Raw genomic sequence first — 57,096 nt, forward strand, 5'->3', positions numbered from 1 at the left:
CGGCGATGACGCCCGGCTCTCGGGCCGGATACCACACCTTCGCCTCGGGAGAGGTGGCGAGATTGCCGGTGCAGGCGACCACCACCACGTCCTTGGCGAACGCGTAGTCGATGGCGGCGGCCAGGGCAGGACTGTCGCCGTTGCCGCCGAGCGACAGGTTGATCACCTTGGCGCCGTTGTCGACCGCCCACCGCACGCCCTTGGCGACGATCAGCGCGTCGTCGTACCGGTTCTCCTCATCGAGTACGCGGACCGGCAGGATGCGGGAGTCGGGGGCCAGTCCCACCACGCCCCGGCGGTCGTCGTTGCGTCCGGCGATCAGGCCCGCGACCGTGGTGCCGTGGCCGACCGGATCGGGTTCGGCGGCACCACCCGGGGAGACCAGGTCGAGACCGGGGAGCACCTGACCGGCCAGGTCCGGGTGCGAGCCGTCCACCCCGGAGTCGATCACCGCGACGATCACGCCGCGTCCGGTCGAGGTGCGCCAGGCGACCCGCGCGCCCAGCTTGTCGAGCTGCCACTGCTCGTCACGGACCTGGTCGGCGCGTTCGGCGGTGTCCGGGGCGTACGCCACCGGCACGCCGAAGGAAGTCGGGGCGACCTGCACGGCGGCGGCCGGCACGACCGCGACCGTGACGGACAACGCCGTGACCGCCGCCGCCAGCAGCGCCCGATGCGCGAACCGTCGAGGCCCCGGCGGGCCGCTCTGCCGCACCCTGGTCACATCCTCAGCCATTCGTCGCAGGGACACATGACGATCGGAGATTACCGGTTCGCCTCCCCTTTACGGGACGTTCCGTGGACTCGACGTCACTGTGGCGGCAGGTATGCCAGTTGAACCAGGCGGACACCCTCGCGCCGGGTGGACAGTCGACCGCGTCCGGGGGGCAGTGGCCCGGGCCGGACGGCACCGACCAATGCGCCCTCCTCGGGGCTGCCGGACATCACCAGGCCCGAGGTGGACAGTTCGCGTAACCGCTGCACGACCGGTTCGTACTGGGCGCGGGCGGCACCGCCGCAACGGCGGACCAGCACCAGGTGCAACCCGACGTCGCGGGCGTGCGGCAGGTGCTCCTCCAGCGCCCGCAGCGGGTTCGCCGGCCCGCTCGCCACCAGGTCGTAGTCGTCGACCAGCACGAACAGTTCCGGTCCGGTCCACCACGACCGGTCACGCAACTGCGCCGGGCCGACCTCGGGACCGGGGGTGCGGTCCTGGAGGTAACTGGCGGCGGAATCCACCAGGTCGGCGGTGTGCGCGGCGGCGGTGCCGTACCCGATCAGGTGCTCGGTCTCGATCGCGCCGAGCAGGCTACGTCGGTAGTCCACCAGGATCACCCGCGCCTGCTCCGGAGTGAACCGGGTGACGATCGACTGGGCCAGCGCGCGGAGGAACGACGACTTGCCGCACTCGGCGTCGCCGTAGACCACGAAGTGCGGCTCGGTGGCGAAGTCGAGCACCACCGGACGCAGGTCCGCCTCGGCGATCCCGACCGGGATCCGCAGCCCGGCGGTGGCGGCCAGGTCGACCTCGGCGTAGGGCAGCACCGCCGGGAGCAGCCGGACCCGGGGTGCCGGTGGACCGGCCCAGCTCTGCGCCGCCCGTCGCACCAGAGCGGCGGTGTCCGCATCGGCGACCTGCGGCAGCGCGGTGAGGAAGTGCAGGCTCCCGGCGGTGATGCCGCGACCCGGCGTCCGCTCCGGCACGTCCGCCGCCGCCCGGCGGGCGACCGCCGAGTCCGACGGGTCACCGAGGCGCAGTTCCAGCCGCGCACCGAACAGGTCCCGGATGGCCGGTCGGAAGTCCAACCAGCGCACCGCCGTGGCCACCACGTGCACGCCGTAGGAGAGTCCCCGGGTGGCCAGGTCGGTGATCAGCGGCTCCAGGTCGTCGTACTCGCCGCGCAGCGTGGTCCAGCCGTCGACGACGAGGAAGACGTCACCGAACCGGTCGGTGAGCGGCGCACCGGCGGCGGCCTGCTCGGCTCGCCGCCGCCAGGCCGCCATCGACTCGACACCGAGTTCGGCGAAGGCGCGTTCCCGCTCGGTCAGGACCGTGGCCATCTCGCCCACGGTGCGTCGCACGCCGGTCGGGTCGGCGCGCCCGGTGATCCCACCGACGTGCGGCAGGTCGCGCAGCGCGGCCAACCCGCCGCCGCCGAAGTCCAGACCGTAGACCTGCACCTCACTGGGGGTGTGGGTGAGCGCCAACGCGCAGATCAGCGTCCGCAGCGCGGTCGACTTGCCGCTCTGCGTACCACCGACCACGGCCACGTGCCCGGCGGCTCCGTCCAACGCCAACCAGAGCAGGTCGCGCCGCTGCTCGTACGGCTTGTCGACCACCGCCACCGGCACCTGCAACGCGCCGTGCAGCTCCGGATTGCCGGACGTCAGCCCCCGGGACGGGTGCACGGTCAACGGCCCGACCAACTCGTCCAGCCCCGGTGCGCCGTCCAGCGGCGGCAACCACACCCGGTGGGCCGGTGGCCCCTGGCCGACGAGGCGTCCGATCAGCAGGTCGAGCAGGGTCTCCCGATCCGGTTCCTCGTCCTGCTCGACGGTGGGGGGCGCGGTGGGCGGCTCCGGTTCGGGTGTGAAGTGGGTGGTGAAGGTGAGCAGGCGTGGGCGCTCGCCCCCGGGCGCGTCGGCCGTCGCAGCGTGCCGCCGGACCGCCCCGGAGACGTACGCGGTCTTGAAGCGCACCAGGGGCTCGGTGCCGGAACGCAGGTAGCCGTGACCCGGTGAGCGGGGCAACTCGTACGCGTCCGGCACCCCGAGCACCGTGCGCGACTCCAGCGACGAGAAGGTCCGCAGACCGATCCGGTACGACAGGTGGGTGTCCAACCCGCGCAGCCGACCCTCCTCCAACCGCTGGCTGGCCAGCAGCAGGTGCACCCCGAGCGACCGGCCCAACCGCCCGATCTGCACGAACAGGTCGACGAAGTCGGGCTTCGCCGACAGCAGCTCGGAGAACTCGTCGCAGACCAGCAGCAACGACGGCAGCGGGGCCAGCGCGCTGCTGGCCGCCCGGGCCCGCTCGTAGTCGCGCACGCTGGCGAAGTTGCCGGCGCGACGCAGCAGCTCCTGCCGGCGTACCAGTTCGCCGTTGATCGCGTCGACCATGCGGTCCACCAGCGGCAACGCGTCGGCCAGGTTGGTGATCACGGCGGCGGTGTGCGGCAGCCGGTCGAACGGGGCGAAGGTGGCCCCGCCCTTGAAGTCGACGAGGACGACGTTGAGCTGCTCCGAGGAGTGCGTGGCGGCCAGCCCCAGCACCAGCGTCCGCAGCAGCTCGGACTTGCCCGAGCCGGTGGCGCCGATCAACAGCCCGTGTGGGCCCATGCCGTCCTGCGCCGACTCCTTCAGGTCCAGCTCGACGGCGGTGCCGTCCGCGCCGACGCCGATCGGCACCCGCAGCCGGTCGCGGGCCGACCGGGGTGCCCAGCCCTGCTCGGTGGTGAAGCCCTCCGGGTCGCCGATGCCGAGCAACTCCGGCAGGCCCGGATCGGCGCCGGTGGCGGCGTCCGGACCACGGGCGGCGGCCGGGCGCAACGGGGCCAACCGGCGGGCCACCGCCTCGGCCTCGGCGACCTCCAGCGCGTCGGCCGTGCCCACCTCGGCCGGCCCGTCCGCCGAGTGCGAGTGCAGCCGGTCACCGCGCAGCTCCAGCAGCAGGGCGAACCGGTCCAGCAGGCGCGGCGGCGGGGAACTCAGGTCGATCAGCGTCACCCCGTCGATGCCGCCGTCACCGGCCAGTTCGGTGGCGCCGGTCAGGTCGCCGCCGTCGAGCACCACCACCAGGTGCGGCCCGTCGGTGGCCGGACCGGTCGGGCTGAACCGGGACCGGCTGGCCAGCACCCCGTCGAGCAGCTTCTCCAGGTCCGCCGCCGCGCTGGCGACCAGCCGTACCGGGCCGAGGGCGTCGTGCCGGGACGGGTGACCGGCGTGCGGTAGCCACTTGACCCACTCCCAGGCACCACGCCGTTCCGGTCCGGCGCAGACCGCGATCAGCAACTCGTCCGGGGAGTGGAAGACCGCGAGCTGGGTGAGCATCGCCCGGACCAGCGACTGCGCGGCCGGTGACGCGGGCCCGACCGGCGCGCCCCGGACGAACACCCGGGCGAAGCTGCGCAGCGACACCGCCACCGGCAGGTTCGGCACCACCGAGTACGCGTCCAGGAACCGACGCAGCGCCCCGGCGGTCATCGGCTCCAACTCCTCCAGCGGCCGGGTGACCGGTGGGACCAACGGGGTGGCCAGCGTCTGCGGCCCGACGGCGACCCGCACCACGGCGAAGTCCGGGTCGGCGGGACGACGTTCCCAGACCCGGTGGCTCTCGACCGTCGACCAGAGACCCCGTGGATCCGGGTGCCGGTAGCAGAGGCCACTGCGCTGCCGTGTCGCGGTCTGCCGGACCTGCCGCCGCAACGTCGCCAGGTGCCGCAGGTACTCGCGTCGGGCGGCCATCATCTCGGACTTGCGGGGGCTGCCGGAGGCGCTGCCCCAGGAGGTCACCAGCATCGCCAGCGTGGAGAGGCCGAACATCGCCCCGACCACGTACGCGTACGCGCCGCCGCCCCGCCCGAACATCATCGCCATCGCGACCGTCCCGCCGAGCATCGGCAGCACCATCAGCATCTGCTGCCAGCGGCCACCGGTGACGTCCGGGATCTCCGGCGGGGCCTGCACCGGCACCTCGCCGACGGGGATCTCCGGTGCCGGACGTCGGGCCGGCCGCCGCACGACGACAGTGGACACTCGACCTCCCGACGACGCACGGTGACCCGAGCCTGGCTCATGGTAGGTAAAGTCCTTCCGTCCGCGCAGGCCCGCACCTCGCTCGATATGGAGATGAGTCGATGACGATCGGGCTGGCCCGGGTCACCGTCAACTCGCCCCTGCGCCGGGTCGACGTGGCCCTGCCCGAGCAGGTTCCGCTCGTCGAGCTGCTGCCCGAGGTGCTCCGGCACGCCGGTGTCGGGCTCGCCGACGACGGCGAACGGCACGGCGGCTGGCTGCTGCGCCGCGCCGACGGCAGCACGCTCGCGACCGGGCAGGCGTTGCTCGCCCAGGGGGTCCGCGACGGTGAGGTGCTGCACCTGGTGCCGGGCCGCGCCGAGTGGCCGGAGCCCGAGTACGACGACGTGGTGGAGGCCATCGCCGACGGTGCACGACGGCGCGGTGCCCCCTGGTCACCCGAGGCCACCCGGCTCGCCGCGCTGACCGGTGCCGGAGTGCCGCTCGGCGTCGGCCTGGTCGCCCTGCTCGCCACCGGCCCCGGTGATCAGGCCACCCGGGCGGTGGCGACGTTGGTCGTGATCCTGCTGGTGCTGGCCGGGACGGTGTTCTCCCGAGCCCGGGGCGACGGCGCGGCCGGTGCCGTCCTCGGCGGGTACGCGCTGCCGTACGCCGCCGTGGCCGGTGCGCTCGCGGTCAGCTCGGGCGACCCGGTCGGTCCCCTCGCTCCGCTGCGCTGGGTCGGCGCGGAGGAGGCGTTGGCCGCGGCGGTGGCCCTGCTGCTGGCGTCGGTGCTCGGGCTGCTCGGCGTGGCCACCCGGCAACGGGTCTTCGTGGCCGGCGCGGTGGTCGGTGTGGTCGGCGTACCCGCCGCTCTCGGTGGCGTGCTGCTCGGCCCGGCCGGCGCGACGGCCGTCCTGCTCTGCGTGCTGGCCTTCGCGATCGGCGCGGTCCCGCTGCTGGCGATCCGGCTGGGCCGGGTGCCGCTGCCGCCGACCACCCTGCCCAGCGGTGCCGCCCACGACCTGGACCAGGCCCGTGACCTGCCTGATCGTGGCCGGGTCCACGCGGCGGTGGCCCGCACCGAGGAGATGCTGACCGGGATGCTGATCGGGCACGCGGTGCTGGCCGGCGCGGCCGGTCTGGTCCTCACCGCTACCGGCGGCGTCGCCGGCCGACTACTGGTCGTGGTGACCTCGACGGTGTTCCTGCTGCGCGCCCGGCTCTTCGCGGCGGTTCGGCACCGGGTGCCGCCGTTGTGTGCCGGCCTGGCCGGGTACGCGGCCCTCGGCACGGTGCTCGCCGTCGACGCCGACCTCGGCGCGCTGCTGCTCCCGGTCGGCGGCCTGCTGGCCGGTCTCACGGTCGTGGCGGCCGGCACCGGCTACGCCCACCGGCCGGTCTCGCCGTACGTCGGGCGGATCGCCGACCTCACCGACACCGCGCTGGTGATCTCCGTGGTGCCGGTCGCCTGCGCGGTGCTCGGACTCTACGACCGGGCCCGGGGACTGCTCGGCTGAGCGGTCCGACGGGCCCGTCGCGAGGTCAGTGCGTGGTCTCGCCGCGCTCCTCGGCGTCCTTGGCCCGCCGGTAGGAGGCCAGGATCTCGGTCTCGGCCTCGGTACGCCCCACCCAGGTCGCGCCCTCGACCGACTTGCCCGGCTCCAGGTCCTTGTAGACCTCGAAGAAGTGCTGGATCTCCAGCCGGTCGAACTCGCCGAGGTGGTGGATGTCGCGCAGGTGCTCCTGCCGGGGGTCCTCGTACGGCACGCAGAGGACCTTGTCGTCGCCGCCCTTCTCGTCCGTCATCCGGAACATGCCGATGGTGCGGCACCGGATCAGGCAGCCGGGGAAGGTGGGCTCGGGCACCAGCACGAGGGCGTCCAGGGGATCGCCGTCCGCGCCGAGGGTGCCCTCGATGAAGCCGTAGTCGGCCGGGTACTGGGTGGAGGTGAAGAGCGTGCGGTCCAGCCGGATCCGGCCGGTCACGTGGTCCACCTCGTACTTGTTGCGGTGACCCTTGGGGATCTCAACCGTGACGTCGAAATCCATTCGCACGCTCCCTCGTTCGCCCACGCTGGCCTGACGGAACCGGCGACCAGCCCGGACAGGCGATTGCTCGCCCACCGAGTCCGGCCGCCGCATAGTCTTCGGACCGAAGTAGTGTCACCCAGGCCGGTTTCCGGTGGGGGAGGAGGGGGTCGTGGGGAGGGAAGATTCACACTACCGTCCGGAGGGTGCCACCGAGGGTGGTACCGCGACACCGCCGGTCACACCGGCGACCGGGCGGGTGGTGGTGCCCGGCGCGCACCTGCTCCGGACACCGTCGCCGACACCTGCGGACCCCGCTGCGACGAGCCCGGCACCCGGTGCCACCCCATCCGCCTCCGTGCCCCAGGGCAGCGTGTCCGGCACGCCCGGCACCGAGGCCGGTCCGGTCGGTCGGGTGAGCGTTCCCGCCGCGTCCGTCGCGGTCCCGGCCGCCGACACGCCGTCCGGCCCGCAGGCTGACTCCGGTGCGGTGCCGCCGGCCCCACCCGGGAACACCGCCGCCCTGGCCGACCAGGGGACACCGTCTGCGCCGTCGTCCGCCCTGCGCCGACGATTGCCGCTGGTGCTCGCCGCCGTGCTGGCACTCGTGCTGGTCGGGGTGGGTGTGGTCGTGGTACGCCCCGGCCCGGTCGGTCAGTGGCTGGGCGACGACCCCGATTCGTCGGCGGTCGCCGAGTCGTCCGAGCCCGCGCCGGCCGCGGTGCTGGCCGCAGCCGACGTCGGCGCTCCCGTGCCCAGCGCCGACGGGATGCGTGCCGTGCTCGACCCGCTGCTCGGTGACCCCGCGCTCGGTGATCGGGTCCACCTCGCCGTGGCCGACGCCCTCACCGGGCAGTCGCTCTTCGACCGGGACGGCGCCGAGGCCACCGTGCCGGCGTCGGTGACGAAGTTGTTGACCGCGGTCACCGCGTTGACCGCCCGTGGCCCCGGCTACCGGATCCCGACTCGCGCGGTAGCCGGCGCCCAGCCCGGTGAGGTGGTCGTCGTCGGTGGCGGGGACCCGACGCTGACCGCCGGTGCCAAGGGCTTCTACCCCGGTGCGGCCAGCCTGGAAAACCTCGCCGAGCAGGTGCGTACCGCCCTGGGCGGCACCCCGCCGACCCGCGTGGTGGTCGACTCCTCGCTGTTCTCCGGGCCGGTCTTCGAGCCGGGTTGGGACGACGACATCCCCACCGGCGGCTACGGCAGCGCGATCACCGCGCTGATGCTCGACGGTGCCCGGAAGGACCCCAAGGCGGGGCGGGGGTGGGCCGAGCGGGTACCCGAGCCGGACCTCAGCGCCGGACGGGCCTTCGCCAAGCTGCTCGGCGTACCGGCCGCAGCGGTCGGCAAGGGCACCGCACCGGTGGCCCCGGTCGACGCGACCGGCACCACCGAACCCGGCACCGAGTTGGGCGTGGTGCACTCGCCACCGCTGCTCCGCCTGGTCGACGTCATGATCAGTGAGAGCGACAACATCGTCGCCGAGGCGCTGGCCCGCCAGGTCGCGCTGGCCCGCGGCCAGCCCGCGTCGTTCGCCGGTGCCGCCACGGCGATGGCCGAGATGGTGCCCGAACTGGGTCTGCCGGTGGACGGGCTGACGCTCGCCGACGGCAGCGGCCTGTCCCGGAGCAACCTGATCAGTCCGGCGCTGCTGACCGAGCTGCTGGCGCTCGCGGCCGGGCCGGACCGGCCCGAACTCGGCGGCATCTTCGCTGGACTGCCGGTCGGCGGCTGGTCCGGCACGCTGCGCGACCGCTACGGTTCGGCACCCGGCACGGACGCCGGGATGGGCGTGGTCCGCGCCAAGACCGGCACGCTGACCCGGGTACACGCCATCGCCGGAGTGGTGACCACCGCCGAGGGCCGGTTGCTCACCTTCGCGGTGCTCACCGACCAGGTGCCGCCGGACGGCATGGAACCCGCCCGGGTGGCGCTGGACCGGATCGCCGCGGCGCTCGCCACCTGCGGCTGCCCCTGACCCGGTGGGCCGGGTGCACCGGGCACGATCCGGGGACGGGTGTCGCGGCGCGGGTACGGTGGGTGGCATGGCGCAGTTCGTGGACTGGGATCTGGCCGCCGCTACCGCGGGGGCGCTGGGCAAGTCGGGCCCCCGGGTGTCGTACGCCGAGGCCACCGAGGTGGTCGCCGAGCTGCGCCGGCTGACCGACGAGGCGGCCGCGCACGTCGCCGACTACACCGGGCTGACGTCGCAGGTGGCCCATCCGCCGGTACGGGTGGTCGACCGGCGCGACTGGGCGGCGACCAACATCGCCGGTCTGCGCGAGGTGATCACTCCGCTGGTCGGTCGGCTCGCCGAGGACAAGCAGCCCGGCGCGTTCACCGAGGCGATCGGGTCACGGGTCACCGGGGTCCAGGCGGGAACCGTGCTGGCGTACCTGTCCGGGCGGGTGCTCGGTCAGTACGAGGTCTTCTCCGCCGACCCGGGGCAGCTCCTGCTCGTCGCGCCGAACATCGTCGAGGTGGAGCGGAAGCTGGGCGCCGAGCCACGTGACTTCCGGCTCTGGGTCTGCCTGCACGAGGTGACCCACCGGACGCAGTTCACCGCGGTGCCGTGGATGCGGGCGTACTTCCTGGGCGAGGTCCAGGCGTTCGTGGACGCCTCGCAGGGGGGCGAGCACCTGGTCGAGCGGCTGCGCCGGGGCGTGGGCACCCTCGCCGACGTGGTACGCAACCCGGAGAGCCGGGCCAGCGTGCTGGACATCGTGCAGACCCCGGGGCAGCGCGCCGTGCTGGACCGGCTGACCGCGCTGATGACGTTGCTGGAAGGGCACGCCGAGTTCGTGATGGACGGCGTCGGGCCGCAGGTCATCCCGAGTGTCGAGCGGATCCGGGCCGGGTTCGACCGACGCCGGGACGCCGGCAACCCGGTGGAGAAGGCGGTCCGCCGCCTGATCGGCCTCGACGTCAAGCTGCGGCAGTACGCCGAGGGCCGCAAGTTCGTCCATGCGGTGGTGGACCGGGTCGGGATGGCCGGCTTCAACCGGATCTTCGAGTCCCCGCTGACCCTGCCCCGCCTCTCCGAGCTGAGCGAACCGGACGCCTGGGTGGCCCGGGTGCACGGTCCGGTCGGGCCGAAGCCCCCCGCCGACTGAGCATGGCCCCACTCGCCCCGCCGGTCGCCGCGATCCGCGTCGCGGTCCGTCGCGCGCTGGCCGAGCTGACGGCGTCCGGGCCGGTGCTGGTGGCCTGCTCCGGCGGTGCCGACTCGCTCGCCCTGGCCGCCACCGCCGCGTTCGTGGTACCCCGGTCGGGACGGGCCGCCGGGCTGGTCACCGTCGACCACGGGTTGCAGCCCGGATCCGCCGAGCGCGCCGAGGCGGTCGCGGACTGGGCGCGGCAGAGCGGGCTGGCACCGGTGGAGGTGGTCCGGGTGCAGGTCACCGGCCGACCCGGTGGCCCGGAGGCCGCCGCCCGCGAGGCGCGCTACCAGGCGTTGGCCGAGGTCGCCGGCCGGTATGCGGCGGCGGCGGTGCTCACCGGGCACACCCGGGACGACCAGGCGGAGACGGTGCTGCTCGCGCTGGCCCGAGGTGCCGGCCCCCGTGGGCTGGCCGGGATGCCGGCGATCCGGCAACTGGCCGGGATGCCGCTGCTCCGGCCGCTGCTGGAGACCGGGCGGGAGCAGACCCGGGCGGTGTGCGCCGCGTTGGGCCTGACCCCGTGGGAGGACCCGCACAACACCGACCCGGCGTACGCCCGGTCCCGGGTACGGGCCGACGTGCTGCCCGCGCTGGTCGAGGCGCTCGGCCCGGCGGTGGTGGACAACCTGGCCCGGACCGCCCGGCTGGTCGCGGCGGACAACGCGGTGCTGGACGGGTTGGCCGTCGAGGCGCTGACCGCCGCCCGGCACCCCGACGGCGGGCTGGCCGCCAAGGCGCTGGCCGACCTCGCTCCCGCGCTGCGCAGCCGGGTGCTGCACACCTGGGCGCACGAGCTGGGCGCCGTACCCGCCGCCCTGTCGCACCGGCACGTCGCCGCGCTGGACAGGCTGGTCACCGACTGGCGGGGACAGGGCGCGGCGTACCTGCCCGGCGGGTTGCGGGTCCGCCGACACCGCGACCGCCTGCTGCCGGCGGACCCGACACCCGCGACGGACGACGGCGAGGTCGACACGTGACGTACCCCCGCAGGCCGCTGTTCGCCCCGCACGGCGCGGTGGCCACCAGCCACCCGCTGGCCACGGCGGCCGGGCTGGCCGTGCTGCGCCGGGGCGGCAACGCGGTCGACGCCGCCCTGGCCACCGCGACCACCCTGACCGTGGTGCAGCCGCCGTCCAACGACATCGGCGGTGACCTGTTCGCCATCGTCTGGGACGGCCACCGGCTGCACGGGCTGAACGCCTCCGGCCGGTCACCGTCCGCGCTGACCCGGGACGTGGTGCTGGCCGCCACCGACGGCCGGGGAGCCGAGCCCGTCGACGCGCTGGGCGGGGCGCAGGCCCGGGGCCCGGCGATGCCGGCCCGGGGCTGGCTGCCGGTGACCGTGCCCGGCGTGCCGGCGGGCTGGCGTGACCTGCACGACCGGTTCGGCTCGCTGCCCTTCGCCGACCTGTTCACCGACGCCATCGGGTACGCCGAGCACGGGCACCCGGTCTCCACCGGCACCGCCGAGACGTGGGCCCGAGCGGTCGCCGGACACGCCGGCCGCACCGGCGGGGAGTACGCCGAGTTCGCCCGGGTCTTCGCTCCGGACGGGCGGGCGCCCCGCCCCGGCGAGCGGTGGCGCAACCCGGACGCCGCGCGGACCCTGCGACTGATCGCGCGCAGCGGAGCCGAGGAGTTCTACCGGGGAGGGATCGCGGCGGCTCTGGCCGACCACGCGGCCCGGACCGGCGGGCTGCTCACCGGCGACGACCTGGCGGCGCACACCTCCACCTGGGTCGATCCGGTGGCGGTGGGCTACCGGGACCACGAGGTGTGGGAGCTGCCGCCGAACGGGCAGGGCGTGGCCGCCCTGATCGCCCTGGGTGTGCTGGACGGGCTCGACCCGGCCGACACGTCGTGGCGGCACCGGCAGATCGAGGCGGTCAAGCTCGGCTTCGCCGACGCGCACGCCCACGTCACCGACCCGGACCGGATGCGGCTGCCGATCCAGGCGCTGCTCTCCCCCGAGTACCTGGCCTCGCGCCGGTCCGCGATGACCGGGCAGGCCGCCGATCCGGTCGCCGGGATCCCGGAACGCGGCGGCACGGTGTACCTCTGCGCCGCCGACGCCGACGGGATGATGGTGAGCCTGATCCAATCCACCTATCTGGCCTTCGGCTCGCACGTGGTGCTGCCCGGACACGGCTTCGCCCTGCAGAACCGGGGTCTCGGCTTCCGCCTGGACGCCGGCCACCCCAACGTGGTGGGCCCGGCGAAGCGGCCGTTCCACACCATCATCCCCGGGTTCCTGACCCGCGCCGGTGCGCCGGTCGGGCCGTTCGGGGTGATGGGCGGACACATGCAGCCCCAGGGACACGTGCAGTTGATCTCGTCGACCGTGGACGCCGGTCTCGACCCGCAGGCGGCGCTGGACGCCCCGCGCTGGTACTGGCACGCAGGCCGGTCGCTGCTGGTGGAGGAGCCCCTGGCGGACGGGCCGGGCGGCGTCGAGCTCGTCGCCGACCTGCGCGCCCGGGGCCACCGGGTGACCGTCGCGGACGAGCCGGCCGTCTTCGGGTACGGGCAGGCGATCTGGCGTCGTCCCGACGGCGGCTACGTCGCCGGCTCGGAGTCCCGCGTCGACGGCACCGCCGGAGGCTTCTAGGCGGCGCGCCGAGTCAGCCCGTCGGGGCGCGGTCGCGGAACGTGGTGCGGTACTGGTGCGGGGTGGCGCCGACCCGGCGGGTGAAGTGGTGCCGCAGCGCTGCGGCGTCCCCGAAGCCGGCCCGTTCGGCGACCGCCTCCACCGACAGCCCGGTGTCCTCCAGCAGCCGTCGGGCCAGCAGCACCCGCTGGCCGGTCAGCCAGTCGTGCGGGGTGGTGCCGGTCTCCGCCCGGAACCGGCGGGCGAACGTCCGGGGCGCCATCCCCGCGCGGGCGGCCAGGTCGTCGACGGTGAGCTGCTGGTCGAGCCGTTCCATCAGCCACTCCAGCACCGGCTCCAGGGTGGGTGCCTCGGGTGCCTTCGGGATCGGCGCCTCGACGTACTGCGACTGGCCGCCGTCGCGGTGCGGCGGCACCACCATCCGCCGGGCCAGCCGGGTGGCGATGGCCGAGCCGTGCTCCTGGCGTACCAGGTGCAGGCAGGCGTCGATACCGGCGGCGGTGCCGGCGCTGGTGAGCAGCCGGTCGTCCTGCACGTAGAGCGAGTTGCAGCGGACCCGGGCGGTGGGGTTGCGTCGCTGCAACTCGTCGACGTGCCGCCAGTGCGTGGTGCACTCCCGGCCGTCGAGCAGCCCGGCCTCACCCAGCAGGTACGCCCCGGTGCAGACGCTGAACAGGTACGCCCCCCGGTCGGCGGCCCGCCGCAGCGCCTCGCGCACCTCGGCGGGCGCCTCGGTGCCGTGGTGCGCCGGCACGGCCACCAGGTCGGCCCGGTCGATCGGGCCGAGATCGGCGGTGGGCACCAGGCCGAAACCCGCGATGGTACGCACCGGGGCGCCCTGCGGGCTGCACAGGTCGAAGCGGTAGCCGGGCAGGTCGTCGGCGGTGCGGTCGGTGCCGAAGACCTCGGCGAGCACGCCGACTTCGAACGGGGCGACGCCGTCCAGGGTGAGTACCGCGACCGAGCGGAGCATGTGACGAGGGTAACCCGAGGGGTGGCGGAAAATCGAGGGTGAATGGCATTCCTGCCACTGTCGGGTGGGTGGGGCGTCCCGGAGACTGATGTCAAGCCCGGTGCACCGGCGGCGAGAACACCAGAAACCAGATGAAAGCGAGCGCCGCCATGGGATTCCTGTTCTTCCTCGTGTTCTTTCTGCTCCTCGCCCTGCTCTCGGCCGTCGGGCTGACCGCGGACAGCCGCGACTCGGCCGACTGGAAGCCGTCCGACGGCGGCCACCGCTGGCGATCCCACCCGTACTGAGGTGGTTCATACCCTTCGTCGGAAAGATCCGGGCCGGGGCCGTCCCGAAAGAGGCGGCCCCGCCGACGGCGAAGCCGGGGCGTACGGCAGGCTAGGGCCATGGCTGACGGCTCCTGGTACGACGCCGACATCGACCACGTGATCATCTCGGAGGCGCAGATCCGCGAGAAGACCGCGGAACTGGCAAAGCAGGTCTCCGCGGACTACGCCCACGTCACCGACGGGCTGCTGCTCGTCTGCGTGCTCAAGGGCGCGGTCATGTTCATGGCCGACTTCGCCCGGGCGCTGGGCCGCCAGGGACCTCCCGCCGAGCTCGACTTCATGGCCATCTCCTCCTACGGCCAGGGCACCACCTCCTCCGGCGTGGTCCGCATCCTCAAGGACCTCGACCGGGACATCGCCGGTCGGCACGTCGTCGTCGTGGAGGACATCGTCGACTCCGGGCTGACCCTGTCCTGGCTGCTGCGCTACCTGGAGTCACGGTCCGCGGCGAGCGTCGAGGTGGTCGCGCTGTTCCGCAAGCCGGACGCGGTCAAGGTGACGGTGCCGGTGAAGTACGTCGGCTTCGACATCCCGACGGAGTTCGTCGTCGGGTACGGCCTCGACTTCGGCGAGCGCTACCGCGAGCTGCCGTACGTCGGGGTGCTCAAGCCGGAGGTGTACGCGCGCTCCTGACCTCAGCCCCCGATCGGGGTGAGCGTCGGGTCCGGCGTCGCCGGTCCGGCCGACGTTCAGCCGACTTTCAGCTGGTCGGGCTACCGTGGACTCCGGTGACGGTGGGATCCGCTCTCCGTCACGCCGGTCGACATCCGGTTCGCCGTACGCGTAAGTGCTGGGCTCGCCAGCTCAGATCCGTCTCGTACGGTGTACCGTCGAATGACCGTGGCGCGACAGTTCGTGCCCCGGGGTCGAGGCCGGCCCGCACGGCGGCTCCGGCAGCCGCCCAAGCGGCGACACCCACAGTCGGTCAGGACGTCGATCAGGAGGATGCGGGCGTCTCGGCGCTCGACAACAGCATGGAACGTACGCGTTTCTTCCGCCGACCGGTGTTCTGGGTCATCCTGGTCATCCTCGGCGCCGTCGTGCTCAGTCAGTTGTTCACCGGTGGGCCCAGCTACCACCGCGTGGACACCTCAGTCGCGCTCGACCAGCTCAACAAGGGCGGCATCGAGAAGGTCGTCTTCCAGGACAAGGAACAGACGATCCAGTTGGACCTGGCCGAAGAGGCCGAGTTCGGCGAGACGAAGACCAAGCTGATCGAGGCCCAGTTCCCGTACGAGGTCGGTAACGAGGTCTGGAACCAGGTCCTCGACGCCAAGGCGAACAACCGGGTCACCGGGCCTGCCGACACGGAGGTGTCCTCCGACAGCATCTGGGTCAGCCTGCTGGTCAACCTGCTCCCCATCGTGCTGCTGGTGCTTCTGCTGCTGTTCTTCATGTCGCAGATGCAGGGCGGCGGCTCCCGGGTGCTCAACTTCGGCAAGTCCAAGGCGAAGATGATCACCAAGGACACCCCGAAGACGACCTTCGCGGACGTCGCGGGCTCCGAGGAGGCCGTCGAGGAGCTGCACGAGATCAAGGACTTCCTGCAGAACCCGGCAAAGTACCAGGCGCTCGGCGCGAAGATCCCGAAGGGCGTGCTCCTCTTCGGGCCGCCCGGAACCGGTAAGACGCTGCTCGCCCGGGCGGTCGCCGGTGAGGCGGGCGTGCCGTTCTACTCGATCTCCGGCTCCGACTTCGTGGAGATGTTCGTCGGTGTCGGCGCCAGCCGGGTCCGCGACCTGTTCGAGCAGGCCAAGGCCAACGCCCCGGCGATCGTCTTCGTCGACGAGATCGACGCCGTCGGTCGACACCGTGGCGCTGGCATGGGCGGCGGGCACGACGAGCGCGAGCAGACGCTGAACCAGCTCCTCGTCGAGATGGACGGCTTCGACGTCAAGGGCGGCGTCATCCTGATCGCCGCCACCAACCGGCCGGACATTCTCGACCCCGCGCTGCTGCGCCCGGGCCGCTTCGACCGGCAGATCCCGGTCGACGCCCCCGACATGGAGGGTCGCAAGGCCATCCTGCGGGTGCACGCCAAGGGCAAGCCGTTCACGCCCGACGTCGACCTCGACTCGGTGGCCAAGCGGACGCCGGGCTTCAGCGGCGCCGACCTGGCCAACGTGATCAACGAGGCGGCCCTGCTGACCGCCCGCAAGGACCAGCGGGCGATCAGCAACGAGTCGCTGGAGGAGTCGATCGACCGGGTGATCGCCGGCCCGCAGCGCCGGACCCGGGTGATGGGCGACCAGGAGAAGAAGATCACCGCGTACCACGAGGGTGGGCACGCGCTGGTCGCCTGGGCACTGCCGCACGCCGCGCCGGTGCACAAGGTGACGATCCTGTCGCGCGGTCGCTCGCTGGGGCACACGCTGGTGCTGCCCACCGAGGACAAGTACACCCAGACCCGGGCCGAGATGATCGACACCCTGGCGTACGCGCTGGGTGGCCGGGCCGCCGAGGAACTCGTCTTTCACGAGCCCACCACCGGTGCCGGCAACGACATCGAGAAGGCCACCGCGCTGGCCCGGGCGATGATCACGCAGTACGGCATGAGCTCCAAGCTCGGTGCGATCAAGTACGGCACCAGCGGTGACGAGCCGTTCCTCGGCCGCAACATGGGCCACGAGCGGGACTACTCCGACGCCGTCGCCGCCGAGATCGACGGCGAGATGCGGGCGCTGATCGAACTGGCCCACGACGAGGCCTGGGAGATCCTGGTCGAATACCGGGACGTCCTGGACAACATCGTGCTCGAGCTGATGGAGAAGGAGACCCTCTCCACCGCCGACATGGCCCGGATCTGCGCCCGGGTGGTGAAGCGTCCGCCGATGGCGCCGTACAACGGCTTCGGCAAGCGGCAGCCCTCCACCGAGCCGCCCGTGCTCACCCCGGCCGAGAAGGACGCGCTCAAGGTGCAGGCCGAGGCCGACGGCGCCCAGGCCACCACGGTCGGTGGCGTCAGCTCGAACAACTCGGACGGCCCGCACTGAGCACCGACGACACGGCGGCCGGTCCCCAGCCACGGGGATCGGCCGCCTCCGCAACCGAGCCCGACATCGACGATCTCGACGACCTCGACTACATCGCCGCCCGGCTGGTCAACGGCCGGCTCACCGGCCGCCCGGTCGAGGACACCATGGACCTCGGCCGGATCGAGAAGGCGGTCCGCGAGATCCTGATCGCGGTCGGCGAGAACCCGGACCGCGACGGCCTCCAGCAGACCCCGGCCCGGGTGGCCCGGGCGTACGCCGAGCTCTTCGCCGGCCTGCGGGTCGACCCGGCCACCGTGCTCACCACCACCTTCGAGGCCAACCACGAGGAACTCGTGCTGGTCCGGGACATCGACGTGATGAGCCTCTGCGAGCATCACCTGCTGCCGTTCCGGGGCAGCGCGCACATCGGCTACATCCCCGGGCCCGACGGTCGGATCACCGGCCTGTCCAAACTGGCCCGACTGGTCGAGGTCTTCGCGCGGCGTCCGCAGGTGCAGGAGCGGCTCACCTCCCAGATCGCCGACCTGCTGATGGAGCGGCTGGCGCCCCGGGGCGTGGTCGTCGTGCTGGAGTGCGAGCACATGTGCATGGCCATGCGCGGCATCCAGAAGTCCGGTGCCAAGACGATCACCTCGGCGGTACGCGGCACACTGCAACGGGACGCCAAGTCCCGCGCCGAGGCGATGGCGCTGATCATCCCGCGCTGAGCGGCTCGGGACGTCCCCGTCACGGGGATCGGCCGGGCACCGGTGTCCCCGGAGCCCGGCCCGCTCAGGCGGCCAGCATCGCCAGGACGATCCCGGCGGTGGCCACCACCGCCGGGACCAGGCAAACCAACGCGCCGAACCGAGGTGTCCGGTCCACCCGCTCACCCGGTCGAGGCGGAAAGAGCCGCCCCACCGCGAGCCAGCCCGCGCCGAACGCCACCGCCGGTGCCGGCAGCCCGACCACCAGAGCCAGCACCGCCACCGCGCCGCTGCCGGCCACCAGATACGCCACGACCTGGAACAGCGGCACCAGCAGCCCCAACGGCCCGTACAGCAGCAGGTTGCGCGGCCGGGCCGGCCAGTGAGCCGCCCCGGGCAGACCCCGGGCCGCCAGCACGTCGTCCGCACCATGCGCCCAGCGGTTCGCCTCCCGCAACGCGGCCAGCACCGCCCCCGATCCACCGGTCATCGAGCGGGTCGCCTCGGTCAGCTCCGGCGGCGACGGGACCAGCGACATCGGCGGTAGCCCCAACTCCCGGAGCTGGGCCTCCTGCGGTGCCAACCGGGTCCGTACCGCCGTCAACTCCTCGCGGGCCGCCTGGACCGTCCGCGCCTGCTCGCTGGCGGCGGTCGCCGCGTCCCGACGTACCCCGTCGAGCTGACGGGTCGCGGCCAGATAGTCGGCCCACGCCGCCGCCACCGGATCGGTGGCACCGGACGGCGACGTCCCGCCGGTCCGCTGCCGCACCGGCCCGGCGGCCGTGGTCGACGATCCGCTGCCCGTCACGCCGCCTCCCCGTCCACGTCATCCGGCACGTCGTACGGCACCAGCACCAGCCCACGCTCGGCCGGACCGTCCCAGAGCACCACCCGCCCGGGCCGGGGCCGCCACTCCACCGGCCGACCGAACACCGGCGTGAGCTGCGCCCCCGGCACACCCGCCACCGCCACCGCAGTCAGCTTGTCGACCGTCTCCTCCGGCCCGAGCAGCGCCGCGAACGACGGCACCGTGCGCCACCAACCGAGCAGGTGCTGCCCCGCCGGAGGGCCCTCCCGCAGCAGCGCCCGCAGCCGATCCGGTGGCAACTGCTCGGGCGGCGCCACGTCCAACCCGAACACCACCAGATAGGCCGGCTTCCCGGCGTCCACGACCGCGAGCAACCCGGCCAGGTCCACCGTCTCCACCGGATGTCGGTCCGCCAGTTCCCGCGCCAGGTCGTCGGCGGACGACCGCGACTCGGCATCCGGCACGGCGATCACGAAGCGGGCCGTCCCCTGCGGGTGGTGCGTGGCCGTGGTCCGGGCGGCCGTGACCAACAGCCGGGTCGCCTCCGGGCGCGGCCCGAGGACGGCGAGGTTGCGCCCGGCGGCCGGACCGAGCGGCACGGCCACCGTGCTCCGGGCCACCTCCACCGCCCGCCCGAGCAGCGCCGCCGGTGCCAACGCCTGCCCGGACTCGGCCGACCGGTGCCGTGGATCGTTACGCAACGAGGGGTACGCGAACCCGGCGAAGACCACCGGCGGCACGCTGCCCTCCGGACGCGCCTGCCAGAGACGATGCCGCAGACCCTCCACGACGTCCGGTTCGTCCTGCGGATCGGGGAACCGGACCATCCGCTCGTGGCCCCGGATCGCGCCACGCGGACCACCCAGCCCCCCGGCCGTGTTCACCACCGCGCTGCCCACCGGCAGCCCCGCTGCCGAGTCGTTGGTCGGCTCCAGCACCGGCCCGCCGCCCGGCAGCGCCACCCGCACCGGGAACTGGCCGAGCAGCGAGTCCCGCTGCCCACCGTCGCGTACGCCCAGCCCCAGATCGCCCTCGCCGGCCAACACCAGATGCACCCCGTACGCGCGGCCCGCCCGGGTCAGCGCGTCCAACCGGGCCACCACGTCGGCGGCCAACCGGTCCCGTTCGGCGAAGAGCAGCGGCAGGTTCTCCACCACGCAGACCACCCGGGGCAACCGGCGGTGCCGCCGCAGCTCGGCGAAACGTTGCCCACCCGCGCGGGTCGCCGCCTCGGACCGCCGGTGCACCTCCGCCGTCAACTGCTCCAGCAGGTCCAGCACGTACTCCCGGTCGGCGGCCATCGCCGCGGCCCGCACCTGCGGCACCCAGGACCGGTCCCGCTCGGTCTGCAGGAACTCCGCGAAGGACTCGCCCGCACCGAGGTCGACCAGGTACAGCTCCAGTTCCTCCGGGCCGTACCGGGCGGCGAGACCCAGCAGCGCCGTGGTCAGGAACGTGGCGCGACAGATCCGGGACCGGCCGCTGACCAGCCAGTGTGGCGTCAACTCGGTGAAGCCCAGAGGCACCGGACGCCCACCGGCGTCCCCGACCGTGGTGCTCAGCCCGTCGGAAGCGTCCACCTGCCACAACTCGTCGTCGTGCGGCGGCAGCAGGCCCGACAGGGACAACCGGGTACCGGCCTCGATCTGCGCGGCGAGCCGGCGGCAGACGGTGTCGACCAACTCGGCCGGCGGATCCGGCTCGACGAACACCGGCGAGTTCAACCCGCCCGGCGAGCCGGTGCCCGCGCTCGTGAACGGTGCCCCGGGCGGGTCGCCCAGCAGCGCGTACGCGGTGCGGACGGAGAGCGCCGTGGCCCGGGGCAGCGGAGCACGTCCGGCCGCCGGCCAGCCGGCGACCACCAGGTGCAGCCCGGCGGCCGGCCCCTGCTCGGCAAGCGCCTCGATCCGCGCCAGTTCGGTCGCCCCGGCGCCGTCCGGCAGGGCCGCGACCACCAACAACATCGACCGGTCGTGCCGACGGGTACCCGAGGCCCCCGGCGTCACCCACCGTTCCGCATCGGCCAACACCGCCCGCAGACCGTCGACGGTCGTGGCCGACGGCGAGAGCACCCCGGCGTCACCGAGCGCCCCGAACGGCCCGAGCACCCCATCCGTCGCGTCCACCGCCCGCACCAGCAGCGCCCCCGCCGGGGTCGCCGCCACCAAGCGGAGCAGCACGGCCCGCAGCAACCCGGCCACCCGAGGATCGTGCGCGTCGACGTCGACGGCCAGATGCCCCGTGCCGACCAGCGGGATCAGCGCGGGGAAGCGGGCATCGTCCAGTGGCGCGGCGGTGCCCACCCGGACGAAGGACGGCGGACCCTCCCCGGCGGGACAGTTCGACGCGATCTCGTCGAGCGCGGCACCGGCCCAGCCGGGCGCGAGAATCTGTGCGGCGCCGCGCAGCCGCTCGGCGAGCGCGTACTGGCGGCGCTGGTCGGCGGGAGCGGGCCGGGTCTCGTCGAGGACCACTGCCGCCGCTGTGACCGTCGCGGCAGCTCGGCGGTGCAGCGTGGCGGCGCGGAGCGTCCGTGCCTTCGGACCGCCCACCGAGTCCACCTCCTCCGCCCGAGTTCGGCACCAGATCCCGGGCAGAGTCGACGGTATCCCAGCCGCAGCGCCTCCTCGGGGATGCGCGGCGACGCAGCGCCGGTGTTGTCGTGGATCTCACCGGACGGGAGTGGTCCGTCACGATCTGCTGAATCTGGGGCATTGGGTCCACAGCGTCCAGCCGTTAGCCTCAGGGGGTGGAATCAGTGCCGCCCCCCGCCGGTTCCCAGGTCTCCCGCGTACCGGCGCAACGGACCCCGCCGGAGGATCTGGCGCCGCCCTCGACCGCGCCGGCGCCACCCCAGCCTCGGCGGCGGCTGCGGAAGGTACTGATGGTGATCACCGGAGCGGTGGCGGCACTCTGCCTGACAGGCGGAATAACCGGCTTCGTCCTATACGACCGCGCCACCACTCCCGACCGCAGTACACCTGCGGCGGTGGTGGACAACTATCTCCGCGCGTTTCTGGTCGACAAGAACGATGTCCGTGCGGATCTATTCACTTGCGACGGCGGCACAAACCTGGAGCAGTTGGGCGATCTTAGAAGCGACCTCGGCGCTCGCGAGGAGCGCTTCGGAACCGCGCTGTGGGTCAGCTGGGAGGAGCTTCAGGTCACCAAGAATGGCAACAACGCCGAGGTTCGTGTTGATGTCACCTTCTCCGCACAGGTCGATGGCCTTAGACAAACCGACCGCCAGTCATGGATGTTTGCTACTCAGCTGCGTGATGATTGGCGCGTCTGTTCAGCAGTGCCAGAAGGCTGAGCTCCTATTCGACCCACAACAGATGTACGGGCACTTCCAGTGTGGTTGGAGACTGGCCGCGCCAGGCCCAGCGGTACCACTCCAGCTCGGGCGCGACGCGTACGCAGATGTCGCCTTCGGCACCGGAGTAGGTCTCGGTGACGGCCCGCAGGTCGCGGTGCTCGACGGTGTCGACCATGTGTACGACGCGTCGGCCGGTGACCGCGTCCGCTTCGAACACCGGGGTGGGGGCCCGGTGAGCCGGTGCGTCCAGCGAAACGAGCCGTAGACTGCCGTCCTCGGTGGAGGGGGCGCGTGTGCCCACCGTCTCGACCCAGACCCGCTCGACCGGTACCAGTGGTGCGAAGACCTCCACCTGATCGGACTCGGCGCGGTACCACTCGTGCTCGGGGATCACCGGCACGTAGGTGCGGCTGTTCTGCACCACCCGCTCGTCGGCCCGCAGGTCGGCGCGCCACCCGAGGCCGGGCAACCCGACCAGGACGCGTTGCCCGCGAAGCTCGACGCGGCCGGTGGCAGGCACGATCTCGATCGGGCGGGGTGGTCGTGGTGCCCAGTCCGGCTGATCGGCGAAGGGGTCGGGCAGTGGTCCGGTCATGACGGCGGGCGTCTCACCCCGCGCCCTTGAGCGGCGCGCCCTTGGACCGCATGAAGGGCACCGGGTCGATGGCCCCCCGACTGCTCCGGTCACTGTCGACGTGCACCTCGAAGTGCAGGTGCGGTCCGGAGGAGTTGCCGCTGCTGCCCACCTCGCCGATCACCTCGCCGGCCTGCACGGTGTCCCCGACCTGGACCCGGGGACGACTGACCAGGTGACAGTACCGGGTGATGAAACCCTGGGCGTGCAGCACGTCCACGAACCAGCCGCAGCCGCCCTTGCCCGGCCAGCCGTCCACATTGCAGCTCAGTCGGCCGCGCCGGTCCGGGTCGCAGCGGGAGACGATGACGCGACCGGTGGCCGCGACCCTGATCAGGGTGCCCTTCGGTGCGGCGATGTCCACCCCGTTGTGCCCGGGCCGACTGGCCGTCCGGAAACCGGAGCCCACGCCGCCGGGGATCGGTGCGGTCCAGCCGGAGGCGGCGATGTCGCCGGAGGCGGCCGCGTCGCAGACCTGTTGGCCGGCGATCAGCGCCGACCGCGCGGCGCCACCGGCGAGCGCGTCGACGATGCGCGAGGCCAGTTCCTCGTGCTTGGCGTACGCGTCGGGGAAGGCGCTGATCTGGACCCGCTGGGCGGCCACGGTCAGCGGCAGCTTCTCCCAGTCGGGCACGTCCACGAGCTTCTCGTAGAACTTGCGGGATGCGTACGCCGGGTTCATCCGCTGCCGGACCGATCCCCACGAGGCGCGCTGCTGGAACAGACCGACCGAGTCGTGGTCGGCGCCGACGCCTTCGTTGGGGATGTCCTGCGATTCGGCGACCGTTCGGTTGGCCAGGTTGAGCAGCCGCGACTCCTGCATTGCGGTCGCCACGGCGACCACCCAGCCCCGGGCCGGCACCTTCATCTCCTGACCGACCTTGATGATCGCCGCAGCGTTGCGCATCTGTCGTTCCCCGTAGTCGGAGAAGCGGGGCATCTTGCCGGTGACGTCGACCTCGAACTCTCCGGTGCACTCCATGCTGACCGGGTCGATCTGCTCGGCGGACTCGCCGCCCAGCTCGCTGAGGAAGAAGGCACCGGCACCACCCGTGCAGCAGAGCAAGGCGAGCGCGGCGGTGAGCGCCGCGGCGAGCGCGCCCACCCGGACCGGCCGACGACGCGGACTGTTCTCGCTGCTCATGACGGCGCTCCGCTGCTGCGCTCCGCGCCACCGTCATACACGACCGCACGGCACCGCTGACTCACTCGCCGACGCTCGCTCATGCCCGCTCCCAGTCCACGGCGTCCACCAACCATCGCCCGTCCGGCGCCACCAGTTCGAGCCTCAGCCGCCCCGTGTCGAGCGTGACCAGTGCCTCCACGAAGGTCTCACTCCGAGGGCGCACGGTCACCTCCTCGGTCACCTCTCCGGCGGGCACACCCGCGGGATCCGCGCCGGCGAGCTTGTCGAGGAGCGCCGGGGTGGCGAACGGGCGTAGCTCCTGTTGCCACTGCTCCGCAGACTGGCCGGGCTGCCCGAGCCAGGCGGTCGTGAAGCGTTCCGCGATCCGTTCCGGCGTGGGCTCGCCGGAACGGGTGACCGGCGACGGTGTCGTGGTCGTCGAGATCGCGCCGTCGTCACCGGTGGTCGGGTGCACCGTCGTGATCGGAGCCGGCGGGCGGTTGCGCAGTCCGGCCGAGTCGTCCGGACCGGACACCACCCTGGCGACCCCGACCACGCCGATCACCAGGACCGCGATGCCGAGCGCGACGCCAAGCCGGGACCGCAACAACCGGGTGAAGACGAACTCGACCGCGCGCCGCACGACGCTCACCGGGCCTCGGACCGAACCCGCGGCGTCACCTTCTCGGGTGCACGCTCAGCCGAGCCCGGACGGTAGATGGCGAACGACGGGTTCTCCTCGGGTACGTCCGGCTGAGTCCAGGAGGCGGGCTGGCGACGGCGTGGCCGGGGCGCCGCGGGCCGCCCCTCGGGACGCGGCTCATCCACCGGGCCGGGCGTGCCCTTGGGCTCCCGTCCGTCCGGGCGCTGCGGTGCGTCCGGACGTTGCGGAGCATTCGGGCCGCCGGTGGGTACCGGGTCCGGCCGGGCCTCCGGGCGCACCTTCGGCTGCTCTGGCGCGAGGGCTCGGCGCCGTCCCATGCCCGGTTCGGTGGTCCCGCCCGGCTCGGCCACGTCGAGCCGGGCGGCGGTCCGCATGTCGCGGAAGAACCGTCGGTGCCAGGATCCGGCGGAACTGACCGCCTCGCTGCTGTCCTTACCGCCCAACTGGGTGATCCGCCGGTACGGGCGCAGCAGCAGCCAACCGACCACTCCGCACAGCCAGACCAGGACCACCTGCAGCCAGCCCGGCAGCGTGGCGGTACTCATGATGAGGTCGACCGCGAAGAGGTAGATGGCGGCGCCCGTGCCGAAGATCGCGATGTTGAAGAGGGCCGCCACCACCGCGTTGCCGAGGCGACGCAGGCCGGCGCTGGCCGGACGGAGCAGGCCGATCGTACCCAGGATGGGTGCGGCGATCACCGCCCACCGGAAGATCAGGAAGCCGAGCAGGACGAGTAGTGAAGCGGTCAGGTCGAACATCGCGAAGAGCAGGGCGGCCAGTACGGCGATGAAGCCCGCGCCGACCCGGTCCATGTCCCGGACGCCCTGCAGGTACTCGAACGCCTCCGGATCCTCCCGCTCGATCTGCGCCGCGACGGTCATCCACTGCTGCTTCTTGGCGGCGATGGTGGCATCACGGGTCTCAGGACTAGTGCGGATCTTCTCCGCCTCTCCCCAGGACAGCGACTTGGCGTCGTACAGCGCCGCACCGTACTTGCGGGCGGTCTCACTGTCGGCCGAGCCGAGGGCACCACGCAACCAGTTGCGGTAGAGCATCGCCTCGGCAGCCGTGTCACTCGCACGGACGGCAGGAGGACGTTTGTCCGTGCAGGCGTCCGGGTTGGGCATGACGCACCGGTCGGGCGGCACGTCCTTGGACGCCGGGCCGACGGCGTCGTGTACGACGCCGAGTGTGGAGACGAGGGCGCCGTCGGCGAGGTTGGCGGACTTGACCGGCCAGGCGGCCAGCGCGGTCACCGCGATCATCACCACCAATGCCCACCCCGCAGTGGTCATGGCGCTGCTCATGTCCGACTGGCGGGACCGCCAGAGCAGGTAGAGCCCCACGACGCAGAGCGTGACGATGCCGAAGACGCTGAACACCTTCTGGTAGATCGCCTTGGTCGCCTGATCTACCAGGGGATCGGCCCAACCCCACATCGTTCCCGGCTCCCAGGCGCGCTCCCGCAGCGCGTTCGAGGCGCCGATGATCGCCGTGGCCATCATGAACTCGCCGTTGGCGACGGTGTTGGTGAACTTGTAGTCCGGGTGCAGCAGTGTGGTGGCACATCCCGACTCGACCTTGTACGTGCTGTAGCTGTAGCCGGCGTAGCCGTAGTCGGTGTAGTACCCCTTGGGGCCGGGCAGCTTGGATGCCTCGGGGCGGGAGGCGAACCAGCCGGCCATGCCGGAGTCCGGTGCGGTCGGGGTCGGGGGGTTCAGGCAGGTGGCCTCTGTCTCCGCGACCTGCTGGAGCTTCGCGACACAGGCCCGGAAGTCGACCTGCCACTCCTGCACCGTGCAGAGGTCGGTGGGCGCCTGGTACGCGACCGGGGCGGCGTACGCGGGTGTGGCGGTGAGCCCGGGCCAACTGATCGTGGCTCCGGCGAGGACGCCGAGTGCCAGCAGGAACGCCGTGATCCTTGCCCGGGCCCTCGCCATGTCACGCCTCCATGTCCGGCAGGACGGTCGGCAGCACCCCGGCGGCGGCGGCGATGGCGGCGGGGGTGGTGTCGAGGTGGCTCAACAGTCCGTCCACATAGGAGACGTCGACCCGGACCTTCTGCACCCGGCCGTCCACGTCACGCATGACGAACTCACGGAAACCGAGCCGGTGGGCGGAGGTCGCGTCGGCGGTGGAGAGCGAGGCGAGGGTGGCCTCGTATCCGTCGTCCACCGGCACACGCAGCAACCGCAGCGCCTCGGAGGCGATCTCGGCGTCCTCGGCGATCCGGCCGACGAAGACGGTGGAGACGAGGTTCTGTACGTCGAGTCCGAGGATGTCCCGTGGGTTCTGCGAGGCGACCAGCGCGGCGAGGTTCCACTTGCGGGAGTCGCGGGCGAGCCGGACCAGGAAGGATCGACCGGAGCGCCATCCCTCCATGAAGTGCGCCTCGTCCAGGCCCACGAGCTTGCGCGAGGACATCGAGCCGCCGTAGCAGCGCCGTACCGCCAGTCGGTGCGCGGTGTGCAGCATCGGCAGGGCCAACGCCTCCTCGGCCGACCAGTACTCGCGTTCGATCTTGAGGTCGGGCAGCCGGAGGCCGGCCATGGTGATCACGGTGAGGGCCGCGTCCGGACCGAGCAGCCCCTCCGGCGGCCGGCCGAAGAAGAGCATGGCCAGCGGCATCTCGGCGGTGTCCAACAGCAGGTTGGCCAGTTCCCGACCGGCGTCGTCGTCGAGCTGCCCGAGGCAGGTGACCACGTCGTCCAGCGTGGAGGTCTCCTCGGCAGGCACCTGGCGTACGGCGTGCCGGAACAGGGTGGCGGTGGACGCCTCGCGGGCCACTTGCGGCGGCACCAGCATCATGCAGATGTCCTGCACCAGCATGCGTCGTTCGGCGCGGGCGTTGGAGACCGCGATCTCGAACTCGCGGTCACCGGCCGCGCCGCTGCTGAACTCGCTGCGCAACGGCGTGGGGATCAGCGAGTACGGCGCGAGGGTGCCGTGCTCGGAACCGGTCAGGTTGAGCACCCGCGAGTACGGGCGCAGCTCCGGCATCGCGCAGAGCCGGGCCAACGGGCCGGACGGGTCGAGCAGGGTCACCTGCACACCACGCCGCGCGGCGAGGTAGCCCAGGGCGCCGAGCAGGGTCGACTTGCCGCCGCCCGGCTCGGCCACGAAGACCGCGAGCCCGGAGCGTTCGCGGACCTCCATCGGGAAGTGCAGGTCGAGGAAGACCGGCCGACGGCAGGTGCCCGCGGTACGTCCGATCAGGTCGCCCCGGCGGTCGCCGACCGTCGAGGCGGCCTGGGGCAGCGCCGCCGCCAACAGCGGGACCGGCATCCGTCGGACGTATCCGGTGTTGGCGATCGGCTCCCCGGGGATGAACTCGCGGGCCAGCCAGTCCTGGCTCTTCGGGTGCTGGAGGGAGACCCGCAGCTCGCGCGAGTAGAGCTGGATCAGCCGCCGGGCCCGCTCCAGGCACTCCTCCCGGGTACGCCCGCCCACCGCGATGCGGTGCCAGCCGTGCGCCCGGGCCGAGTCGACCGGCAACCCGGTGGTCATCTCGTCGCCGATCACCAGTGCGCGCTTGGCCAGGCGTTCCAGCTCGGGCGGGGCGTCGATACCGTGCTCGGCGTAGTCGAGCTGCTGTGACCGGATCATCCGGAGCCGGTGCTCCAGGTTCCGGAAGGAGTCGCCGGATCCGAGGATGTCGACCCGGGTGGAGAGCTCCATCGGCCACGGCAGCCGCTCGTGGAAGTGCAGCCAGGGCTCGTGTCGTTCGGGGATCTCCAGCGGCTCCATCCGGCCGACGGCGAGCACCGCCACGTGCCGTTCCTCGCCGGTCATCCGGTTGACCAGCTTCACGGTCGAACCGTAGGGGGTGCGGTAGCGCTCGACCTGCTCGGTGAGGGCCAGCAGGTCGCCGCGTTCCCAGCGCCCGTCGGTGATGGGCGAGAGCGCGCCGGGCGGGGCCATGCAGAGCGCCACCGAGCGGTACAGCAGCCATTCCAGCTCCTGCGCGGTGACCCGGCGGCCCCGCATGCCGAACGCGCCCAGGACCTCGTCGAACTGTTCGACGGTGCGGCCGAGCTTGCGGCGTTCGCCTTCGGCCACGCCTCGGCCGAAGGTGCGCAGCACCCGTTCGGTGAGCGAGTCGCCGAGCGAACGACGTGCGAAGGTGACGCCGAGGTAGGTCTGTCCCTCGGCGTGGTTGACCGAGAGCAGGTGCCGTTGGGCCGCGACCAGGTGGTCGGCCCAGCTGGGGGTGTCGGGGACGTCCGGCAGCGGCGCGGCGGTGTGGGCGTCGATGGTGCGGGCCCATTCGTCGGCCGGGAAGGGCCGGGTGGTGCGCCGCAGGTGCAGCCGGAACCCGGCGAGGCCGGCGTACTGCTCGGAGATGGCCGAGAGCAGCGCCTCCCGCTCCGCGTCCGGCCGGAACGCCCAGCGCACCTCCGGCAGCCAGTACCAGGCGGTGACGGTGTTGGGGGTGAAGGTCAGGTGACCGGCGATCTCGGTGATGGCGAGTTCGACCGACGGGTCCCGGTCGCCGAATTTGATCTTCGGCGGTCGGACGCGGGCCGGCTTCACCGGGCGGTCGCGCCGCTCCACGGAGCGCTGCCGGGGCGCGGCGGTCGTCCGGGCGGTGGGGGCCGGCGTCCGGCGCGACGGCGGGGCGGTCTCGGCCGTGTGGTCCTCCTCGGCCGGCCGCCGCTCGTCGCGGGGCGGCCGAGGCTCGCGCTGCGGACGGCCGTCGCGGGCCGGACGCTCGTCGACACCGGACCGTTCGGCCCGGGTGGGCTGGTCGTCGACGGGCGGACGGGCGTTCGGGAGCCGGTCGGGGGCCGGTGCCGGCGTCCGCGTGGGTGGCGGCGCGACGGCGGGTGCGGTGGGAGGTTCGACAGCCGGTCGGGCGACGGCCGGGGCCGGGCCGGTGGCCTGCGCGGGCAGTTGCGGTGCGGCCGGACGCTGCGTCATCGGTGCCGGGGGTACGACCGGTGGCGGCGGGGGCGGTGCCTGCTGCGGCACGCTCCGCCCGGGCAGGGCACGCTGGGCGGAACCCGGTCGGGCGTAGGCGCCGCCGAACAGGTCCAGGAAGGGCGAGTCGATGTCGGCCCCGTCGCGGGGGGCCGGTGGCGGCGGCGCGGGTTCGGCCGACACCGAGCGGCGCTGCGGCGGGCGAGGCGCCTGGAAGACGCCGACGCCGCCGTGGCCGGGGGTGGTGGCGAGCGCCGGGTCCAGCTCGGCCTCGTCGAGCTCCCCGGCCTGCGGGTAGTCGAATGATCGCGCACGGTTACCGTGTGGTGCGGCCGGACGCCCGGCCGGGGATCCCGGCGTGGAGGAGGGGCTCATGCGGCCGCCCTGCCCGCGTCCGTGGTGGCCGTCGGGAAGCCGTGTGCCGTCGCGACGACACCGGGGCGGCCCGGCGACCTGTGGGACGGCCGGTACGGCGTGCAGCCGGTCATGCGAGTTCCTCCCGGATCCTGATCCTGCTGCCGACCAGGCGCGGATCGCGCTGTTCGGCGGCCGGCTCCCGGGTGCGTCGCCAGTCGGTCAGCGCGGTACGGATCACCATGCGCGCCGGCCGGTCCGGATCGACGTACCGGAAGACGAACGAGGTGGTCACGATGGCGAGGGCGATCTCCCAGGCGGGGAAGAGCTCGACCTGCAACGTGAACAACCAGTGGATGAACATGTAGAGGGGGACGAGCAGCATGAACAGCCCGTACTGGGCGTACGGCAGGTGGACCGGAAGGGTGTAGCCGGGCGGCCCGAGATAGACCAGGCGGGCCCGGTAGATGTCGTCGTCGGTGCGCAGCCGCATGTCGAGCCCGCGCCTATTCGAAGATCAGGTTGATCAGGAAGTCGCCGATGAAGAAGAGGGTGGCGGCTCCGGCGATGAAGGCCAACCCGACGATCGCGATGGCGGAGCTTGTCAGCACCTTGGAGATCTCGCCCCGGCTGGCGCGGCCGATGAAGATGACGCCGAGGACGGCGAGCAGGATCGGCGCGATCTTGCTGGCGAAGAAGGTGACGACGCCTTCGGTGTTGATCCCGCTCGGCTCGTCGGCGGCGAGCGGGATCGACGACGCCACAGTGGAGAGCAGGTGGGCGGCGTTGCTCGACGCCGTTTCCATCAGCTCGATGGCGATCACTGGAACCTCCCCAAGTCGCGGCCGGCGGTGCCGCGGTGGTGCAGTAGGTAAGCCTTGCGGGATGGGTGCTCGGTCGGTGCAGCGCCCGGGACCCTGCGTGCGTCACTCGCCACGGAAAGTGGCGATTTTTGGGCGAATTACCCCGCTTCGGCCCTCCCCTCCATGCCTCGCCATCTTGATGCTGGGCAATTCCACAGCGTACGGGCCGCCCCCCTTTGCGACAAGCCGCGAAGAGTCTGCCCGAAGTCGCCCGGACGACCGATCGTACACGCGTTCTAATCGCCTTGTCAGTGCCCGGATCCCGGGCCTGCTCAGGGCGGTGGGACGGACCGGTACCGTCTAGTCGTGACCGATCTGGTACGGGCCCCGGCCCCGGTGGTGATGGGCGTTCTGAACGTCACGCCCGACTCGTTCTCCGACGGCGGACGCTACGCCGACGTCGCCGCGGCCGTCGCACACGGCGTCCGGCTGCGTGCCGACGGAGCGGCGTTGGTGGATGTCGGTGGAGAGTCGACGCGGCCCGGCGCCGACCGGGTGGACCCCGAGACCGAGAGCGCCCGGGTACTGCCGGTGGTCCGGGAGCTGACCGCAGCCGGCGTACCGGTCAGCATCGACACCACCCGGGCACGGGTCGCCGAGGCCGCGCTCGCGGCCGGAGCGGTGGTGGTCAACGACGTCTCCGGCGGCCTGGCCGACCCGGACATGGCCCGCGTCGTCCGGGACGCCGACTGTCCCTGGGTGCTGATGCACTGGCGCGGTCACTCCCGGCGGATGAGCGAGCTGGCCAGCTACCGGGACGTGGTCGCCGACGTCCGCGCCGAACTGGGCGAGCGGGTGGACGAGGCGCTCGCCGCCGGGGTGTCCGAGAACCGACTGATCATCGACCCGGGCCTGGGCTTCGCCAAGACGGCGACACACAACTGGCAGCTCAGCGCCCGGCTGCCGGAACTGCTCGACCTCGGCTACCCGCTGCTGTTCGCAGCGAGCCGCAAGTCCTATCTCGGCCTGCTGCTGGCCGGACCGGACGGCACCCCGCGACCCGCCGGCGGCCGGGAGGCGGCCACCGTGGCGACCAGCCTGCTCGCGGTCGCCGCAGGCGCCTGGGGGGTACGCGTGCACGACGTCCGCGCCACCGTGGACGCGCTCGCGGTCTGGCAGGCCAGCGGCGCTCCCCGACTCGGCGACACGCCGCACCCCGGATCGCCCGTCGGCGCGGGCGCGGCCGGAGTCGACCGGGAGGTACGGCGATGACCGACCGGATCGAGCTGACCGGCCTGCGCGCCCACGGCCGACACGGTGTGTACGACTTCGAGCGCGCCCGGGGGCAGGAGTTCGTCGTCGACGTCGTCCTGGAGCTGGACCTGGGCCCCGCCGCGCGCTCCGACGACGTGGCCGACACGGTGCACTACGGCGAACTGGCCGACGGGCTGGTCGCGGTGGTCACCGGCGAGCCGGTCAACCTGATCGAGACGCTGGCCGACCGTCTGATCGAGGTCTGCCTGACCGATCCACGCGTGAGCGCCGCGACGGTGACCGTGCACAAGCCCGAGGCGCCGGTCCCGCACGCGTTCGGCGACGTGGCGGTGACGATGCGCCGGACGCGTACCCGATGACGCGGGCGGTGCTCTCCCTGGGCAGCAACCTGGGTGACCGTCTCGACCACCTGCGTAGCGCGGTGGCCTCGTTCGGCGAGCACGTGCTGATGGTCTCCGGGGTGTACGAGACGCCGCCCTGGGGCGACACCGCCCAGCCGGCGTACCTGAACGCGGTGGTGCTGGTCGGCGATCCGACCGCCGGAGCGTACGACTGGTTGGCGCGGGCCCGGTCCGCCGAGCGGGCCGCCGGGCGGGTCCGCGACCCGCAGCGGCGGTTCGGCCCGCGCACGCTCGACGTCGACGTGATCGCGGTCTGGGACGACGAGGGCGCACCGGTGCTCAGCGACGACCCCGAGCTCACCCTGCCGCATCCCCGGGCGCATCTGCGCGCCTTCGTGCTGCGGCCGTGGATCGACATCCAGCCCTACGGCCGGTTGCCCGGTCACGGCTGGCTGACCGATCTGCTCACCTCGGGGCCACTCGCCGCCGAGGTCGCGGAACTGAGCCCACGGCCGGATCTGACGTTAGAGTCGACGCCATGACGCGGTCCACGCCTCCCGACGACGCACGGATGGGCCCTACCCGCATCTCCACCCTGGTGGTCGCCGCCCTGGCCGCCGCCGCGGCCACCTGGCTGCTGATCAGCAGCTTCTACTACAGCGGGTTGCCGCCGTTGCCCTGGCTGCCGGTGGTGACCCTGGCCGGGCTCGCCGTGCTGGAGGCGTACGCGGCGGTCAACACCCGGGGGCGCATCGACCGTCGACCCGGCCGTGATCCGGTCAACCCGTTGATGGTCGCCCGCTTCGTCGTCCTGGCCAAGGCGTCCGCCCTGGTCGGGGCGATCTTCGCCGGGGCGTACGCCGGGTTGGTCGGTTGGTTGCTGGTGCAGAGCACCCGGGCGGCCGGCGCGGATCGGCCGGCGGCGATCGCCGGACTGGTGGCCTCGGTCGCGCTGGTGGCCGCCGCGCTCTGGCTGGAGCGCTCCTGCCGGGTCCCGGAGCAGCCGGAGGACGAGCAGGAACCGGACGACTGGGAGAGCCGTCCGCCTCGACGCTGAACGCGGGGTTACGTCCGGCTCCGCCGCGCGGGTACGGTGCCTGCGACCAGAAGGTGACGGTCACCGCCGGTGCGTCGATGGGTTCCCGGCGGCTGCTGGGAGGCAACGATCATGGCGTACGACGACCCGGGCCGGAGTCAACTCCCGGAACCGACCTCCGCCGCTCCCGTCGCGGTGACGGACCCCGGTCCCGACGAGCCGCAGTGTGAGACCGGCCCGGACCGCTTCGGTGTGCACATCGTCTGGGAGACGCTCCTGCTGTTGGGCTTCGCCGCGTTGGTCTACCTGGTCTGGCGGGAGGATCCGGCGGTCCTGCGGGGCAGTGGGCTGCGCGTACTCATCGTCGAGGTGGTGGCTCTCGGCCTGCTGGCGCTGGCCGCCGGGTTGAGCCTGCGCACGGCGGCGGTGAATCTGGCGATCGGCCCGGTGGCGGTCGCGGCCGGACTGCACTTCGCCGAGCAGTCGGACCGGGGCCTGGTCGAGGCGGTCGGGCTGGCCGGTGGCGTGGCCGCCCTCGGTGGGCTGCTGCTGGGGCTGCTCGTCGTGGTGCTGCACGTGCCCGGCTGGGCGGCCAGCCTGGCCGGCGCGGCCGGTGTGATCGTCTACATCGAGCGGCGCTCCGCTCCGGTGCTGGTGCAGGGGGACTTCGATCCGCGCGGCGTCGCCGGTCAGCTCTTCGTCGGCTTCGCCGCGATCGCGGTGTTCGGCGCGTTGTTCGGGGCGCTGGGACCGATCCGGCGGCTGGTCGGCCGGTTCCGGCCGGTCGGCGACCCGGCCCGACGGCGGGGCACGGCCGCGGCGGTCGTCACCACCCTCGGGTACGTCGTCTCCACCGTCCTGGCGATGCTCGCCGGTGCGCTGGTCGCCTCTGCGGAGGGCACGGTGACCCCGGCCAGCGGGCTGGACTGGACGGTGTTGGCGGTGGGTGCGGCCGTGCTCGCCGGTACCAGCGCCTTCGGGCTGCGCGGCGGGGTGTTCGGCACGCTGCTGACGGCCGGTGCGATTGGCCTGTTCCTCGCGTACGCGCAGACCCGGGGCTGGACGGTCAGCCGTTGGGCGGTCGGCGGGGTGGTGCTGGCCGCCGGTCTGGTGGTCACCCGGCTGGTCGAGGCGTACGGGCGGCCCGCTCCGATGTTCCGGGCTCCGCCGCCGCCTCCGCCCCCGGACGCCACCAACGGCGGCGGGTGGACGTTGCCGCAGCCGGAGCCGGTCGGTGACTGGCCGCCGATGCCTCCGGCACAGCCGCCGATGAGCAACACCGATCCGTGGGGGCCCCGCCGGTGGGAGACCGGCCCGCGTCCGTGGGACGCCGAGGACCGGTGACGGGCCGTCGTCCCCGTGTGCCGTCGACGCGCCGAATGTGATCTCGGCGGTTAGGCTCGCTTCATGACCGACACATCATCGATCTCCGGCGGCCGGTCGTTCGAGGAGTTGGACGCCCTCTCCACCGAGGAACTGCGCGAGCAGGCGTTCGCGCTCGCCCGGGAGAACCGGGACGTGAAGTTCTTCTGGTCGGTGCTGCGGCGCCTGCCGAACGCGGACGAGGCCGCCGCCCTGGACGGTGCGCCGAACTCGGTGGGCCCGACGGTCGACGAGGCCGTCGCGTTGTGGCGGGAGATGACCGGTCACGGCTACGAGGAGTCCGCTCCGCTGCTGCGTGCCGCCTTCATCGACTACCTGATGAAGCACTGACCGACCAGGTCGGTGCCGGCCGCCGAAGAGGGCGTACCACCATAAAACGCGCCTCGCGTTTGCCCATGTCGATGTGCTGGGAACTAGCGGGGCCATGGCTCTCACCAATCGGTACAAGTCCGCACCGGGCGCCGGCACGCTCGCCGCGCTCATCCTGGTCCTGGTCTTCGGCAGCCCCTGGTACGCCGACTGGGCTCGGGACAACACCGACCCGGACAGCGCCGGCGGCTGGTTCCTGAGACTTCTCGCCTGGCCGGCCTGGCGGTTCGACTCCTCCGACTCGATCCAGGAGATCTTCGCCGCTGATCTCAAGGCGATTCTCGTGGTCGTGATGACCTTCGTCTTCCTGTACCTCCTGCCGGGTTCGCAGCTCGCCCGGGCCCGGGGCACGCTCAGCCAGTTCTTCGCCGGCTGGGCGGCGTACGTCTTCGCGGCAGCCTTCGCGGCCCTGCTCACCGCGCTGATCCGCGCCAACCCGTCGCTGCTCGGCGCGCTCCAGGCCGCCGGTGACGGTGCCGAGTACGGCCTGTTCACCGGCTGGATCATCGGCATCGCCACCCTCGGTGGTTACCGGGGCCGCCGCTGACCTGTCCGTCGACCGGGACCGGGCCTGCCGCACCGGCGGGCCCGGTCCCGGTGCGGACCGAGGTGCGGCGTGGCTCAGCCGGTCGGCGCGCCTCAGACGGTCGGTTCGGCGAGGGTCAGGACGCGTTCCCGGCTGAGCAGGCCGACCGGGCGCCCCTCCTCGGTGACCAGGGCCCGGCCCTGCGCCGAGGTGAGCAGCACCGCCAACGCGTCGTACGCCGAACCGCCCAGCGGTAGCGAGGGCAGGTCCGCCGTACCGTCGGCGGGCAGCGGTTCGAGCACCTCCCGGGTCAGCGGGGTGACCGCCAGCCGGCGGATGCCCCGGTCGGCGCCGACGAACTCGCGCACGAACGGGGTGGCGGGGCTGCCGAGCAGGGCCGCCGGGGTGTCGTACTGCTCCAGCTGGCCGCCCTCGGAGAGCACCGCGATGCGGTCGCCGAGTCGTACCGCCTCGTCCAGGTCGTGGGTGACCAGGACGATGGTCTTGCGGACCTCGGCCTGCAGCCGCAGGAACTCCTCCTGCAACCGGGTCCGCACGATCGGGTCCACGGCGGAGAAGGGCTCGTCCATCAGCAGCACCACCGGGTCGGCCGCGAGCGCCCGGGCCACGCCGACCCGCTGCCGCTGACCGCCGGAGAGTTCGTGCGGGTAGCGCCGGCCGAACTGCGCCGGATCGAGGCCGACCAGTTCCAGCAGTTCGTCGACGCGCCGCCGGGCCCGGTCCCGGGGCCAGCCGAGCAGGCGCGGCACGGTGGCCACGTTGGCGGCCACCGTCTGGTGCGGGAAGAGGCCGACGTTCTGGATGACGTACCCGATCTGCCGCCGCAGCGTGACCGGGTCCACCCGGGTGACGTCGGAGTCGCCGAGCACGATCCGTCCGGCGGTCGGCTCGATCAGGCGGTTGACCATCCGCAGCACGGTCGACTTGCCGCATCCGGAGGGTCCGATCAGTACGACCAGCTCACCCGCGTCGATGCGCAGGCTGAGATCGCGGACGGCCTCCGTACCGTCCGGATACCGCTTGCCGATGCCGTCGAGAGTGATCGACGCCGCGCGCTGACCGTCGTCGGCGACCGGGGTAACGTCCACGTATGTCCTTCCGCCTGAGCTACCGGGCCGACCCGGGTAACCCGTGGTTCTCCTGGCAGTACGTGCGGGACAACTCTGACACGGTGCTGGCCGCCCTGCGCGACCACACCACGCTGACCCTACGGGCGGTGCTGATCGCGGCGCTGATCGCCATCCCGTTGGCCGTCGTGGCGTACTGGTTCCGGCCGTTGACCGGTCCGATTCTCGCACTCACCGGGGTGCTCTACACCGTCCCGTCCCTGGCGCTGTTCGCGTTCATCGCGCCGTACCTGGGCATCGGGGTGGCGACGGTGCTCACCGTGGTGGTGCTCTACGCGCTGCTGGTGATCGTCCGAAACGCCGTGGCCGGGCTCAACCAGGTGCCGACCGAGGTACGCGAGGCGGCCGAGGGCATGGGCTACGGCCGCTGGGGCCGGCTGCTACGGGTGGAGTTGCCGCTCGCCCTGCCCGGCATCCTCACCGGCCTGCGGCTGGCTACGGTCTCCACCGTCGCGCTGGTCACCGTCGGCGTGGTGATCGGGCGTGGCGGCCTCGGGCAGATCATCTTCGCGGGTTTCCAGAACAACTTCTACAAGGCCCAGATCATGACCGGGACGCTGCTCTGCGTACTGCTGGCGCTGGTGCTCGACCTGTTCCTGGTCGGCGTCGGCCGGCTGCTCACCCCGTGGCTGCGCGGGCGGGTCGGATGAGCGCGGACGCGGCGGGCGACCGGCGGGTCGGCGGGAGGACGCGATGAACCCCGTGGAGCAGGCGGTGCTCTGGCTCAACGACCCGTTGAACTGGACCAACCCGGGCGGGGTGCTGGACCGACTCGGCGAGCACGTGAGCATGTCGGCCGCGGCCGTGCTGCTGGGCTGCCTGGTGGCCTGGCCGCTCGGGCTGTGGTTGGGCCACACCGGCCGGGGCGGCGGGCTGGTCGTACTGGTCTCCAACCTCACCCTGGCGGTGCCCACGCTGGCATTGTTGACCATCCTGCCGTTGACCTTCCTCGGTTTCGGCCGTCCGGCCGTGGTGGTCGCCCTGGCGGTGTTCGCGGTGCCGCCGCTGTTGGCGAACGCGTACACCGGGGTGCGGCAGGTGGATCCGCAGATCCGGGAGGCGGCCCGGGGGATGGGGATGACCGGCGGTCAGGTGCTGCGTCGGGTCGAGTTGCCTCTCGCGGTGCCCTACCTGGCCGCCGGATTCCGGACCGCCGCCGTACAGGTGGTCGCCACGGCGGCCCTGGCGACCTTCGTCAACGGTGGTGGCCTGGGAGAGATCATCCGATTCGGCTTCGGGCTGAGCATCGCGGTCGGCGGCGGCCAGATCCTCGCCGGTGGCCTGCTGGTGGCCCTGCTCGCGGTCAGCGTCGAACTGGTCTTCGCGTGGGTCGAGCGGATGGTCACCCCGCGTCCGTTGCGACGCGTCCGGCGTCGGGCCGCACGGCGCGCTGCGGACGCGGTCACCGGCACCTGAACCGCCCGTCCGCACCGGTCCGGACGGCTCCGCACGCTGGGCGTCGTGGACGGATGGTGACGTTCCGGTGACGAAGTTCTCTCCGAGTTGTCGGTGCCTGCCGCGACGATGTTGGGTGGGACTGCGGGCGGCCGAGGCGGATCGCCCGTCGGACACGCGGCCGGCCCGAGGGGGTCGCGCCGGGACACGGAAGGCGGGCACATGCGCGCAGGTAGAAGACTGTCCATCGCGTTCGTCGGCGCGATCGCCGCCGCGGGCGTGCTGGCCGGATGCGGCGAGGCCGGCTCGTCCGGCACCGAGGCGCCGCAGCAGGGGGCCTCGGGGGAGGGCTGCGCACCGGTGGCCGGCGAGCAGCTCATCGCGCTCGACGACGACAAGTCCCTGCAGAACGCGGACAACATCATCCCGGCGATCAACAGCGAGGTGTCCAACCCGCAGCTCGTCGCGGCGCTGGACAAGGTCTCGTCCGTGCTCGACACCCCCAAGCTGGTGCAGCTCAACAAGGCGGTCGACGTGGACCGCAAGAGCGCCCAGGTGGCCGCACAGGAGTTCGCCACGGCGAACTCGCTGGCCGACGGGGTCGAGCGGGGACCGGGCGGGCGCATCACGGTGGGTGCCGGAAACTTCACCGAGAGTGAGATCATCGCCGAGCTCTACAAGATCCAGCTCGCCGCGGCCGGTTACCAGGTCACCGTCCAGCAGATCGGCAACCGGGAGCTGTACGAGCCGGCGCTGGAGAAGGGCGAGATCCAGGTCGTCCCGGAGTACGCCGCCACCATGGCCGAGTTCCTCAACGGCAAGGCGGGCGGCGGCCAGCCGGTCTCCTCGCCGGACGTGGAGGCCACCGTGACCGCCCTGCGTGGTCTCGGCGAGAAGGCCGGCCTCACCTTCGGTGCCCCGGCCGCCGCGCAGAGCCAGAACGCGTTCGCGGTGACCCAGGAGTTCGCCGACAAGTACGGCGTACGGACCCTCTCCGAACTGGCCGAGAAGTGCTCGGGAACGGCCACCGTGCTGGGCGGCCCGCCGGAGTGCCAGGAGCGCCCGTTCTGCAAGCCCGGCCTGGAGGAGAAGTACGGCCTGACCGTGGGTTCCTTCTCGTCGCTGGACGGTGGTGGCCCGCTGACCAAGACCGGTCTGCGTAACGGCACGATCAGCGTCGGCCTGGTCTTCTCCACCGACGCGGCGTACGCACAGAGCTGACCCGTCGACACCCGGCGCCCTCGGTCGATCCGACCGGGGGCGCCGGGTCGTCGCCGGTCCCCGCCGGGTACGGCGAAATCGGCGCATCGCCCATCGAAAGGTTCTCGGCTGACCGTTCCCACCCACCACAACTCTCGGTAGTGTGGGGACCCATGCCTGCCCCGGTACCCGTCGACGCGCGCAACAAGAGAATGCTCAAAGCGCTCTTCTGGGGCGGTGTGGCCCTGGCCCCCGTCGCAGCCCTGATCCTGCTGGTCGCCGACGGCAACGGCCCGCTCCGCTTCGCCGCGGTGCTGGCGATCATGGCCGTGGTGCTCATCGGCCTCTCCATCGCGCTGCGGACCGAGGGGGACGGTTCGGCGCGGAGCGAGGAACTGCGCACGGAGCTCGACGAACTCCGGCGCGAACTGCGGGGCGAGATCGTGGCCGCCGCCCAGCGCGGCAACCAGGCGCTCGACGAGGCGCAGCGGGCCCAGGAGGCGCTGGCCGGGCTGCGACGTCGGCTCGAGGCGAGCGCCGCCCAGTTGGCCGGTACCGACGAGGCGCCCGGCCCGGGGCGGGCCCGGGTCCCGGCGCCCGCCGCGGAGGCGCCGCCCCGGTACGCCGAGCGACCTGCGGCCCCGGCCGGCACGTATGGTGCGGCCCAGGTCGCGGAGCCCGCTGCCGCCGTGGTGTACGGCGCGGCGGCGTCCGCCGAACCCGACGACGCACCGGCTGGCGGATACCACGACGAGCGCCCCGCGTCGCGCGGCGGCGACGAGCGGCCGTCCGGGTACGGCACCGACCGCCCGGCCGGTGGCGCCGGGGTCTACGGCGCGGCGAACCGCCAGGACGCCGAGTACCGCTCGGGTGACCACGCGCACCGCCCGCACGGGGTGGTCCGGCACACCGAGACCGTGCACGTGACCACCCGGCACACCGTCGTGGACGGCGGTGGCGGTGAGTCCGGCGGCCGGTACGGCGGTTACGGCACGAACTGGTCGGAGGAACGGTCCCGGGGCGGGCACGCCGCCGAGCGGGACGACCGGTCGTGGTCCGACGCCGCCGAGCGGTCCCCCCGGGGCGAGAACCGCTCCTGGTCGGCCCCGCCCGGCCGCGAGGATGAGCGGTCCTGGTCCGGCGCGGCCCGGGCGGACGACCCTCAGCGGCCCGGCCGGGCCCGCGAGGAGGACGCCGCCTGGGGGGAACCACAGCCCGAGCGGTCCTGGACCGGCCCGCGCGACGACCGCGCCGGGCACCGCGACGACCGCGCCGCCTACCGGGACGAGTACGCCGGGTACCGGGACGACCGGGAGACGGGTCGGGACGACCGTGGGTGGGACGGCGGCGCCGGGCGGTGGGAGGCGGCGCCCGAGGCCCCGGCCGCGAGTCGGACGGCCCGACCGGACGACACCGGCGAGTACTGGGCGCAGATGCGTGCCGGCGATCGCTGGGCCGCCGTACGCGACGACGAGCAGGGCCGGGAAGTACGGGTCGGTGAGCGGCGCGCCGAGGTGCACGCCGACCAGACCGGCACCGAGTATCGGATGCAGGACCGCTGGGCCAGCGTGCGGCAGGACGAGCCCCGGCGCGGCGGTGCCCGCGACGAGACGTGGCGGGAGAGTTGGGGCGAGCCGGAGGGCCAGCCGGCGCTACCGCCCGGCGGGGTCCCGGTGCCGCAGGAGTGGCGGCCACCTCGCCAGCGTGGTCAGCAGCCGCCCGAACCGGTCCGTGGGCGGACGGAACCGGAGCCGTACGGGCGGCGGCACCAGGCCGAGGAGCCCGGCTACGACGACCGGCCGGGCTACGAGCCCGACCGGGGCCGCTGGCGCTGACCGATTGCGGCCTACTTGTCGATGTCGCCGACCACGAAGAACATCGAGCCGAGAATGGCGATCAGGTCCGGCACCAGACAGCCCGGCAACAGCGTGGCGAGTGCCTGCACGTTCGCGTACGACGCGGTGCGCAACTTCAGCCGCCACGGCGTCTTCTCGCCCCGCGACACCAGGTAGTAGCCGTTGATGCCGAGCGGGTTCTCCGTCCAGGCGTAGGTGTGGCCCTCGGGCGCCTTGAGCACCTTCGGCAGCCGGGTGTTGATCGGCCCGGTCAGCCGGTCCACCCGGTCCAGGCACTGCTCGGCCAGGTCCAGTGACGCGTACACCTGGTCGAGCAGGACCTCGAAGCGGGCGTGGCAGTCGCCGGTGGTGCGGGTGACCACCGGCACGTCGAGCTGGTCGTAGGCCAGGTACGGCTCGTCGCGGCGCAGGTCCAGGTCCAGCCCGGAGGCCCGGGCGACCGGCCCGGAGGCGCCGAACGCGGCGGCGTCGGCGGCGGAGAGCACCCCCACCCCGACGGTCCGGGCCAGGAAGATGTCGTTGCGCCGGATCAGGTTGTCCAGGTCGGGCATCCGGCGGCGTACCTCGGCGATGGCGGCGCGGGCCCGGCCGGTCCAGCCCGAGGGCACCTCCTCCTTGAGGCCGCCGACCCGGTTGAACATGTAGTGGATCCGTCCGCCGGAGACCTCCTCCAGCACCGCCTGGAGCGTCTCCCGCTCCCGGAAGGCGTAGAACATCGGCGTGATCGCACCGATCTCCAGCGGGTACGAGCCGAGGAACATCAGGTGGTTGAGCACCCGGTTCAGCTCGGCCAGGGCCATCCGCAGCCAGGTGGCCCGCTCCGGCACCTCCATGCCCATCAGCCGTTCCACCGCGAGCACCACACCCAGCTCGTTGGCGAAGGCGGAGAGCCAGTCGTGCCGGTTGGCCAGCACGATGATCTGCCGGTAGTCGCGTACCTCGAACAGCTTCTCCGCGCCCCGGTGCATGTAGCCCACGATCGGCTCGGCGGCGATCACCCGTTCGCCGTCGAGGACGAGCTTGAGTCGCAGCACACCGTGGGTGGACGGGTGCTGCGGGCCGATGTTGAGCACCATGTCCGTGCCGAGCTGCTCGCCGCCGGTGCCCGCCACCAACCCGGCACCGGTGCCGACGGTCAGCTCGCGCAGGTCGCCCGTGGTCATGCCCGCCATCGTGCCATGAACGTCAGGCCCGCAGTGGCAGCCGGTCCACGGCCAGGCCGACCGGCTGCCAGAGCCACAGGTGCCCGCCGAGGCCCGCCGGATCGGTCAGCTCGGCCGCCGCCGTCGCCTCGGCCAGTGCCCGCACGTACCCGGCCGGATCCTGGTAGGCCAGGCGCAACGGCGGTCGCCCGCCGTCGGCCCCGAGCGCTCGCAGCCCCTCCCGCTGAGTCCGCAGGGAGTACGCACACCGCGCGACCCGCTCACCGGCAGAGGCGACCGAGTCCATGGCGACGTGTGCGGTCACGTCACACGATCCGTCCGGCACCGGCGGCACCTGTCGCCCATTCCGGTACCCGGTCAGCGAACCCGTGAGGGGCCGCTCCGCGCGCAGGTGCCCGTAGTCCACCGCGACGGCCAGCCCCCGCTCGACGTGGCCCACCGCCGCCGCCCACGCCTCGTCCCGGGTCCGCCCGATCTCGGCCCGCGCGACTTCCGCATTCCGCTCGCTGGGGGTGCCGTCCGTCAGGGTGCCGTCCGTGGGGTGGGGCTGGTTCTGTGGGGGCCACCAGGTGGTGAGCCAGGCGGCGTCTGCTCGGCTGACCGGGTCACCTGTCGTCTCCTCGCCCGACGTCGGGTCCACGAGGAGGTAGCGCCAGCCGTCCTCGCCGTGGACAGCCAGGTCCAGCGGCACGTTGTCCAGCCATTCGGTGGCCAGCAGCAGCCCGATGACGCCGTCGGGGATCTCATCCGTCCAGGCGATCTGTTCGGGCAGCTCATCCGGTCGCGACGCCAACTCGACCGCGGTGAACCGCACCCGCTCCACCAGCGGAACCCCCGTACCCCCGACCTCCGGGGTGAAGCCTCCGGCACGGCCGGCGGCCGTGGAGGTCAGGGTTTCCGGGGAGCCCACCCGCGCAGGGATCAAGCCTGACCGCCCGGAGCGGGTGGGCTCACCGGAAACCTTCACCGCGACGGAAGGCTCCCCGGAAACCCCCACCGCAGCAGCCAACGAAGACAGCAGCTCACCCCGACCAGCCCCCACGTCCACCACGTCGAACCGCTCGGGGAAGCCGAGGGCCGCGTCGAGGTGGTGGATCAACCGGAGCAGTGCCGAGGCGAAGACCGGGGAGGCGTGCACGCTGGTGCGGAAGTGCGCCGCCGGACCGGACCCGGAGACGAAGAAGCCCGACGGTCCGTAGAGCGCCTGGTGCATCGCGGCCCGCCAAGGCATCGACATCGTGGTGCCTCCTCGGCGCCGGTGAACGATTTCACACATCCTTGTTTGAGATCCGTGTCAGCGACGCATACTTGCCCCGACCGGTACCCCATCTCGAGGACTGGATCGTGACATGAGCGCACCGCTGCGCCACCATCCGGCCGCCTTCCGGCGGCCCGCGCCCGGGCCGTCGGCCCAGGTCGCCAAGCTCACCGTCGGCGTCATCGGCGCCGGGCGGGTCGGTGCCACCCTGGGTGCCGCGCTCGCCGCCGCCGGGCACCGGGTGGTCGCCGCCACCGGGCGTTCGGGGGCCTCGAAGGCCCGACTGGCGTTGCTGCTTCCGGCCGCCTCCTGCCGGCCCGCCGAGGCGGTCGCCCGGTCCGCCGCCGACCTGCTGCTGATCGCCGTACCGGACGACGCGCTCGCCGGGGTGGTCGCCGCGCTGGCCGCCGACGGCGCGTTGCGTCCGGGCCAGGTGGTCGCGCACACCTCCGGTGCGCACGGCCTGTCCGTACTGGCACCGGCCGTCCGGGTCGGCGCCCGACCGCTGGCGCTGCACCCCGCGATGACCTTCACCGGTACGCCCGACGACCTCGGCCGGCTGCCCGGCATCTCGTACGGCGTGACCGCCCCGACCGAGCTTCGGCCGCTGGCCGCGCGGCTGGTGGCGGACCTGGGCGGGGTGCCCGAGTGGATCGGTGAGGCCGACCGGCCGCTGTACCACGCGGCGCTGGCGCACGGCGCGAACCACCTGGTGACCCTCGTCAACGAGGCGGCCGACCGGCTGCGGGACGCCGGGGTGGACCGGCCCGAGAAGGTGCTGGCCCCGTTGCTGCGGGCCGCCCTGGAGAACGCGCTGCGCCTGGGCGACGACGCGCTGACCGGCCCGGTGTCCCGGGGTGACGCGGGCACCGTCGAGCGTCATCTGGCCGCGCTCGCCGCCACCGCGCCCGAGGCGGTTGGACCGTACCTGGCCCTGGCCCGGCGTACCGCCGACCGGGCGGTGGCCGCCGGCCGACTGCGACCGGTGGACGCCGAGCCGCTGCTCGGCGTGCTCGGTCGGGACCAGACCGGAGTGGCGGCGTGACGCCGGGCGGTGGCCCGGTCGGGCGGACGTCAGGGAGGTGGACGAGGTGACGGAACTGGTGCACAGCCGGGGTGACCTGGCCCGGGCGCGGTCCGCTCTCACCGGCACGGTGGGGGTGGTGATGACCATGGGGGCGCTGCACGCCGGGCACGAGACGTTGATCCGGACCGCCCGGGACCACGCCGACCACGTGATCGTCACGGTCTTCGTGAACCCGTTGCAGTTCGGGCCGAACGAGGACTTCGACCGCTATCCGCGTACCCTCGAAAACGATCTTGGGGTTTGTCGGCGGGCCGGGGCCGACCTGGTCTTCGCGCCTTCGGTGACGGACATGTACCCGGGTGGCCAGCCGGCGGTCCGGGTCAACCCGGGGCCGCTCGGCGAGGATCTGGAGGGACTCAGCCGTCCCGGGTTCTTCCACGGGGTGCTCACCGTGGTGCTGAAGCTGCTCCAGCTCACCCGGCCGGATCTGACCTTCTTCGGCGAGAAGGACTACCAGCAGTTGACCCTGGTCCGGCGGATGTGCCGGGACCTGGACGTACCGGTCGACGTGGTCGGCGTGCCGACGGTCCGGGAACCGGACGGGTTGGCGATGTCCAGCCGCAACCGGTACCTCTCCACCGAGGAGCGGACGGCGGCGCTGAGCCTGTCGCGGGCGCTGCGTGCCGGTGCCGAGGCCGCCGAGGCGGGCGGTGACGCCGGTGCGGTGCTGACCGCCGCGCACGCGGCCTTCGGCGCCCAGGCCGCCGGTGCCCGGTTGGACTACCTGGTGCTCACCGATCCCGACCTGGCGCCCGGCCCGGTCGACGGTCCGGCTCGGCTTCTCGTCGCGGCCTGGGTGGGCGACACCCGGCTGATCGACAACGCTCCGGTCCGGCTCGCCCCGACCTCCTGACCCCGCATTCCGCGAAAGGCGATCCCGATGTACCGCACCATGCTCAAGTCGAAGATCCACCGGGCCACCGTCACGCAGGCGGATCTGCACTACGTCGGCTCGGTGACGGTGGACGAGGACCTGCTCGACGCCGCCGACCTGCTGCCCGGCGAGCAGGTGGCCATCGTGGACATCACCAACGGCGCCCGACTGGAGACGTACGTGATCCCGGGGCGGCGGGGCAGCGGGGTGATCGGCATCAACGGTGCCGCCGCCCACCTGGTGCACCCGGGCGACCTGGTGATCCTGATCTCGTACGGGCAGATGGACGACGTCGAGGCGCGGACGTACCTCCCTCGGGTGGTGCACGTGGACGCCGAGAACCGGATCGTCGAGCTGGACGCCGACCCGACGACCGCCGCCCCCGGCACCGCCGGCGCTCCCGTCTCCAACCCGCTGACGGTGTAAGGAAGGGCACCCTACTAACGCCTCGTGTATAGCAAGGGTCCCTTCCTTCATCCGAAATCCGGTCTGTCACCGGAAGGTCATTCCTGGTTACCCTGGGGGCGCCGTCGGGAGGCGGTCGCTGGCTGGGGGAGGCGGCGTCATGCAGCGTGCGACGAGAAGCCTGGTCGCGGCCTTCGCCGTGGCGGCCCTGCTGGCGGGTTGCAACGGGTCCGGCGGCCTCGACGATGACCTGACCGACGACTGGGCTGCGCTGCCGCCGCCGGGTCCGTTCACCCCGGCCGCCGGGGTCTGCCACGAGCCCGAGTTCACCCCCACGGTCTCGCTGGCCGCGTACGCGCCGGTGGACTGCGTGCAGCCACACCGGGTGGAGACGGTGCACGTCGGCGCCCTGCCGGCCGAACGTGCCGCGCCGCCCGCGGTGGGCTCCGCCGAGCTGCGTACCGCCTTCGGCGAGTGCGACAAACAGGCCAGCGGCTTCGTCGGTGACAACTGGCGGGCCGGCCGGCTGCGACTCGCCGTGGCGGTGCCGTCCGAGCCGGGCTGGGCCGCCGGCTCCCGCTGGTACCGCTGCGACCTGATGGAGGTCACCACGGCCGAGGCGGCGGCCACGGTGGTGCTGCGTACCGGTTCGCTGCGGGACGCGCTCCGGACACCGTCGCCGTTGCGGCTGGGCTGCCAGCAGACACGTGTCGACCGCAACCGGGTGGTGCAGACCCTGGTCGCGGTGGACTGCGCCACGCGCCACGACGCCGAGTTCGTCGGGGTGTGGCAGTCGCCCGAGCGGGCGTACCCGACGCGTAGCGTCCAGTGGGTGCCCTTCTACGACGGCTGCCGCTCGGTGCTCGCGCGCTACGCCGGCGTACCGGACGACGAATGGCTGGTCTTCCGCAGCGACCTGGTGGTCCGGCCGCCCGGCGCCGGCCGGTGGCGGGCCGGGGACCGCGGTGTGCGCTGCTACCTGTGGCTCGGTGACCGGAAGGTGACCGGGTCGCTCAAGGGCGTCGGCCCGGCCGGTCTGCCGCTCCGGACGAAGTAGCCGGAACCACTCGTCCGGCCCCCGCCGTCCGAGCCGAGAAGCATTCGGGTTGACTGGAGGCATGGAGCTACCGACCGTCGGCCTGCCCACGTTGCCGAGCCTGCTGGCCGCTCCGGCGCCCGGCTGGGTGGAGACCACCGACGTGATCGTGGTCGGCTCCGGGGTGGCCGGGCTGACCGCCGCGCTGCACCTGCGCCAGGCCGGTCTGCACGTCACGGTGGTCACCAAGGTCAGCATCGACGAGGGCTCGACCCGGTGGGCGCAGGGCGGCATCGCGGCGGTCCTCGACCCGGCGGACACCCCGGCGATGCACGCCTCGGACACCGAGATCGCCGGGGTCGGTCTCTGCGACCCGGCGGCCGTGCGGGTCCTGGTCGAGGAGGGGCCGACCCGACTGCGCGAGCTGATGCGCATCGGTGCCGAGTTCGACCGCAACCCGGACGGCTCGCTCATGCTCACCCGCGAGGGCGGGCACCGCGCCGACCGGATCGTGCACGCCGGTGGCGACGCGACCGGCGCCGAGGTCCAGCGCGCCCTGCACGAGTCGGTACGCCGCGACCCGTGGATCCGGTTGGTCGAGCACGCGCTGGTGTTGGACCTGCTCCGTGCCCCCGGCGACGGTCCGGACGGGCTTGGCCCGGCGTGCGGCATCACCCTGCACGTACTCGGCGAGGGCAGCGAGGACGGTGTCGGCGCCATCCTGAGCCGCGCGGTGGTGCTCGCCACCGGCGGGATGGGCCAGATCTTCGCGGCGACCACCAATCCCGCCGTCTCGACCGGCGACGGCGTGGCGTTGGCCATGCGGGCCGGCGCGGCGGTCACCGACGTGGAGTTCGTGCAGTTCCACCCGACCGCGCTGATCGTGCCGCCGACCGCCCGGGTACCCGGTGCCGGGCACGCCCAGCAGCCGCTGGTCTCCGAGGCGCTGCGCGGCGAGGGCGCGTACCTGGTGGACGCCGACGGCAAGCGGTTCATGGTCGGCCAGCACGAACTCGCCGAGCTGGCGCCCCGGGACGTGGTCGCCAAGGGCATCCATCGGGTCCTGCTGGCCACCGGCGAGGACCACGTCCACCTCGACGCCCGGCACCTCGGCGGCGACTTCCTGGCCCGACGCTTCCCCACCATCGTCGCCTCGTGCCTGGCCATCGGCGTCGACCCGGGGGTCGACCTGATCCCGGTCGCGCCGGCCGCCCACTACGCCTCCGGCGGGGTACGCACCGACCTGCACGGCCGGACCTCCATTCCCGGCCTGTACGCCTGCGGCGAGGTCGCCTGCACCGGAGTGCACGGCGCCAACCGGCTGGCCAGCAACTCGCTGCTGGAGGGGCTGGTCTTCTCCCGACGGATCGCCGACGACATCGCGTCCGGCCTGCCCGAGCAGGCCCGCCCGGCGGACACCGGAGCGTGGCGCGGCGGCACCGGCTGGGTGGTGCCCGCCGCGACGACCTCGACACTGCAAGCGGCGATGACCCGGGGCGCCGGGGTGCTCCGGTCCGCCGGGACGCTTGCCGCGACCGCCGCCGAGCTGGTCGACCTGGGCACCGGCCGGGGCACCCCGCGTACCGCCGACTGGGAGGCGACGAACCTGCTCACGGTGGCCGCCACGCTGGTCGCCGCCGCGTACGCACGGCAGGAGACCCGTGGCTGCCACTGGCGCGAGGACCACGGGACGACCGACGAACGATGGCAGGGGCACCTGGTCGGCGCGGTCAGCGCGCAGGGCCGGTTGACGACCCGGTGGGAGGAGAGCTGATGGCGGACACGGCACGGATGCTGCACGAGACCGGCCTCGATCCGGCACAGGTCCGCCGGATCGTAGAGACGGCCCTGGTCGAGGACCTCGGCCCGGACCTGCTCGACGTCACCAGCGTCGCCACCATCCCGGCCACCCAGACCGACACCGCCGACCTGGTGGCGCGGGCCGACGGGGTGGTCGCCGGGCTGGCGGTCGCCGCCGCCGTCTTCGAGCTGACCGGAGAGCTGACCGGGACGGGACGTACCGTCGAGGTGTCCCTGGTGGCCCGCGACGGCGAGCGGGTGGCCCGGGGCGACGTGCTCGCCACGGTCACCGGCCCCACCCGTGTGCTGCTCACGGCCGAGCGGACCGCGCTGAACCTGCTCTGCCGGATGTCCGGCGTCGCCACCCACACCCGGGCCTGGGCGGACGCCCTGGCCGGCGGCAAGGCGATGGTGCTGGACACCCGCAAGACCACGCCCGGTCTGCGCATCCTGGAGAAGTACGCGGTCCGCGCCGGTGGCGGCACGAACAAGCGGATGGGCCTGCACGACGTCGCCATGGTCAAGGACAACCACAAGTTCGCCGCCGGCGGTGTCGCCGCCGCCTACCGCCGGGTCCGTGCGGCGTTCCCGGACGTACCGGTGCAGGTGGAGGTGGACACCCTCGACGAGGCGGTGGAGGCGGTGGAGGCCGGCGCGAGTTTCCTGCTGCTGGACAACATGCCCCCGGCGACACTGCGGGCGGTGGTGGCGGCCGTGGGCGACCGGGCCGAGTTGGAGGCGACCGGCGGGCTGACCCTCGCCGACGCCGCCGAGGTGGGTGCCACCGGCGTCGACTTCCTCTCCGTCGGCGCGCTCACCCACTCCTCGCCGATCCTGGACATCGCCCTGGACCTGCGCACGGACTGAACCCGTCTAGGCTTCGTGCGTGCTGCTCTGCATCGACATCGGGAACACCAACACCGTTCTGGCGACCTTCGACGGTGACAAGCTGGTGCACAACTGGCGGATCAAGACCGACGCCCGATCCACCGCCGACGAGCTGGGCCTGATGTTCCGGGGACTGCTCGCCGGCGACGCCGTCGAGATCACCGGGGTGGCCGCCTGCTCGACCGTCCCGGCCGCCCTGCGCTCGCTGCGGACCATGCTGACCCGCTACTACGCGGACCTGCCGAGCGTCATCGTCGAACCGGGCGTCCGCACCGGCGTGCAACTCGCCATCGACAACCCCAAGGAGGTCGGGTCCGACCGGGTGGTCAACACGCTGGCGGCCTACACCCTCTACGGCGGACCGTCGATCGTGGTCGACTTCGGCACCACCACCAACTTCGACGTGATCAGCGGTCGGGGCGAGTTCCTCGGTGGCGCGTTCGCGCCCGGCATCGAGATCTCCTTCGACGCGCTCGCCGCCCGTGCCGCCCAGTTGCGCAAGGTCGAGGCGACCAAACCGCGGTCGGTGATCGGCAAGAACACCGTCGAGTGCCTCCAGGCCGGGCTGTACTTCGGCTTCGCCGGTCAGGTGGACCGGATCGTCGAGCGGATGGCCGCCGAGATGGGTGAGCTGAAGGCGGTCATCGCCACCGGTGGGCTGGCGTCGCTGGTGCTGAACGAGTGCCGGACGATCACGCACCACGAGCCGATGATCACGTTGATCGGGTTGCGCATGGTGTACGAGCGGAACGTCTGACTTCTGTCTGGTTCTTGCTGGTGGGGTTTCCGGGCCGCCCGACCGGCTCCGGGCGGTCAGGCTTGATCCCTGCGCCGGTCGGGCGACCCGGAAACCCTCGGAGGGCGGCGTCATCCGTTCCGGTGAGGTGGTCGGCGGGGGTGGGCAGTGGTGGGGTGGGAGCGAGCGGTGTGGCCGTTGGTGGGAGTCAGAGTCGGGGGGTGCGGGCGGTGAGGGTGCGGTAGGGGACGGTTATCGGATCTTGGGCGCTCAGGGCGGGGTGGGTGTCTAGGAGGTGGCGGACCTGGTGGTCGACCTCGGCCCGACGGGTGGGAGTCGCGGTCAGGTAGTGGGAACGGGTCCGGACCAGGCCCAGTAGTTCGTCGCGGGTCAGCGTGGTGGTGTGGGGGAACTCGGCCCACTCCGGTGGGGCGAAGGCGTCGCCGAAGCCGGTGACGGTCTGGCGCAGGTGGTCGACGGTGTCCCCGATCCGGGCGATCCGGCTCAGCTCGGCCACCCAGTCGACGCGCTCGTCCCGGAGGTTCCAGATCGGGGCGAAGATCCCGCCGGGGCGTACCACCCGGGCGATCTCCGCGTGCGCCGACTCCGGGTCGAACCAGTGGTACGCCTGGCCGGCGAGGAGGGCGTCGGCGGACCCGTCGGCCAGCGGCATGGCCTCCGCGGTGCCGGCCTCGGCGCGTACTCCCGGGGTGATGGCGACCAGGTGGGCGCGCATCTCGGGGTCGGGTTCGACGGCCGTCACCTGGTGCCCGAGGGCGAGCAGGCCGCGGGTGAGGATGCCGGTGCCGGCCGCCAGGTCGACCACCCGGGCGGGCCGGGTCAGCCCCTCCAGCGCCCAGTGCAGTGCGGCCTGCGGATATCGGGGCCGGTACCGGTCGTACTCGGCGGCTGCCGCACCGAACGAGCGGGCCTGGGTGGGATGCGTCATGACCGGCAGGCTATCCGGGGACGGCCGCCGGAGCGCTGAGTACGCTCGGCCTGACCTCGCCCGAAATCTCCTACTGAGGAAGCGTGCCGTGATCCAGCAGAGCCCCGTGCCAGTCGACCCCGCCGACGACCTTCCCGAACAGATGAAGGTCCGCCGGGAGAAGCGGGACCGGATGCTCGCCGACGGCGTGGAGCCGTACCCGGTCAGCTTCCCCCGGACCAGCACCCTGGCCCAGGTACGGGAGCGCTACGCCGACCTGCCGACGGACACCGCGACCGGCGACCAGGTGTCGGTCACCGGCCGGGTGATCTTCGTACGGAACACCGGCAAGCTCTGCTTCGCCACCCTGCGCGACGGCGACGGCACCGAACTCCAGGCGATGCTCTCGCTGGACCGGGTCGGCCCCGAGCGGCTGGAGGACTGGAAGCGGCTGGTCGACCTCGGTGACCTCGTCGGGGTCACCGGTGAGGTGATCAGCAGCCGCCGGGGTGAGTTGTCGGTGCTGGCGCAGGAGTGGGCGACCACCGCCAAGGCGCTGCGTCCGCTGCCGGTGGCGCACAAGCCGCTGAGCGAGGAGGCGCGGGTCCGGCAGCGCTACGTCGACCTCATCGTGCGCCCGCAGGCCCGCCAGATGGTACGCACCCGGGCGGCCACGGTCCGCAGTCTCCGTGATTCCCTGCACGACACGGGCTTCATCGAGGTGGAGACCCCGATGTTGCAGTTGCTGCACGGCGGCGCGACGGCCCGTCCTTTCGTGACCCACAGCAATGCACTCGACACCGATCTGTATCTGCGAATCGCACCGGAACTGTTTCTCAAGCGCGCCGTGGTCGGCGGTGTCGAGCGAGTCTTCGAGATCAACCGCAACTTCCGTAATGAGGGCATCGACTCTTCGCACTCGCCCGAGTTCGCGATGCTGGAGGTGTACCAGGCGTACGGCGACTACAACACGATGGCCGAACTGACCCGCAATCTCGTGCAACAGGCGGCGGTGGCGGTCGCCGGGTCGACGGTGGTCACCCACGCCGACGGTCAGGAGTTCGACCTCGGCGGTGAGTGGCGTTCGGTGAGCCTGTACGGCGTGCTTTCCGAGGCGCTCGGCGTGGAGGTCACGGTACGTACCGAGCACGCCCGTCTGGTCGAGTACGCGGACAAGGTGGGCCTCGCCGTCGACCCCGGGTGGGGATCGGGCAAGCTGGTCGAGGAACTGTTCGAGGAGTTGGTCGTGCCCGGGTTGGTGGCACCCACCTTCGTGCGGGACTACCCGGAGGAGACCAGTCCGCTGACCCGTGGACACCGCGAGGAGCCGGGGCTGGCCGAGAAGTGGGACCTGTACGTCCGCGGGGTCGAGCTGGCCACCGCGTACTCGGAGCTGGTCGACCCGGTGGTGCAGCGGGAGCGGCTGGTCGCCCAGGCGCAACTGGCCGCCCGTGGTGACGACGAGGCGATGCGGCTCGACGAGGACTTTCTCCGGGCGATGGAGTACGGAATGCCGCCAGCCGGTGGCATGGGAATGGGAATCGATCGGCTCCTGATGGCGCTGACCGGCCTCGGAATTCGGGAAACCATCCTGTTCCCCTTGGTTCGCCCCGAGTAGTCGACACGGAACTTTCCGCCGCGATACCGGATCCTATTGACGCTACAAGCGTCTGACGGACTATTGTGCTCTGGTAAGTGGCAGGTGCACCGAACCCTGCTCGAAAGGAATGTGGGACGTGGCCAAGCAGATCATTCAGAGGCTGGTCGATGACCTGGACGGCGGGGACGCGGACGAGACTGTCAAGTTCGCGCTCGACGGTGTTCAGTACGAGATCGACCTGTCGAGTTCGAACGCCGAGAAATTGCGTGAGGCATTCGCTCCGTACATCGCCGGTGGGTCGAAGGTGGGACGCGGCGGCGTGGTCGTCGGTGGGCGTGCCGCCCGGGGTCGGGGTGGCGCCACGGCGGACCGCGAGCAGAACAAGGCCATCCGGGCCTGGGCCCGCAAGGCCGGCAAGGACATCTCGGACCGGGGCCGGATCCCCCAGGAGATCGTCGACGAGTACCACTCCAAGGCCGGTCACTGAGACCAGGTCGTCCGCCACGCCGGTTCGGAGCGCGTCTCCGGGCCGGCGCGGTCGTCTGGTGGGACGATTCGGGTCGGGTCGGACGTTGTCCACAGCCGGTGGACGCGTTGTCCACAGCCTGTGGACGGCGGGTGGGAGGCGACCGTCCGGTGCCGGAAGGGCTCCCGTGTGGTGCTCCCGAGGGCCCACGGCCCGTGCTCGAATTTCGCTCTGCGCGTACAGGCACCATGCCCGGAACACCGGTTGAGCGTGGAGGGTTGTGCAAAACGACGCGTACCGGGCCACCGGCGGAGACACACGAGGTCAGCCGAGTCGGTCCGCGGCGATAGAGTAAAGAGGCGCGGACGCCCGTCCCGGGCGCTCGCGTATCCGGCCCCGCCGAGAGTCTTGACCACCAAGATCGAGTGCGCACGGCACGTGAGGAGCACGAGGGCATGTTCGAGCGGTTCACCGACCGAGCGCGACGGGTTGTCGTCCTGGCCCAGGAAGAGGCCCGGATGCTCAACCACAACTACATCGGTACGGAACACATCCTGTTGGGCCTGATCCACGAGGGTGAGGGCGTCGCGGCGAAGGCCCTGGAGAGCCTGGGGATATCCCTGGAGGGCGTCCGCCAGCAGGTGGAGGAGATCATCGGCCAGGGCCAGCAGGCGCCGAGCGGGCACATCCCGTTCACGCCGCGGGCCAAGAAGGTGCTGGAGCTTTCGCTGCGCGAGGCTCTGCAGCTCGGCCACAACTACATCGGTACGGAGCACATCCTGCTCGGCCTCATCCGCGAGGGCGAGGGCGTGGCCGCGCAGGTGCTGGTCAAGCTGGGCGCCGACCTGAACCGGGTCCGCCAGCAGGTGATCCAGCTACTCTCCGGCTACCAGGGCAAGGAGCCGGCCGCCGCCGGCACCGCCCCGGGCGAGGCGGCCCCGTCGACCAGCCTGGTGCTCGACCAGTTCGGGCGGAACCTGACCCAGGCGGCCCGTGAGGGCAAGCTCGACCCGGTGATCGGGCGGGAGAAGGAGATCGAGCGGGTGATGCAGGTGCTCTCCCGCCGCACCAAGAACAACCCGGTCCTGATCGGTGAGCCCGGCGTCGGTAAGACCGCCGTGGTGGAGGGCCTGTCCCAGAAGATCATCAAGGGCGAGGTGCCCGAGACGCTCAAGGACAAGCAGCTCTACACGCTCGACCTGGGCGCGCTGGTGGCGGGTTCCCGCTACCGGGGTGACTTCGAGGAGCGCCTGAAGAAGGTGCTCAAGGAGATCCGGACCCGGGGCGACATCATCCTGTTCATCGACGAGATCCACACCCTGGTCGGCGCGGGTGCCGCCGAGGGCGCGATCGACGCGGCGAGCATCCTCAAGCCGATGCTGGCCCGTGGTGAGCTGCAGACCATCGGTGCGACGACGCTCGACGAGTACCGCAAGCACCTGGAGAAGGACGCCGCGCTGGAGCGTCGTTTCCAGCCGATCCAGGTGGGTGAGCCCTCGCTGGCCCACACCATCGAGATCCTCAAGGGCCTGCGGGACCGCTACGAGGCGCACCACCGGGTGAGCATCACGGACGCGGCGCTGGTGGCGGCGGCGACACTGGCCGACCGGTACATCTCCGACCGCTTCCTGCCGGACAAGGCGATCGACCTGATCGACGAGGCCGGTGCCCGGATGCGGATCCGTCGGATGACCGCGCCGCCGGACCTGCGCGACTTCGACGAGCGCATCGCCCAGGTGCGCCGCGACAAGGAGTCCGCGATCGACGCGCAGGACTTCGAGCGCGCCGCCCAGCTGCGCGACAAGGAGAAGCAGCTCCTTGGTCAGAAGGCGCAGCGGGAGAAGGAGTGGAAGGCCGGCGACCTCGACGTCGTCTCCGAGGTCGACGACGAGCAGATCGCCGAGGTGCTGGGCAACTGGACGGGCATCCCGGTCTACAAGCTGACCGAGGAGGAGACCTCGCGCCTGCTGCGCATGGAGGACGAGCTGCACAAGCGCGTCATCGGCCAGGAGGACGCGGTCAAGGCGGTCTCGAAGGCGATCCGGCGTACCCGCGCCGGCCTGAAGGACCCCAAGCGTCCGTCGGGTTCGTTCATCTTCGCCGGTCCGTCGGGTGTCGGTAAGACCGAGCTGTCCAAGGCTCTCGCCGAGTTCCTGTTCGGCAGCGAGGACGCGCTGATCCAGCTCGACATGTCCGAGTTCCACGACCGGTACACCGTGTCGCGGCTGGTGGGTGCGCCTCCCGGCTACGTCGGGTACGACGAGGGCGGGCAGCTGACCGAGAAGGTGCGGCGTCGGCCGTTCTCGGTGGTCCTCTTCGACGAGATCGAGAAGGCCCACCCGGACGTGTTCAACACGCTGCTCCAGATCCTGGAGGACGGTCGGCTCACCGACGGTCAGGGTCGGATCGTGGACTTCAAGAACACGGTCATCATCCTGACCACCAACCTCGGCACCCGGGACGTGGCCAAGGCGGTCTCGCTCGGCTTCCAGCAGTCGGAGGACTCCGAGTCCAACTACGACCGGATGAAGCAGAAGGTCAACGACGAACTCAAGCAGCACTTCCGGCCCGAGTTCCTCAACCGCATCGACGACACCATCGTCTTCCACCAGCTGCGCCAGAACGAGATCCTCCAGATCGTGGACATCATGATCGCCCGGATCGAGACGCAGCTTCGCAACAAGGACATGGGTCTCGAGCTGACCGACAACGCCAAGAAGTACCTGGCGGTCAAGGGCTTCGACCCGGTCCTCGGCGCTCGGCCGCTGCGTCGCACGATCCAGCGCGACATCGAGGACAACCTCTCCGAGCGGATCCTCTTCAACGAGCTGACCCCCGGTCAGATCGTGGTGGTCGACTGCGAGGGCGACCCGAACGACATCGACAAGTCCAAGCTCGTCTTCAAGGGCTCCGACCGGCCGGTCACCGTGCCGGACGCGGTCCCGGCCGAGCTCGGCGGCAGCACCGCTGCGGCGGGCGCGGACGAGTAGGTAACCGGCTGGTCCGACCAGCGGCGGCCCGGTGGCATCTGCCACCGGGCCGCCGTCGTCTGTCGTCATCCTGGTGGAGCGGCGGAATCGGACATCCGGTCGGTTGGACCGCATCCAGGCGCATTCCATCACTGACGGATCGCGTGGGAGAACCCCGTCACCCGCCGGCGGGGCATGGGCGGGCACCCCGAGCGGTTGTACCGGGGTGGTCGCCGCGGCGCCCCGTGCGTAGCCGCCTCCGGCGGCCTCGCTGTTCCGCAGGGCGACTCGCGTACGCCCGGTAAGCCCGGAATGTGTGGCCCATTCGAGCCGTTGCACCCAGGGCAGGCGGCACCCCACCGATCGTGGTGCCGCCCGCCTCCTCCCTTCCGATGCGGTATCCGCACCCTCCCTGCACTTTCGGGTGTCGTGTCGATCCCCCGAGCTGGAAGGCATGATCATGACGACGTTGATGCGTAAGGCCGCCCTCACCGCCGCCGGTGCCGTCTGTGCCGGCGGGATGATCAGTGGGCCGATGGCTGCGATGGCGGCGACGACGAGCAAGACGGACGCCCTGTCCGTCGTGACCGAGCGCGGCCATGGCAAGGGCGAGCGGCAGTTGAAGGTCCGCTATCAGGCCCAGCCGAACTTCTACTACTGCGGCCCGGCGGCCGTGCGGAACGCCCTCAGCGTGATGGACAAGGACGTCTCCCAGGACGACCTGGCCCGGGAGATGGGCACCACCGAGCGGGGCACCGACTCCGCGTTCGTGATCACCAAGGCGCTGAACGGCAAGGCCGGCAAGGACGTCTACCGCACCGTCGAGATCCCCGGCCAGGTCGCCGACGAGGCCGAGACCGAGCGGTTGCGCGACGACATCGTGCGTACGGTCGACGACGGCCGGAGCGTGGTGGCCAACGTCTTCGGCACCGCGGTCGACACCGGCGGAGGCAGCCACTCCTTCGAGGGCGGCCACTACATCTCGGTGACCGGCTACCGGGACGGCGGCAGCCAGGTGAAGATCGCCGATTCGGCGGATCCCGCCAAGGCCGAGTACTGGATGGAGACCGAGGCGCTGGCGGACTGGATCGCCAGCCGCGGCTACTCCGCCTGACCGAGCCGTCGGCCGTCGCCGGCATCCCGGCGCGGATCTACACCGCGCCGAGGGCCGGGCAGCCCCGCAAGGCAGGACCACGCGGGCCGGCTCC

At 72.5% G+C, this 57,096-nt stretch carries 49 protein-coding genes (1 of these 49 only partly in view); 32 read left to right on the plus strand and 17 right to left on the minus strand.

Annotated elements, in window-relative coordinates; all coding sequences use genetic code 11:
* Window positions 1–736, minus strand: partial view of a type VII secretion-associated serine protease mycosin gene (gene mycP, locus ACIBMZ_RS00515; RefSeq protein ID WP_396689749.1) — the 5' portion only. Its footprint begins 581 nt before the window's first position; only the first 736 of its 1,317 coding nucleotides appear in the window; its start codon is at window positions 734–736; its stop codon lies beyond the left edge, outside the window.
* 74 nt (window positions 737–810) lie between these two features.
* The gene (gene eccCa / locus ACIBMZ_RS00520; RefSeq protein WP_396689751.1) at window positions 811–4,755 is read right to left on the minus strand and encodes a type VII secretion protein EccCa; all 3,945 of its coding nucleotides are present in this window, start codon (window positions 4,753–4,755) and stop codon (window positions 811–813) included.
* Window positions 4,756–4,856: 101 nt separating this feature from the next.
* On the opposite strand from eccCa, the gene eccD reads away from it, so the two are divergent.
* Entirely contained in the window at window positions 4,857–6,254 is a 1,398-nt protein-coding gene (gene eccD, locus ACIBMZ_RS00525) for a type VII secretion integral membrane protein EccD (RefSeq protein WP_396689753.1), read from the plus strand.
* A gap of 25 nt (window positions 6,255–6,279) precedes the next feature.
* Here the strand turns inward: eccD and ACIBMZ_RS00530 are convergent, their stop codons facing one another.
* A complete protein-coding gene (locus tag ACIBMZ_RS00530) occupies window positions 6,280–6,786 on the minus strand; it encodes an inorganic diphosphatase (RefSeq protein ID WP_350698623.1) in 507 nt (168 codons plus the stop codon).
* A gap of 541 nt (window positions 6,787–7,327) precedes the next feature.
* Between ACIBMZ_RS00530 and dacB the strand changes: the two genes are divergently transcribed.
* The 4 genes from dacB (at window position 7,328) to ACIBMZ_RS00550 (ending at window position 12,537) form a co-directional block, all read left to right on the plus strand.
* Window positions 7,328–8,746: a D-alanyl-D-alanine carboxypeptidase/D-alanyl-D-alanine-endopeptidase gene (gene dacB / locus ACIBMZ_RS00535; RefSeq protein ID WP_396690933.1), complete on the plus strand. Its 1,419-nt coding sequence runs from the start codon at window positions 7,328–7,330 to the stop codon at window positions 8,744–8,746.
* Between the two features lie 67 nt (window positions 8,747–8,813).
* Window positions 8,814–9,881: a zinc-dependent metalloprotease gene (locus tag ACIBMZ_RS00540; protein ID WP_396689755.1), complete on the plus strand. Its 1,068-nt coding sequence runs from the start codon at window positions 8,814–8,816 to the stop codon at window positions 9,879–9,881.
* A gap of 2 nt (window positions 9,882–9,883) precedes the next feature.
* On the plus strand, window positions 9,884–10,906 hold the full coding sequence (gene tilS / locus ACIBMZ_RS00545) for a tRNA lysidine(34) synthetase TilS (protein ID WP_396689757.1): 1,023 nt from the start codon (window positions 9,884–9,886) through the stop codon (window positions 10,904–10,906).
* Window positions 10,903–12,537: a gamma-glutamyltransferase family protein gene (locus ACIBMZ_RS00550; RefSeq protein ID WP_396689759.1), complete on the plus strand. Its 1,635-nt coding sequence runs from the start codon at window positions 10,903–10,905 to the stop codon at window positions 12,535–12,537. The genes tilS and ACIBMZ_RS00550 overlap by 4 nt, the downstream gene beginning before the upstream one ends.
* A gap of 13 nt (window positions 12,538–12,550) precedes the next feature.
* On the opposite strand, the gene ACIBMZ_RS00555 is transcribed toward ACIBMZ_RS00550, so the two are convergent.
* The gene (locus ACIBMZ_RS00555; protein ID WP_396689761.1) at window positions 12,551–13,510 is read right to left on the minus strand and encodes a GlxA family transcriptional regulator; all 960 of its coding nucleotides are present in this window, start codon (window positions 13,508–13,510) and stop codon (window positions 12,551–12,553) included.
* Between the two features lie 149 nt (window positions 13,511–13,659).
* On the opposite strand from ACIBMZ_RS00555, the gene ACIBMZ_RS00560 reads away from it, so the two are divergent.
* From ACIBMZ_RS00560 to folE, 4 genes are all read left to right on the plus strand, one after another.
* The gene (locus ACIBMZ_RS00560; RefSeq protein WP_396689763.1) at window positions 13,660–13,797 is read left to right on the plus strand and encodes a hypothetical protein; all 138 of its coding nucleotides are present in this window, start codon (window positions 13,660–13,662) and stop codon (window positions 13,795–13,797) included.
* Between the two features lie 99 nt (window positions 13,798–13,896).
* Window positions 13,897–14,472: a hypoxanthine phosphoribosyltransferase gene (gene hpt / locus ACIBMZ_RS00565; protein ID WP_013736289.1), complete on the plus strand. Its 576-nt coding sequence runs from the start codon at window positions 13,897–13,899 to the stop codon at window positions 14,470–14,472.
* Window positions 14,473–14,813: 341 nt separating this feature from the next.
* Window positions 14,814–16,832, plus strand: a complete 2,019-nt coding sequence (ftsH, locus tag ACIBMZ_RS00570) for an ATP-dependent zinc metalloprotease FtsH (protein ID WP_396689765.1) — start codon at window positions 14,814–14,816, stop codon at window positions 16,830–16,832.
* 92 nt (window positions 16,833–16,924) lie between these two features.
* Window positions 16,925–17,542 (plus strand): GTP cyclohydrolase I FolE, encoded by a 618-nt coding sequence (gene folE / locus ACIBMZ_RS00575; RefSeq protein ID WP_117227356.1) that lies wholly within the window; start codon window positions 16,925–16,927, stop codon window positions 17,540–17,542.
* 64 nt (window positions 17,543–17,606) lie between these two features.
* On the opposite strand, the gene ACIBMZ_RS00580 is transcribed toward folE, so the two are convergent.
* Together ACIBMZ_RS00580 and ACIBMZ_RS00585 are read right to left on the minus strand one after the other, a co-directional pair.
* Window positions 17,607–18,329 carry a hypothetical protein gene (locus tag ACIBMZ_RS00580; RefSeq protein ID WP_396689767.1) on the minus strand — a complete coding sequence of 241 codons (723 nt, stop codon included), beginning with the start codon at window positions 18,327–18,329 and terminating at the stop codon, window positions 17,607–17,609.
* A complete protein-coding gene (locus ACIBMZ_RS00585) occupies window positions 18,326–20,890 on the minus strand; it encodes an FtsK/SpoIIIE domain-containing protein (RefSeq protein ID WP_396689769.1) in 2,565 nt (854 codons plus the stop codon). The genes ACIBMZ_RS00580 and ACIBMZ_RS00585 overlap by 4 nt, the downstream gene beginning before the upstream one ends.
* A gap of 188 nt (window positions 20,891–21,078) precedes the next feature.
* Between ACIBMZ_RS00585 and ACIBMZ_RS00590 the strand changes: the two genes are divergently transcribed.
* A complete protein-coding gene (locus tag ACIBMZ_RS00590; protein WP_396689771.1) occupies window positions 21,079–21,645 on the plus strand; it encodes a hypothetical protein in 567 nt (188 codons plus the stop codon).
* Between the two features lie 4 nt (window positions 21,646–21,649).
* On the opposite strand, the gene ACIBMZ_RS00595 is transcribed toward ACIBMZ_RS00590, so the two are convergent.
* The 7 genes from ACIBMZ_RS00595 to ACIBMZ_RS00625 form a co-directional block, all read right to left on the minus strand.
* Window positions 21,650–22,243, minus strand: a complete 594-nt coding sequence (locus ACIBMZ_RS00595; protein ID WP_396689773.1) for a hypothetical protein — start codon at window positions 22,241–22,243, stop codon at window positions 21,650–21,652.
* 13 nt (window positions 22,244–22,256) lie between these two features.
* Entirely contained in the window at window positions 22,257–23,426 is a 1,170-nt protein-coding gene (locus ACIBMZ_RS00600) for a M23 family metallopeptidase (protein ID WP_396689775.1), read from the minus strand.
* 79 nt (window positions 23,427–23,505) lie between these two features.
* Window positions 23,506–24,060, minus strand: coding sequence for a hypothetical protein (locus ACIBMZ_RS00605; RefSeq protein WP_396689777.1), 555 nt, complete (start codon window positions 24,058–24,060; stop codon window positions 23,506–23,508).
* Window positions 24,057–26,012, minus strand: a complete 1,956-nt coding sequence (locus ACIBMZ_RS00610) for an MFS transporter (protein WP_396689779.1) — start codon at window positions 26,010–26,012, stop codon at window positions 24,057–24,059. Before ACIBMZ_RS00610 ends, ACIBMZ_RS00605 begins: the two co-directional genes overlap by 4 nt.
* A 1-nt stretch (window position 26,013) precedes the next feature.
* Window positions 26,014–29,367, minus strand: coding sequence for an ATP-binding protein (locus ACIBMZ_RS00615; RefSeq protein ID WP_396689781.1), 3,354 nt, complete (start codon window positions 29,365–29,367; stop codon window positions 26,014–26,016).
* 109 nt (window positions 29,368–29,476) lie between these two features.
* Window positions 29,477–29,839 (minus strand): hypothetical protein, encoded by a 363-nt coding sequence (locus ACIBMZ_RS00620; RefSeq protein WP_093409867.1) that lies wholly within the window; start codon window positions 29,837–29,839, stop codon window positions 29,477–29,479.
* A gap of 13 nt (window positions 29,840–29,852) precedes the next feature.
* On the minus strand, window positions 29,853–30,170 hold the full coding sequence (locus ACIBMZ_RS00625) for a hypothetical protein (RefSeq protein ID WP_396689784.1): 318 nt from the start codon (window positions 30,168–30,170) through the stop codon (window positions 29,853–29,855).
* Window positions 30,171–30,515: 345 nt separating this feature from the next.
* On the opposite strand from ACIBMZ_RS00625, the gene folP reads away from it, so the two are divergent.
* The 7 genes from folP (at window position 30,516) to ACIBMZ_RS00660 (ending at window position 35,100) form a co-directional block, all read left to right on the plus strand.
* Window positions 30,516–31,421, plus strand: a complete 906-nt coding sequence (gene folP / locus ACIBMZ_RS00630; RefSeq protein WP_396689786.1) for a dihydropteroate synthase — start codon at window positions 30,516–30,518, stop codon at window positions 31,419–31,421.
* Window positions 31,418–31,783 (plus strand): dihydroneopterin aldolase, encoded by a 366-nt coding sequence (gene folB / locus ACIBMZ_RS00635; RefSeq protein ID WP_396689788.1) that lies wholly within the window; start codon window positions 31,418–31,420, stop codon window positions 31,781–31,783. The genes folP and folB overlap by 4 nt, the downstream gene beginning before the upstream one ends.
* On the plus strand, window positions 31,780–32,307 hold the full coding sequence (gene folK, locus ACIBMZ_RS00640; RefSeq protein ID WP_396689790.1) for a 2-amino-4-hydroxy-6-hydroxymethyldihydropteridine diphosphokinase: 528 nt from the start codon (window positions 31,780–31,782) through the stop codon (window positions 32,305–32,307). The genes folB and folK overlap by 4 nt, the downstream gene beginning before the upstream one ends.
* Before the next feature lie 29 nt (window positions 32,308–32,336).
* Window positions 32,337–32,822, plus strand: a complete 486-nt coding sequence (locus ACIBMZ_RS00645) for a DUF3180 domain-containing protein (RefSeq protein ID WP_396690935.1) — start codon at window positions 32,337–32,339, stop codon at window positions 32,820–32,822.
* 111 nt (window positions 32,823–32,933) lie between these two features.
* Entirely contained in the window at window positions 32,934–34,145 is a 1,212-nt protein-coding gene (locus ACIBMZ_RS00650) for an ABC transporter permease (RefSeq protein WP_396690937.1), read from the plus strand.
* A 63-nt stretch (window positions 34,146–34,208) separates the two neighbouring features.
* On the plus strand, window positions 34,209–34,514 hold the full coding sequence (locus ACIBMZ_RS00655) for a hypothetical protein (RefSeq protein WP_396689792.1): 306 nt from the start codon (window positions 34,209–34,211) through the stop codon (window positions 34,512–34,514).
* Between the two features lie 94 nt (window positions 34,515–34,608).
* Window positions 34,609–35,100 (plus strand): hypothetical protein, encoded by a 492-nt coding sequence (locus tag ACIBMZ_RS00660; RefSeq protein ID WP_396689794.1) that lies wholly within the window; start codon window positions 34,609–34,611, stop codon window positions 35,098–35,100.
* Window positions 35,101–35,192: 92 nt separating this feature from the next.
* Here the strand turns inward: ACIBMZ_RS00660 and ACIBMZ_RS00665 are convergent, their stop codons facing one another.
* The gene (locus ACIBMZ_RS00665) at window positions 35,193–36,188 is read right to left on the minus strand and encodes an ABC transporter ATP-binding protein (protein ID WP_396689796.1); all 996 of its coding nucleotides are present in this window, start codon (window positions 36,186–36,188) and stop codon (window positions 35,193–35,195) included.
* Between the two features lie 2 nt (window positions 36,189–36,190).
* Here ACIBMZ_RS00665 and ACIBMZ_RS00670 point away from each other — a divergent pair, with 2 nt between their 5' ends.
* The 4 genes from ACIBMZ_RS00670 (at window position 36,191) to ACIBMZ_RS00685 (ending at window position 40,657) form a co-directional block, all read left to right on the plus strand.
* Complete coding sequence (locus tag ACIBMZ_RS00670; protein ID WP_396689798.1) at window positions 36,191–36,877, plus strand: ABC transporter permease; 687 nt, start codon at window positions 36,191–36,193, stop codon at window positions 36,875–36,877.
* Between the two features lie 43 nt (window positions 36,878–36,920).
* Window positions 36,921–37,643 (plus strand): ABC transporter permease, encoded by a 723-nt coding sequence (locus ACIBMZ_RS00675; RefSeq protein WP_396689799.1) that lies wholly within the window; start codon window positions 36,921–36,923, stop codon window positions 37,641–37,643.
* A 201-nt stretch (window positions 37,644–37,844) separates the two neighbouring features.
* Entirely contained in the window at window positions 37,845–38,843 is a 999-nt protein-coding gene (locus tag ACIBMZ_RS00680) for a glycine betaine ABC transporter substrate-binding protein (RefSeq protein ID WP_396689801.1), read from the plus strand.
* Between the two features lie 152 nt (window positions 38,844–38,995).
* Window positions 38,996–40,657 (plus strand): hypothetical protein, encoded by a 1,662-nt coding sequence (locus ACIBMZ_RS00685; RefSeq protein WP_396689803.1) that lies wholly within the window; start codon window positions 38,996–38,998, stop codon window positions 40,655–40,657.
* Window positions 40,658–40,668: 11 nt separating this feature from the next.
* Here ACIBMZ_RS00685 and ACIBMZ_RS00690 read toward each other — a convergent pair whose 3' ends face one another.
* Complete coding sequence (locus ACIBMZ_RS00690) at window positions 40,669–41,850, minus strand: NADH-quinone oxidoreductase subunit D (protein ID WP_396689805.1); 1,182 nt, start codon at window positions 41,848–41,850, stop codon at window positions 40,669–40,671.
* Window positions 41,851–41,863: 13 nt separating this feature from the next.
* Window positions 41,864–43,078 (minus strand): SAM-dependent methyltransferase, encoded by a 1,215-nt coding sequence (locus ACIBMZ_RS00695; protein WP_396689807.1) that lies wholly within the window; start codon window positions 43,076–43,078, stop codon window positions 41,864–41,866.
* 112 nt (window positions 43,079–43,190) lie between these two features.
* Here ACIBMZ_RS00695 and ACIBMZ_RS00700 point away from each other — a divergent pair, with 112 nt between their 5' ends.
* The 7 genes from ACIBMZ_RS00700 to ACIBMZ_RS00730 all read left to right on the plus strand — a co-directional run bounded on the left by ACIBMZ_RS00700 (window position 43,191) and on the right by ACIBMZ_RS00730 (window position 49,946).
* A complete protein-coding gene (locus ACIBMZ_RS00700; protein ID WP_396689809.1) occupies window positions 43,191–44,144 on the plus strand; it encodes a Rossmann-like and DUF2520 domain-containing protein in 954 nt (317 codons plus the stop codon).
* Between the two features lie 46 nt (window positions 44,145–44,190).
* Entirely contained in the window at window positions 44,191–45,039 is an 849-nt protein-coding gene (panC, locus tag ACIBMZ_RS00705) for a pantoate--beta-alanine ligase (protein WP_396689811.1), read from the plus strand.
* A gap of 27 nt (window positions 45,040–45,066) precedes the next feature.
* Window positions 45,067–45,486 (plus strand): aspartate 1-decarboxylase, encoded by a 420-nt coding sequence (gene panD / locus ACIBMZ_RS00710; protein WP_396689812.1) that lies wholly within the window; start codon window positions 45,067–45,069, stop codon window positions 45,484–45,486.
* Between the two features lie 139 nt (window positions 45,487–45,625).
* On the plus strand, window positions 45,626–46,522 hold the full coding sequence (locus ACIBMZ_RS00715; protein ID WP_396689814.1) for a septum formation family protein: 897 nt from the start codon (window positions 45,626–45,628) through the stop codon (window positions 46,520–46,522).
* 61 nt (window positions 46,523–46,583) lie between these two features.
* Entirely contained in the window at window positions 46,584–48,275 is a 1,692-nt protein-coding gene (locus ACIBMZ_RS00720) for an L-aspartate oxidase (RefSeq protein ID WP_396689815.1), read from the plus strand.
* Window positions 48,275–49,168 (plus strand): carboxylating nicotinate-nucleotide diphosphorylase, encoded by an 894-nt coding sequence (gene nadC / locus ACIBMZ_RS00725; protein WP_396689817.1) that lies wholly within the window; start codon window positions 48,275–48,277, stop codon window positions 49,166–49,168. The genes ACIBMZ_RS00720 and nadC overlap by 1 nt, the downstream gene beginning before the upstream one ends.
* A gap of 19 nt (window positions 49,169–49,187) precedes the next feature.
* Entirely contained in the window at window positions 49,188–49,946 is a 759-nt protein-coding gene (locus ACIBMZ_RS00730) for a type III pantothenate kinase (protein WP_396689819.1), read from the plus strand.
* Window positions 49,947–50,133: 187 nt separating this feature from the next.
* Here ACIBMZ_RS00730 and ACIBMZ_RS00735 read toward each other — a convergent pair whose 3' ends face one another.
* The gene (locus ACIBMZ_RS00735) at window positions 50,134–50,874 is read right to left on the minus strand and encodes a class I SAM-dependent methyltransferase (protein ID WP_396689821.1); all 741 of its coding nucleotides are present in this window, start codon (window positions 50,872–50,874) and stop codon (window positions 50,134–50,136) included.
* A 142-nt stretch (window positions 50,875–51,016) separates the two neighbouring features.
* Here ACIBMZ_RS00735 and lysS point away from each other — a divergent pair, with 142 nt between their 5' ends.
* The 4 genes from lysS (at window position 51,017) to ACIBMZ_RS00755 (ending at window position 57,002) form a co-directional block, all read left to right on the plus strand.
* Window positions 51,017–52,471, plus strand: a complete 1,455-nt coding sequence (gene lysS / locus ACIBMZ_RS00740) for a lysine--tRNA ligase (protein WP_396690939.1) — start codon at window positions 51,017–51,019, stop codon at window positions 52,469–52,471.
* Between the two features lie 118 nt (window positions 52,472–52,589).
* Window positions 52,590–52,940: an Lsr2 family protein gene (locus tag ACIBMZ_RS00745; RefSeq protein ID WP_396689823.1), complete on the plus strand. Its 351-nt coding sequence runs from the start codon at window positions 52,590–52,592 to the stop codon at window positions 52,938–52,940.
* Window positions 52,941–53,374: 434 nt separating this feature from the next.
* Window positions 53,375–55,909, plus strand: coding sequence for an ATP-dependent Clp protease ATP-binding subunit (locus ACIBMZ_RS00750; RefSeq protein WP_396690940.1), 2,535 nt, complete (start codon window positions 53,375–53,377; stop codon window positions 55,907–55,909).
* Window positions 55,910–56,345: 436 nt separating this feature from the next.
* Window positions 56,346–57,002 carry a C39 family peptidase gene (locus tag ACIBMZ_RS00755; protein ID WP_396690942.1) on the plus strand — a complete coding sequence of 219 codons (657 nt, stop codon included), beginning with the start codon at window positions 56,346–56,348 and terminating at the stop codon, window positions 57,000–57,002.
* The last annotated feature ends 94 nt before the right edge of the window (window positions 57,003–57,096 follow it).

The organism is Micromonospora sp. NPDC049900 (genome assembly GCF_044461025.1).
GTDB lineage: Bacteria > Actinomycetota > Actinomycetes > Mycobacteriales > Micromonosporaceae > Micromonospora.

What these genes read in the sequence shown, in the direction of transcription:
- ACIBMZ_RS00670 (WP_396689798.1), top strand. Translation starts at nt 36,191, where the DNA reads ATGTCCTTCCGCCTGAGCTACCGGGCCGACCCGGGTAACCCGTGGTTC.
- ACIBMZ_RS00615 (WP_396689781.1), bottom strand. Translation starts at nt 29,367, where the DNA reads ATGAGCCCCTCCTCCACGCCGGGATCCCCGGCCGGGCGTCCGGCCGCA.
- ACIBMZ_RS00735 (WP_396689821.1), bottom strand. Translation starts at nt 50,874, where the DNA reads ATGACGCATCCCACCCAGGCCCGCTCGTTCGGTGCGGCAGCCGCCGAG.
- ACIBMZ_RS00685 (WP_396689803.1), top strand. Translation starts at nt 38,996, where the DNA reads ATGCCTGCCCCGGTACCCGTCGACGCGCGCAACAAGAGAATGCTCAAA.
- ACIBMZ_RS00610 (WP_396689779.1), bottom strand. Translation starts at nt 26,012, where the DNA reads ATGGCGAGGGCCCGGGCAAGGATCACGGCGTTCCTGCTGGCACTCGGC.
- ACIBMZ_RS00645 (WP_396690935.1), top strand. Translation starts at nt 32,337, where the DNA reads ATGGGCCCTACCCGCATCTCCACCCTGGTGGTCGCCGCCCTGGCCGCC.
- ACIBMZ_RS00595 (WP_396689773.1), bottom strand. Translation starts at nt 22,243, where the DNA reads ATGACCGGACCACTGCCCGACCCCTTCGCCGATCAGCCGGACTGGGCA.
- ACIBMZ_RS00555 (WP_396689761.1), bottom strand. Translation starts at nt 13,510, where the DNA reads ATGCTCCGCTCGGTCGCGGTACTCACCCTGGACGGCGTCGCCCCGTTC.
- ACIBMZ_RS00560 (WP_396689763.1), top strand. Translation starts at nt 13,660, where the DNA reads ATGGGATTCCTGTTCTTCCTCGTGTTCTTTCTGCTCCTCGCCCTGCTC.
- ACIBMZ_RS00675 (WP_396689799.1), top strand. Translation starts at nt 36,921, where the DNA reads ATGAACCCCGTGGAGCAGGCGGTGCTCTGGCTCAACGACCCGTTGAAC.
- ACIBMZ_RS00750 (WP_396690940.1), top strand. Translation starts at nt 53,375, where the DNA reads ATGTTCGAGCGGTTCACCGACCGAGCGCGACGGGTTGTCGTCCTGGCC.
- ftsH (WP_396689765.1), top strand. Translation starts at nt 14,814, where the DNA reads ATGGAACGTACGCGTTTCTTCCGCCGACCGGTGTTCTGGGTCATCCTG.
- ACIBMZ_RS00540 (WP_396689755.1), top strand. Translation starts at nt 8,814, where the DNA reads ATGGCGCAGTTCGTGGACTGGGATCTGGCCGCCGCTACCGCGGGGGCG.
- tilS (WP_396689757.1), top strand. Translation starts at nt 9,884, where the DNA reads ATGGCCCCACTCGCCCCGCCGGTCGCCGCGATCCGCGTCGCGGTCCGT.
- ACIBMZ_RS00650 (WP_396690937.1), top strand. Translation starts at nt 32,934, where the DNA reads ATGGCGTACGACGACCCGGGCCGGAGTCAACTCCCGGAACCGACCTCC.
- nadC (WP_396689817.1), top strand. Translation starts at nt 48,275, where the DNA reads ATGGCGGACACGGCACGGATGCTGCACGAGACCGGCCTCGATCCGGCA.
- ACIBMZ_RS00680 (WP_396689801.1), top strand. Translation starts at nt 37,845, where the DNA reads ATGCGCGCAGGTAGAAGACTGTCCATCGCGTTCGTCGGCGCGATCGCC.
- ACIBMZ_RS00700 (WP_396689809.1), top strand. Translation starts at nt 43,191, where the DNA reads ATGAGCGCACCGCTGCGCCACCATCCGGCCGCCTTCCGGCGGCCCGCG.
- ACIBMZ_RS00660 (WP_396689794.1), top strand. Translation starts at nt 34,609, where the DNA reads ATGGCTCTCACCAATCGGTACAAGTCCGCACCGGGCGCCGGCACGCTC.
- lysS (WP_396690939.1), top strand. Translation starts at nt 51,017, where the DNA reads ATGAAGGTCCGCCGGGAGAAGCGGGACCGGATGCTCGCCGACGGCGTG.
- ACIBMZ_RS00715 (WP_396689814.1), top strand. Translation starts at nt 45,626, where the DNA reads ATGCAGCGTGCGACGAGAAGCCTGGTCGCGGCCTTCGCCGTGGCGGCC.
- ACIBMZ_RS00620 (WP_093409867.1), bottom strand. Translation starts at nt 29,839, where the DNA reads ATGCGGCTGCGCACCGACGACGACATCTACCGGGCCCGCCTGGTCTAT.
- ACIBMZ_RS00695 (WP_396689807.1), bottom strand. Translation starts at nt 43,078, where the DNA reads ATGTCGATGCCTTGGCGGGCCGCGATGCACCAGGCGCTCTACGGACCG.
- ACIBMZ_RS00655 (WP_396689792.1), top strand. Translation starts at nt 34,209, where the DNA reads ATGACCGACACATCATCGATCTCCGGCGGCCGGTCGTTCGAGGAGTTG.
- ACIBMZ_RS00530 (WP_350698623.1), bottom strand. Translation starts at nt 6,786, where the DNA reads ATGGATTTCGACGTCACGGTTGAGATCCCCAAGGGTCACCGCAACAAG.
- eccD (WP_396689753.1), top strand. Translation starts at nt 4,857, where the DNA reads ATGACGATCGGGCTGGCCCGGGTCACCGTCAACTCGCCCCTGCGCCGG.
- panD (WP_396689812.1), top strand. Translation starts at nt 45,067, where the DNA reads ATGTACCGCACCATGCTCAAGTCGAAGATCCACCGGGCCACCGTCACG.
- ACIBMZ_RS00690 (WP_396689805.1), bottom strand. Translation starts at nt 41,850, where the DNA reads ATGGCGGGCATGACCACGGGCGACCTGCGCGAGCTGACCGTCGGCACC.
- folB (WP_396689788.1), top strand. Translation starts at nt 31,418, where the DNA reads ATGACCGACCGGATCGAGCTGACCGGCCTGCGCGCCCACGGCCGACAC.
- ACIBMZ_RS00720 (WP_396689815.1), top strand. Translation starts at nt 46,584, where the DNA reads ATGGAGCTACCGACCGTCGGCCTGCCCACGTTGCCGAGCCTGCTGGCC.
- ACIBMZ_RS00600 (WP_396689775.1), bottom strand. Translation starts at nt 23,426, where the DNA reads ATGAGCAGCGAGAACAGTCCGCGTCGTCGGCCGGTCCGGGTGGGCGCG.
- hpt (WP_013736289.1), top strand. Translation starts at nt 13,897, where the DNA reads ATGGCTGACGGCTCCTGGTACGACGCCGACATCGACCACGTGATCATC.
- folK (WP_396689790.1), top strand. Translation starts at nt 31,780, where the DNA reads ATGACGCGGGCGGTGCTCTCCCTGGGCAGCAACCTGGGTGACCGTCTC.